The organism is Paenibacillus sp. JT22N12 (assembly GCF_056269365.1).
On the sequence record NZ_JBWDNU010000004.1, the window covers coordinates 807402 to 865072 of the forward strand.

Here is a 57671-nt window from a genome sequence, read left to right on the forward strand (position 1 = left end):
GAGCCGAGGCTGTCGATATATGGCTAATAGATGAATTTGCAGGCGGCGCCGGCGATTATGAATCAAGGAGCGTGACCCAAGATGATTCAGTTAAACGGAGTGGAACTGGCGTTCAGAACCTTCCCCAACGGTGAAACGCTGGTGGATGGCGAATCGATCAGCGCCAATATTCAGGATCTTAACGCCATATCGTTCAAATACGAGAATGACAGCGATCTGATCAAGCTGATGTTTGTAAAGAGTGTGCTGGATGAACGGGATAAGCCGGCTTCCCTGCTGATTTATTACATGCCCTACAGCCGTATGGACCGTGTGGAGGGCGCATCGGTTTTTACGTTGAAATATGCAGCCAATCTGATCAACTCGCTTCAATTTAAGGACGTTACCGTAATCGAGCCCCATTCGGATGTGACGCTGGCCCTGTTGAACCGGAGCAAGGCGAAGTATCCGACGGTCGAGCTGCTGGAACAGGTGGCGGCTGAGGTGGGCTTCGACCGGGATACGGATTATCTGTTCTTCCCCGATGCAGGCGCGCAGAAGCGCTACAGCAAGGTGAAGGGCTACAAGCAGCTGGTCGGCTTCAAGTCGCGCGATTTCCTGACGGGGGAAATTCAGAGCCTGGATATCGTCGGGACAGTCCCGGCGGAGCCGTTCAAGGTTATTATCGTGGACGATCTCTGCTCCTACGGCGGGACATTCATCAGAAGCGCGGAGAAGCTGAGGGAGATCGGCGCATCCCCTGTCTATCTGCTGGTCGGCCACTGCGAGAAGTCGATCCACCAGGGTACAATCCTGACAACCGATCTGATAGATAAAGTATTCACCACCAACACGATACTCGATCAAGCCGGTCATGACAAAATTCAGCTATTTGAAATCGGAGGCTTCTAACATGACACAGCCATTCGTCTATCCAGCTACCCTGCTTTGCGATTTCTATAAGGTCAGTCACAAGAATCAATATCCCAAAGGAACGGAGCTGGTCTACTCTACCTGGACCGCTCGCACCAGCCGCCTGGAGACGATCGACCGGGTTGTGGCCTTCGGTTTCCAGGCCTTCATCAAGGAATATCTGATTCACTATTTCAATGAGCATTTCTTCGCCCGTACCAAAGAGGAAGTGACGAATGAATATAAAAGAGTCATTCAATATGCACTGGGCACAGTGGAGCCCGATGCGTCGCATATTGAAGAGCTGCACGATCTGGGCTATTTGCCGATCAGGATCAAAGCGGTCAAGGAAGGGACGCTTGTGCCGGTCAAGGTGCCGATGCTGACGATCGAGAACACGAAACCGGCATTTTTCTGGCTGACGAATTATTTGGAAACCCTGATGTCCTGCCAGCTGTGGATGCCGACGACAAGCGCGACGCTTGCCTTCGAGTACCGCAAAATTCTGGAGCAGTTCGCTAAGGAAACGAATGGCGACACGTCGGGTGTTCCCTTCCAGGGCCATGACTTCTCGATGCGGGGCATGGGCTCGCTGGAGGCGGCCAAGGGCAGCGGCGCAGGCCATCTGATTTCCTTCACGGGGACCGATACGATTCCGTCGATCCTGTTCCTGGAGGATTACTATAATGCCAATATTGAGAAAGAACTGGTCGGCACCTCGATTCCGGCGACCGAGCACAGCGTAATGTGCGCACATGGCACGGACGAAATGGCTTCCTACCGCTACCTGATCAAAGAAGTATATCCGAGCGGGTTTGTTTCCATCGTATCGGATACCTGGGATTTGTGGAGCGTGCTGGATGTGGTCATTCGCGGCTTGAAGGAGGATATTCTGAGCCGGGACGGCCGTGTGGTCATCCGCCCGGACAGCGGGGATCCTGTTAAAATCATCTGCGGCGATCACGATTCCACGCATGAGTTCGAGCGCAAGGGTGTGATCGAGATACTCTGGGATATTTTCGGCGGTACGGTGACGGAGAAAGGCTACAAGCAGCTCGACAGCCACATCGGCGCCATCTATGGCGATGCCATCACGATCGCGCGCTGCCGAGAGATATGCGGGAAGCTTGCGGCCAAAGGCTTCGCTTCAACCAACATGGTATTCGGAATCGGATCATACACGTATCAGTACAATACGCGGGATACGTTCGGGTTCGCGCTGAAATCCACCTTCACCATTGTGAATGGCGAAGAACGGAAGATTTACAAGGATCCGAAGACCGACAGCGGAGTCAAGAAATCGCAAACGGGTCTGGTGCTTGTGGAAGAGAAGGACGGCAATCTGACGTTCACCGACAATCTGAGCGTGGCGGAATATGCGGCGAAGCAGGCGGATGATATTCTTGAAGTCGTCTTCGAGGACGGGAAGCTGCTTGTTGATCACACCATTGCCGATATCCGGGCGAACCTGCTGGCTCATTTGTAAGAGCGGACGGTGCATAATCGTAAAAAACCATCGCCAAGGATTGGCGATGGTTTTTTAGGTATTTTAACTCTTATTGATTTATACTGTTCAGTCTGACACATATCGATCAACATAGGCACGTAATTGTTTGTTTTCGACTAACTCGAAACTTCTGCTCAGCGTCCTCCACGTTCCTGCTCCTCCAAATACTTGCGGAGGCGGATGAGATAATCCGGTGCATCCAGTTGGTCAGTGGTAATCAGCTCAATGATGCACAGTTGATTTATTTGCGCTTGCTCTGCCGCAGCAATCACCTCGTCCAGTTCACGGTTGGTGCGCACTTGAGCAGTGAACGCCTTTCCGCCAAAGGCTTCTGCCAGCTGCGTATAATGCCAGGCGGGAATTTGATTGTATCTCTGATTGGAAGTCTTAACGTTCAAATATTTTTCGATCGTGTAGCCGCTGTTGTTGAGGATAAATAGAATCGGCCGGCAGCCGTTGCTCAGCATCGTGCTGATTTCTTGAACCGTCAGCTGCAGAGAGCCGTCTCCCGTAAACAGCAGTACACGCCTGTCCGGTGCCGCGATACATGCTCCTAACGCGGCAGGGGTTGCATAGCCGATGCTTTGCCAGCCCTGTTGGCAAATATAATCGGCTCCCGCCGGAAGCCGCACCTGTGACATTCCATACGCAAAGGTTCCAGTCTCAACCACGACAATATCTTTGTCCTTCATCATACTCTGTAAGCGGGGATAATACGTTGCCGCCCGGATTAATTGATCAGGCTCGCCAATTATTTCATCATACGGGAAGGAGATCTGAGGCAAAGGTCCGCTTCGGGTCCAGCCGCATGCATTCAAGGCAGCGATGAGATCCGCCGCCATAACCGGCTCGTACATTGATTCTCCGACCCGTACAAACTCCGGCTGGATGTCGACGAGGCGAAGGCGATCGAGCTTCGCCGTATTATTCGCCGAATTGATGTCGGTCCAGATCATTCCGACCGCAATCATGCAGTCTGCGCTTTCAACGATATTCCTTACCTGTTCGCTGCCGAAAGCTCCGCCGTATACCCCGATATAATTGGGATGCCGTTCGTCAAAGCTGCTCTTGCCAAGCAGGAGAGATGCGGCTGGCAAGTTTAAGCGCAGCGCCAACTGCTGAACGGCATCTCTGAATCCGTAGCGGAGCGTCAGCATGTCCGAAAGCAGCACCACGTTGTTTGTTCCGTTCAACAGCCCGCGAATATGCTGAATCGCTGCTTCAAGAGCAGGCTTGCTTGTCGCGCTTTGCATCTCCTCCGGAATAGTTCGACGGACGATGGGCTTTGTAACCAAATCGATCGCAACCATGAGATAGACCGGCTTGCGGGTTCGCTTGGCTATGCGTATGGCCGCCGGGATCTCCTGCTCGGCGTTCTCCGGTGTCAAAATCGCCGTATAGGCGCATAGGTGCGTGTATATTTGCCGGAATACGTCGAAATCGCCGTTCAGCAGCGTATGGTGCATCAGCTTATGCGCCTCTTGATCCATTGATTTCGGAGCTCCGACGATATGCACTAACGGCACGTATTCGCTGTTCGCTCCCGCTACCGTATTGCAGGCACTCATCTCCCCAACGCCGAAGGTTGTAATTAGCGCCGACAAGCCTCGGAGCCGTCCGTAGCCGTCAGACGCATATCCAGCCCCCAGCTCGTTGCGTCCATTGATGAATCGGATTCCTTCATAGCCCTCCAATGTATCCAGAAGGCTGAAATTATAATCGCCAGGAATGCCGAAAATTTCAGTAATGCCTTCCGCTTTCAGACAATCGAAAAGATACTGGCCCAGTGTGGGCGAAGAAGTCGGCATGGGCGTCTGCATTTTATCCGGTTTGTTTTTAAGCATTGTCAAGTTAGACGTTCCTCCTCAGAGATCTCCGATGGAAAGCTTGTTTCATATGCACGGAGAGACACAGTGCTACCGCTCTAAATTCCCCCAATTACCGCCTTATCATTCCTGGCTCTTCTGCGGGCATCGCGAATTCCACACGTTGCTTGGTGTAGAATTTGTTATCAACTGTTATTTTTTATGAAAAGGTAGGAGCAGGCAATTCATCAATCTTCATACGGAGTAAACTATAAGGTTTTGTCGCAGGTCTTTTCCATAATGATAGCTTGCCTGCCGATGTAATTGGTTCACAATAACATATAAGTATTGATCCGGACCAATCGAAAAAGTATCCGGCCATAAAATTCCCGGTTCATGTGCGATAGTCTCCATTGAGCCATTCGGGAATATCTTTCGAATGCTGTTGTTTTCATAGTCTCCGGCATAAACGATTCCCCTTGCATCGGTGACCATTCCGTCTGACGCACCTTTTTCTCCCCAGTATTTCACATGATAACGTAAATCCATATCCGATATCGTTCTGTCTCTTATACGTTCTGTCGAGATCGAGTACAGATGACGACTGGACAGTGGACAAAAAAATAATAGCTTACCGTCAGGGGAAATCGCTATACCATCAGAGGCTACTCTAAAGGGAGAAGTCGAGCCGTCCTTGTTTCGGTTCATCAAAATTTTACCTTCTACTTTCGGTATAAAATGGGGATCGGGTGAAGTTGAATTTGCTCCATTCAACCGTCTAAACGCATTTCCGTTTGCTAAATCTACGACAATAATCGCTCCAGGTCCTTTGGAGGATGAATCCGTTATATAGGCAAAACCTGCTTGACCAACACGAAAATCAAATCGGACATCATTCAGATAAGTTGTTGGCAGGACAACATCTTCTGTAAATGTATATACTTTGCTTATTGTGTTTGTTTTTAAATCTACAGCGACTAATTTTGCCCCGCCTTTAATAGGTTCAGTAGAATTTGGTGCTGCTGTATCTAATACCCAAAGTGTACCCCTACCATCAGCAAGCACACTTTGGACACTGATGAAAGACATTTTGATATTCCATTGGTTTGCCAAATTGGTTTCTATACTGGGATAAGGCTGCAATCTATCCTCAACAATTTCCGCCACCGTAAAGGTAACGTCGTCTCCCCATCTCGGAAAGCAAATGAAAATACGCCCGGTTTCTGAAACACTAACACCTGTCGGCATAGCCCCATAAAATGAATAAACAAGTTCTAATTTACCGAAATAATGTTCAACAGGTAACATCGGTTTCATGATATCCTCCCCCACCAGATTCGCGCAGATAACACCTATATATGCGGGTTGGGGCTTTTTTATGGATGGAATCGCAGTCTTATCAAGGGAGTTTGGCAGCCTATTTGGCGAACGCCATGGGGGAGGAGAATTTTGCCGCCATACGTAAAAGTCAGCAGTCCAGCTCCGGAAGCGGAGCCAATTCCACACAAGGAGAGGTTTAGGATACAAAGTCTTTTTGGTTTTTTCCCAACTCGGGTTATAATGGCAAAAGATGGACCAGCCCGGATCACCGCCGTATCCTGCAAGGATACTCAAGCGGGGGAGAACGGATTTGGTTATATAAGGAGGCCTACCCATGGATTATAAAGCTTATTTCGAGCAGCGGAGAGAACAGCATCTGAACGAGCTCAAGGAATGGATCTCCATTCCCAGTATTTCGGCGCTGTCCGAGCATAAGGAAGATGTGAACAGGGCGGCCAGCTGGCTGTCGGACACCCTGAAGAGGGCAGGTCTGGACAATGTCGAGATTCATCAAACAAAAGGGCATCCGATCCTTTATGCGGATCATCTGCATGCTCCCGGAAGGCCTACGGTTCTCGTCTATGGACACTATGATGTGCAGCCGGTTGACCCTCTGCATTTATGGGAGACGCCTCCCTTCGAGCCCGACATCCGGGACAACAAGCTGTATGCCAGAGGAGCGACGGACGACAAAGGCCAGCTGTTCCTGCATATTAAGGCCATCGAAGCCCTTATCCAGTCGGAAGAGCCGCTCCCGGTTAATATCAAGCTGGTTATTGAAGGCGAAGAGGAAGTAACGAGCACCAATCTCCATCCTTTCATCCATACATACAAGGACAAGCTTGCGGCGGATGTGGTGCTCATCTCCGATACCGAGCTGCTTGCTCCGGGCAAGCCGGCGATCAGCACGGGCCTTCGCGGTCTCTGCTCGCTTGATGTGTCCGTACGAACAGCCAAGACCGACCTGCACTCCGGAACCTTCGGAGGGGGCGTTCCCAATGCGCTCCATGCCCTGGTTTCCTTGCTCGCTTCGCTTCATGACGATAAGGGACGCATTGCAGTCGATGGATTTTATGACGATGTGCCTGACCTTACGCCGGAAATGAGAGCCGAGCTTGCCAGGAAAGAGTTCGACGATGAGCAGCAAAAGATCACCCTCGATCTTGATGCGCTATACGGCGAGGAAGGCTACTCCTACGTTGAGAGGACCGGAGCGCGGCCCACGCTGGAGATCAACGGCATGTACGGCGGCTTCCAGGGTGAAGGCACGAAGACGGTCATTCCTTGCGAGGCTCACGCGAAAATCACCTGCCGCCTGGTAGGCAAGCAGGATCCCCAGGATATTCTGGACAAAATCGAACGCCACATCCGCAGCCATACGCCTGCAGGAGCGAGAGTAACTGTCGTGCAGCGGGAGAAAGGCAATCCGTTTACCATCGATCCGTCCGTTCCCGTGCTGCAAAAGGCGGCCGACGCCTACGAGCGCGTGTACGGCGTACGTCCCGTATTCACCAAAGACGGCGGCTCCATTCCAATTGTCGAAGCGCTGGCCCGGGAGTTGTCCGTGCCGGTCGTGCTCATGGGCTTCGGACTTCCCGACGAGAATCTCCATGCGCCCAACGAGCATTTCCATCTGGAGAATTTCGATAAAGGATTGCTGACCATCGTAGAGTTTCTGAAAATGATCTGATTCTCTGATTGCTGGAGCCAACAGCAGTCCCCTGTTCAAACCTTATATTCATTCGAGAATGGAAGCCGCTGTCCAAGAGGCTTCCATTTTCTTATCGTCATCTATTCATTTATTTCTGGAATGTTGTAAATAATGCTCCCTGTCTGACAATTTCCTCGATCGAATAAACATCCAGAGTACTTTGAAACTGCTGCTCTGCTTTATCAATCAGCAAAGAAATAAACTGTTCAGTGCCTGTGCTTGGCACAGACCAATAAGGCGTGCTTTGCGATTTCCCAAGCACCCGGTAGACTTCGCCAACTGTAATTTCCCGCGGTGATTTCGCCAATGCATAACCGCCTTCGCGACCTCCATGGGCGGATACAATTTCAGCTTTCGATAGTGCCGCCAGGATCTTTCGCACATAGCTTGGCTCCGCACCTAATTCGTTGGCTATATTTTGACTCTTCAACAATTTATCCGTTCTAGAAAGAAGAACAAGGGCGCGCAGAGCGACATGAAACCATGTCGGGCCCAGTTCCCCGGATTGAATTAGTAATTGCATGTTCTCCTCCAGTATCGCGGTATTATATCTTACTATATCATTTTCTCTGAGTTGACATCTATTATCGGTTCATGATAATTTTTAATTGTGATTAATAATTCACAATTAAATTGCAGGCCAATTGAATGATCTTGAGGAGGTTTAAGTTGTATGGATTTCATTAGCAGAGTCGTACCGGAGTTAAGACCGATTTTATCGTTATTGCCGCCTATACATCTGCCTGGGGATTTAGCCATGATAAGACAAGCCCCTATACCTCCCGCCCAGGAATCCGAAGATGTTATTACGATTTCCCGCCATATTTCCGGAGCAGCCGGCCAGGAAATGCTGGTAAAGATTTATGAGCCGAGGAATCGAAATCAAGCTGCGCTTCCTGTTTTGTTATGGATCCATGGAGGGGGTTATGTTATTGGACACCCTAACATGGATGACGGTTTATGCCAAACCTTCGCTATAACGGCTAATTGTATCGTCGTGTCGGTCGATTACCGGTTGGCACCGGAGCATCCATATCCGGCGGCGATTGAGGATTGTTACGAGGCATTAAAGTGGATGTCTGACAATTCTGACGAGCTGAATATCGATGTGACCCGTATAGCGATTGCCGGTGCGAGCGCTGGCGGAGGCTTGACGGCTGCTTTGGCTTTAATGGCTCGCGATAAAGGCGGACCGTCGATCGTTTTTCAAATGCCGCTATATCCAATGATCGATGATCGTAATACGACTCCATCAAGCTACGAAATAACGGAAGAAAGAGCAACCTGGAATCGATCTAAAAATACAGCTGCGTGGAGCATGTATTTAGGAGAACATGCAAACGGGGAGATATCCCAATATGCAGCTCCTGCCCGCGCGCATAATTTGGCTGGCTTGCCCCCCACATACACTTGTGTGGGTCAATTAGATCCGTTTCGTGATGAAACCATTGAATATGTTGCGCGGCTTGCCCAATCGGGAGTTGACGTGGAGTTCCAGTTGTACCCGGGATGTTTCCATGGCTTTGAGAGTGTCGTTCCTAATGCGAAAGTAAGCCAACATGCCAGAAACGAGTATGTTAACGCATTAGCCGCAGCATTAAAGTGAAGAGTCCTGCTTTAACCAGGAGCACCTCTTGGAAGTTGAATGGGAGCTATTTGTATGATTCCGATTCAATTCTGAAGGTGTTTTTGTTTTTCTTTATAAGTTGCGGTAGCCGCGTAAATCGCGGCTATTTTTGTTTATGGGAACAAATTCTTGTTTGTCCCCATCTTCTTCAGAAAATATTCAGAATTTCCCCCACTTTATCCGCAGAATTTTTGGTTAGGATAATAACTGTTGGATAAAGGAGGGCGATAACATGCAGGTTAATATAAGAACACGTATTCAGGATAACTTTCTGTTTCTGTCGAGGTTTCTAAGCTCGCCCGGAATCATCGGGAGCGTGACCCCAAGCTCGAAATTTCTGGCCAAACAAATGATAAATGCTGTCCCATGGAATCAGGTATACCATGTCGCGGAGCTTGGAGCCGGGACCGGCGCGATCACCAAATACATTCAGGAGGCCCGGCGGAAGGATACGAAAGTGATGCTGTTCGAGCAGGACACGCGTCTGCGCCATAAGCTGCAAACCCAATACGCAGGCTGCTCCTGCTATGAAGACTGCCGCGAGCTCGAAGCTGCTTTGCGCAGTGAAAACATCAAGCAGCTCGACTGTATCCTCAGCGGCCTGCCCTTCTTCAACTTCCCCCAGGAGGTGCGGGACAGGCTGGTCGGTCAAATCGTGGCCTCCTTGAGGCCCGGCGGCTTGTTTATTGCTTTTCAATATTCACAGCAGATGAAAAAGCAGCTGAGCGAGCATTTTGAGATTGAGCAAATCAAATTCGTTCCGCTTAATATTCCTCCGGCATTCGTCTATATATGCCGCAAAAAAGGGTGAGACTGCCATGATGATCGCGGGAGCAAAACGGTATCTGCCGCTGCTGTGGATGCTGGCCATACCAGTGTTGAATGTATTTTATGAGATATTGAACCGCGCAGGGGCCCATGTCAGCAGTTTGGCGACGGGACTGGATGAACGGACTCCTTTTCTGCCAGCCTTTATTATCCCGTATCTGATCTGGTATCCCTTCATTATGATCATGCTGATCGTATTGTTCATGAAGAGCAGAACGGTCTATTACCGGACGCTGCTGGCCTTGAGCCTCGGCTTGATTGGATGCTATCTGACGTATTATTTTTATCAAACGACAATATCCCGTCCGACGATTACGGAGCATGGGCTTTTCTATTCGCTCGTAAATATGATTTATCATTCGGATGGTCCGTATAACTGCTTTCCGAGCATTCATGTTCTGACCAGCTACCTGATGCTCAAAGGCGTATCGAGCTGCACGAATCTTTCCAGAGCGACACGATGGTTTGTTGTTGTCATGGGCTGGTCAATCATCGTTTCGACCGTATTTGTGAAGCAGCATGTGTGGCTGGATATGGCCGGTGCCATTTTGCTGGCGGAGATGATGTATTATGCGGCAGGGACATGGCTTCTTCCGCGGACTGCGGTTCAGAGGAGGCAGGTTGAATGAACGCGGATACGATGCTGGGGCTGATTCAGCATTTTGGCTATGCTGCGATGTTTTTCGTCTTATGTCTGGGCCTTATCAGCATTCCGGTTCCCAATGAGGTCATTGTTATGACAGCAGGAGCGGTGACGGTGAGCGGGAGCCTGCTTCCTTTGCCGGCGTTTCTGTGTACGTATCTGGGCGTCCTGTCGGGGCTAACGTTCGGGTATACGATGGGACGCAGGTACGGCAGACCGATTCTGAACAGATGGGAGCGGAAGGCACGGATCGGGAAAGCTATGAAATTTGCGGAGAAGCTCATATCCAAATACGGAAAATCAGCCTTGTGTGTGAGCTATTTCTTTCCCCTTGTTCGCCATATTATGCCCTATCTTGCAGGGCTAAATCGGATGAGCTTCAAGCTGTTTGCATTTTTTTCCTATGCGGCAGGCTTAGTGTGGACGCTGATTTATTTTTTCCTCGGCCGTCTTGTCGGGAACCACGTGCAGGAGGTGGGTTATGTGATTTATAATTATGGCATGAAACTGCTGTGGCTGCCGATCGTACTGCTCGTTGTTCTGGGCATTATCAAATGGTCTGCCCGCCTGCGCAATGAGAGGAAGGGAACGCTGGGCCGATGAGTACGATTCTTGTCGTTGACGATGATCCGGAAATCCGCGATGTTCTTCATATCTACCTGCGCAATGAAGGCTATCATGTGCTGGAAGCGGAAGACGGGGTGCAGGCTCTGGATACTCTGAAGAGCGGTCAGATCCATCTGATCATACTGGATATTATGATGCCTAATCTGGACGGGATCAAAGCCTGTCTCCAAATCCGCGAGGAATCGCAAATCCCCATCATTATGCTGTCGGCCAAAGAGGAATATCTCGATAAAATCATGGGCTTGTCGACCGGAGCGGATGATTATGTGACCAAGCCCTTCAATCCGCTGGAGCTTATGGCCCGCGTGAAAGCGCAGCTTAGAAGACAGGGCTACTCCTCCTCCGCAAACCAGGACGCCGATGAGGGGGAGATCCGCATCGATGAGCTTGTCATCAATAAGGATGAACACACCGTCACGGTTCGCGGCGCACCGGTATCTCTTACTCCCATCGAATTCTCCATTCTGGAATTATTGGCGGGGAGCCGCGGGCATGTGTTTAATGTCGATCATATCTATCAGCGGGTCTGGAAGGATCAGACCGGATTCTTCTCGGAAAACACGGTGATGGTCCACATCCGGAATCTCCGGGAGAAAATCGAGCTGAAGCCGCGGGAGCCGCAGTATATCAAGACCGTCTGGGGAGTGGGATATAAGATTGATAAATAAAATCTGGGCCATACTGGGAGGCCGCAACAGTATCCGCGGCCAAATGCTCTGGACGTTTGTCTTAAGCCTGCTGCTTGCTGTGCTCGGTAATTTGCTGGCCAATTTTTTTACGCCGGAATCTGCTGGCACTCTTACCCTTTTTCTGAATCCCCTCTCTTTTTTTCTCTGCTTTTTTATCTTCTTTTTTCTGTTTACCCGCCGAATTGTGCGGACCTTCAGGGCCATTACGGATGGTCTGAAGCTGATCGCAAGCGGGAATTTGAGCTGCAGGGTGCCTGCGACCCGGAAGGATGAGCTGGGGATTGTGGGCCGGAACATCAATCAGATGGCTGAGCAGCTTCAGCAGCAGATGGAACGGGAACGGCAGCTCGAGAAATCCAAGATGGAGCTGATTACGTACGTATCCCATGATTTGAGAACGCCGCTCACCAGCATCATAGGCTATCTGGATCTGCTCAAGACGCGGAAGTATCAGAATGAGCAGGAGCAGGAACGTTTTATTGATAATGCCTATAACAAGACGCAGCAGCTCAAGAAGCTGATTGACGATTTGTTCGAATATACCCGGCTGACCGGCGGCGACGTCCGGTTATCCATGCAGGAGGTGGATCTGAACAGCCTGCTGGAACAAATCATCACCGAGTTCGAACCGGTTGCCAGGGAGCAGGGAATTATGGTGGTCAAAGAACAAAATCCGGGACCTGTCCGGGTGCGGATGGATGTGGAGAAAATCGTGCGGGCCATCGATAACCTGCTGACGAACGCGCTGAAATTCTCTGAGAGGCCGGGAGAGATCCGGATCGAATTGCTGCAGCGGGAAGACCATGCGGTCTTGTCTATCGCCAACCGCGGCAAACCGGTTACGCCGGAGCAGGAGGAGCGGTTGTTCGAACGGTTCTACAAGATGGAGCCTTCCCGCAGTGACGAGAACATGCCGGCAGGCTCCGGACTGGGACTGTCGATCGCCCGTAATATCGTGGAGCTGCATGGCGGACGGATATGGCTGGAGCACCACGAAGGCCATTATAAGTTCTGGATGGAGTTTATGGTATAGAAGGGCCATCATCTGACGCTAAACGAGCATCATTTTCACTCATCGCCCCATAGCGTTCAAGCGCTTTTCGGGATGTTTCCAGCATTCGCCGCTTCATATGCTCCCCCTCAACGATCCGCACTCGCTTGCCGAGAAAACGCAGCTTTGAAAGCATGTATTCGCGCTCGTCCTGGGCAAAGCTCAAGCAGATCCGATAAAGCTGATTGTCTGCGTCATAGGTCACGTCTTTCTCGAAGCAGGAGAAGGCATACAGAATACGGGAGAGCTCCCGGTTATACGTCGGCACAACCTCCACGACGGCTGTTTCTTTGGGTAATGCGAGCATGCGCTCCACCTGCTTAAGGGCATGCTCCTTGTGTCCGGGCATTAGTTCATAGCCGGTTACGGCAGTGATTTTTTCCAGCCTGGTGCTCATGAAGGTACGGTGCCGAAAATGGTACCAGAGCAAATACCACTCCCGCTTCACCATGGAATATTCCAATTTGTACGGAAACCCCGTTTGCTCCGGACATACGCGCCCGTCTTTGAGGCTGTAAACGATGCGAATCCCCTTTTTCTGCAAAATATAACGGCGCAGCGGGCGCAGCAGAGGATGAATGACCTGCCGCTGCAGGCTTTGGGCCTTCTCCAGAAAATGCTCCTGCAGATCCATCGCTTCATCCGGCTCCAGAATCGCTTGCAGCTTCGCGAATGTCTCCTCCCGGAAGGCATCCCTGGCTGAAGGATGCTGGAGCATGCTCTTCAGCCAAGAGCGCTCATGCGAAGTGGCCATGAAGGTGCCCGAGTCATCCAGCCGGGAGATAATCTGATAATTAAAGATCTTCTCGAACAGGTTCATAATAGGCCGCTATCTCCTTCCATTCCGCAATCATTTCACGCCGCAGCCGGTTCGGCGCAAGCACCTCGCAGCTGGAGCCGAAGCTGCGCAGCCATGGCTTGATCTCCGTTATGCCGTTCACGAGGATCTCATAGATAAAGGACTGCTCGTCCTCATCCGTGATGCTGCCCCATTGCCCCTGGAGCCGTACGCGTTCCTTGATGAAATTCGGCTGCGATGCTTCGGGATTATAAAACCGTACCCGGACGGCTGCGGGGGCTCCCGTATCGATGAGCCAGCTGTGCGCCGTTTTATGCTCCAGCTCCTCTCTTTTCCCCTGGAAGAAGTCTTCGGTGACCTGCTCATCCTCTTCGAATTGGGTGATGCCCTCCAGACGGTATTTGCGAATGCCTTCCCTGCGGTTATGGGCGAGAAGGTACCACCTCCCATATTGGTGATCGTAGACCACCTTAAGCGGGAGCGTGCGCTCCTGTCTTCCCTCCGTATCCCGCTCGAACAGCGGATTCGTATTGCGGGAGGCATAGCTTTTGTCCGATTTCGGGGAGAAATAGAGAAAACGCACCCTGCGCCGGTTCCCGATCGCGTGGAGCAGCGTGAACAGATGCGCCTCGTCAAGAATACGCGAGTAATAATGATATTTATATAAGAAAGGCTCGACGGCATCTCTGCCGTCATGGCTGCGGGCAAGGATTTTCTTCAGACCGTCGCGGAGAAGATAGCCCTGCACCGAAGGAACCCGGGTATTGGCCATCACATCGACAAAGTCGAACAGATCCATCAGCTCGTCGTCCGACAGCTGCTGCACCAGATCGTTTTGCATCCGGTAGCGGAAAGGGCGCGCTCCGGGCTCGCGGCGGATGACGCCAACCTCCTCCAGATATTTGAGGTCCGAGCGGATGGTCTTCTCGTCCGGGAAGGGCAGGTCGTCCGCGAGGCCGCCGCCGCACACTTCCAGCAGCTCCATGGCCGTCAGCGGCTGCCCGTGAAGAGCGGCCAGCAGCAGGGAGATCCGCTGGCTCTCGGACTCCTTGAGAGACTTGGCGCGGAACAGAAACAGCAGCATGGGATCTGCGGAATCATAGTATTGGAAGCGGATGGTCTCCGCCAGCTCCCGGCCTTGTTCCTCGGGCAGCTGCTGCTGCACGGCGCCGACGATTTCCTTTAATTTGCGGATGGTTTTGTCAAACGTATGTACAGAGATCCCGAGCCGGTCGGCGAACTGCTGGCGGCTGTATGCCCCGCTCGTCAGGACGAGCATCCGCAGAAACTGGATTTCCTTATCAAAGCTTTCCTTCGCCAATGCGCTCTCCCCGCTTACATTCAAGTCATATTCTTTATTGTAACAGGGGAGTGCAGGGTGGGATATGGAAAAATTCCAAGGACGCTCGCTATACTTTCGCCATGTTCACTGGCCGGGAAATAAGAGAAGATGTTCCAAGGAAGAAGGAGGAATGCGGCATGACCGGATACCAGGTACAAATTATGGATCAGCTGAGGCTGATCGAGCAGGAAGAAGACGTGAGAATCCTCTATGCATGCGAATCAGGCAGCCGGGCATGGGGATTTGCATCCAAAGACAGCGATTATGATGTTAGGTTCATCTATGTTCGTCCTATAGATGATTATTTGTCCATATTCGACAGAAGAGATGTGATTGAGCGTCCGATCAGCGGGATGCTGGATATTAACGGTTGGGATATGAAGAAAGCACTGAATCTTTTCCGCAAATCCAACCCGCCGCTGCTGGAATGGCTGCAATCGCCAATCACTTATATGGAGAACGGAGCGGCTGCGGAGCAGATCCGCCGCTTGTCTCCGCTGACCTTCTCGCCGCGATCCTGCATGCACCATTATCTTCATATGGCCAAAGGCAACTACAGGGATTATCTGCAGGGCGAACAGGTGAAGATCAAAAAATACTTCTATGTGCTTCGCCCGATTCTGGCCTGCGAGTGGATTGAGCGGAGAAATACGATGCCCCCTATTCAATTCGAAGCGCTGGTGGAAACGCTTGTGCCGGGAGGCAGCGGGCTGAAGATGGCCATTGACCGGCTGCTTGTCCGGAAGAAAGCAGGCGACGAGCTGGATATTGAGGCCCGGATTGATCCTCTCAATGCGTATCTGGAAGAGCGTATCGCTTATTATGAGGGATTGGCGTCAAGTACGCCTGTCTCGGAGGGAGCGACGAACGGTCAGCTGGATGAGTTGTTTCGAGCCGCACTGAGGCAAGCTTGGGAGTAACCTTAGGGGAAGAAGCATGCGCGAATCGCGGCATGCTTCTTTTGTCTACTCTTACGGCTATGTATACTGCGCATCCCGATTCCGAACCGTATAAGATGGGTTATTCAAAGGCTTTCATTTGAGATCCGGATATGAAATTTAAAATTTTGTCGGCTAAGCGAATGTTTTCGACAGGCTTTATTCATTATAATGTACATAATACTCATCCGATAACTATGAATTAAAAATGGATATAGCATATAAATGAGGTGAATACGGTTGGAAGACTTTCAATCCGCCGAGGCCCAGCGGGAAAGTGCGCTGCTGGCGCAGCTGTTTGAGGAGCATGGGCAGCTCCGGAGCTGCAAGAAGAACGAGTATATTTTCCGGGAAGAGGACAACAGCGATGAAATTTATTATGTCCGCAGCGGGCTTGTGAAGATTTCCCAATCGGCGCAGGAAGGGCAAAGCATCACTTTGTTTCTGCGCCATATCGGAGAGGTTTTTGGAGCTGCGGAGGTATTGATCGGGGAGAAACGGCAGCGGGATGCCAGATGCATCGTAAGCAGCGAGGTGCTGACGATTGCGGCGCCGGTATTCAAAAATCTGCTGCAAAGCCGCACCGATGTCCTGTACGCGCTGACCTTGTCGAACGCGAGGCGGCTGCTGCAAACGCAGCGGTACGTCGAGATGCTGATTTCGCGTCCTGCCGCCTGGAGACTGGCGCATTTTCTGCTGCAGCTGGGCAGACGCAAAGGCAGCACGCTTCAGATCGCGCTGCAGCTGAGCCATGAGGAAATATCCTTTATAGTCGGGTGCAGCCGGCAGACCGTTACGGAAACACTCAACAAATGGCGGGAGCAGGGACTGATAAGCTACGAGAAGAAGAGCGTGTTCATCCATGATTCCGCACAGTTTCTGTCCGGTGTCTAGTGGAGACTTGGAGGTAAGCCATGATCAAGGTTGAAGGTGTAGGCAAGACATTCAAGCAGAGGGACGCCGCTATTTTTACCGCGATTGAGAACGTATCGTTCACGGTGGAGAAAGGCGAATTCGTATCGATCGTCGGCCCGTCGGGCTGCGGCAAAACGACGCTGCTTAATCTGGTGGCGGGGCTGGAAAAAGCGGAGACCGGCTCGATCGAGGCGATTGGCCGCAAGGTAACCGCTCCGGGTCCCGACCGGATCGTCGTATTTCAGGAGCATGCCTTGTTTCCATGGCTGACGGTGCTGGACAATGTAGCCTTCGGGCTGAAGCAGCGGGGACTTTCGAAGCAAGAGCGGTACGATCTGGCCATGGAGCAGATCCGCATGGTGCATCTCGGCAAATTTGCCGACCGTTACCCGCATGAGCTGTCGGGAGGCATGAAGCAGCGGGTAGCCATTGCCCGGGCACTCGTCATGGACCCGGAAATCCTGCTGATGGACGAACCATTCGCCGCATTGGACGAACAGACGAGGCTGCTGCTCCATCAGGAGCTGGAATCAATCTGGATGAAGACGCGCAAGACGGTTCTGTTCATTACCCATAATATCCGCGAAGCGGTGCTGTTATCCGATCGGGTGCTGGTCATGTCCACCAGGCCGGGCAAGATCAAGAAAGAATTTGCCGTACAGGCGGCAAGACCGCGAAATTCGGGAGATTCCGTGATCCATCATATTGAAAGCCGTATTCTGGACGCGCTGGCAGATGAACTGGAGAAGGTGGTGAAGGAGGAATACGGCGATGATTACGATTTTCAAAAAGGCAGGTTTTCTAATTCTTCTGATTCTTATCTGGGAGGCAGCCTATAGAATATTTGGCTGGGGCTGGCGGTTTCCTTCCGCGTTGCAAACCTTTCATACCTTTTGCGACGGACTGGTCAACGGCCAGCTGCTCGAAGCGGTATACAGCAGTCTGCGCCGGATTATTATAGCTTTCGCATTATCCTGCGTGATCGGAGTGTCCCTCGGCGTGCTGTTTGCCCGCAACCGGTTCGTGGACGAGACGTTCGGCTTTCTGGTCGTCGCGCTGCAGACGGTTCCAAGTATCGCTTGGCTTCCTTTTGCCATCATCTGGTTTGGATTAAATGATTTCTCGGTTGTATTCATCACGACCATCGGCGCGACCTGGACGATGGCGATTTCCAGCCGCAGCGGCTTCCGGAACATTCCCTCCCTGTATCTGAAGGCGGCGGAGATGTTCGGAACCGGAAGGGGCGTCAAGCTGTTTTTTCAAATCATGGTGCCGGCCGCTGTTCCCCATCTCATCACCGGCATGCGGATGGCCTGGGCGTTCGCCTGGCGCGCGCTTGTCTCCGGCGAGCTGATCGCCCGAGGTGTCGGGCTTGGGCAGATGCTGGAGGAAGGTCGAAACATCGGCGATACGTCCATTATGCTGTGCGTCGTTCTGCTCATTGCAGTAATCGGAACGATCTCCGATCATCTCGTGTTCAAACGGATTGAGGACCGGATCATGGTGCGCTACGGCCTCCATTCGGCCAAATCCTAGTCCGCAGCAAGGATTGGGCTGCTGCCATGAGTAAAACGTCCTTTCGAACCTTGTAAGTGTTACCAGCAAGTTAAGCGCTCATCACTTGTTTTTTATAATAGAGAGGGGAAAGTTTGAATGAAAAAACAATGGTTGCTGTCCATGGTGCTTATCCTGGTGCTCGCGGGGCTGCTGAGCGCCTGCGGCTCCAATAATGAAGGCAGCGCCGGCTCGGACGGCGAGGCGGCCAAGCCGGCCACCGTCAAGATCGGGCTGCTGAAGAATGTCACCCACGCGCCGGCGTTTATCGCCCTCAAGAACGGCTATTTTCAAAAGGCATTCGGCGACGATGTGAAAATCGAGGTGCAGGCTTTCGATAACGGCTCCGATTTCTCGACGGCGATGGCGACCGGGCAGATCGATATCGGCTATGTCGGACCGGGCCCGGTTACGAATCAATATGTGCGCAGCAAAAATATTACGATCGTCTCCGGCGCCAATAACGGCGGTGGTGTGCTGGTAACGCGGAAAGGCGCGAATATTGCCGGCGTGAAGGGCCTTGCAGGCAAGACCGCTGCTATTCCGACCACAGGCAGCACGAATGAAATTTCCTTGCGTCTGCTGCTGCAGCAGAACGGACTCAGTGTAACCAAGGACGCCTCCGGCGTGCAGCTGATCACGATGGCGCCGGCCGATACGCTTGTGGCCATGAAGCAGAATCAGGTCGATGCCGCGCTGCTGCCGGAGCCGTGGGGCACGCAAATCGTCGAGCAGGGAATCGGAGATATTTTGGTCGATTGGGACAAAATTCCGCCAAATGACGGGAATTATCCGCTTACGATCCTGGTCGCTAACAATGATTTTCTGAAAAAATACCGCGGTACGGTGAAAGAGGCCATCCAGGCCAATATAGAGGCGATCGACTATATCAAATCGAACCCTGATGACGCCTACTCGCTTGTCAGCGACGAATTAAAAGAGCTGTCGGGCAAAGGACTTGAGCTTAACCTGATCAAGGCGGCGCTGCAGCATTTGACCTTGACGACGGACATCGATCTGGATGTGCTGGAGCAGATGGCCCAGGTTGCCGTCGACGCGGGTTATATCAAGGATGTGGAAGGCAAGCCGGACTTGAGCGGCCTGCTGGATCTGTCGATATTGGAGGAAGTGAAATCATGACCTTTATTCAACCTCAGCTGAATGTGCTTCCCGATTATCACGAGCATCTGAAGGTGGTTCTGCTCGGGACAGGATCGCCCCGGGCCTTCTATGGCAGGGCCAAGGCCGGCGTAGTTGTGCTGGCGGGGGATAAGACATTCCTGGTCGACTGCGGCGGTGCGGCGGTCGATCAGATGATCAAGGCGGGCGTAATGCCGCAGCGGGTGTCGGATGTGCTTTTCACCCATCATCACTACGATCATAATGGCGGATTCTTCGATGTATTCATTACCAGCTGGAGAACGCATGTGACTCCGGAGCGGGTATTCGAGGGGCGCTCGACGCCGATGCAGGTGTATGGTCCGGACACGACCCGGGAAATTATCGGCAAAATGCGCGAGTCCTTCGAATTCGACGTCAAGCTGCGTGTCAGCTACAATCTGTCGGACGAAGCCGGCTCGCAAATTCAGTATATTGAACGCAATGAGGGCATTATCTATGACAGGGATGGCATCCGCATTACCGCTTTTGAAGTGGACCATCGACCCGTCTATCCTGCCGTAGCCTACAAATTCGAGTACAACGGGAAGTCGGTTGTCATCTCCGGAGATACGATTCCGGTGCCCAATATGGTCAAATACAGCGATGGCGTTGACCTGCTCGTCCATGAAGCCTACAACAAGGAATGGCTTGATTCGCTGATCGTGACCTATCCGGAGCAGGCCCGGGCGCTGTCCAATCCGGCCAAGTATCATACGACAACGCTGGAAGCGGCGGAAATCGCCCGTCAAGCGGGAGCCAGGCATCTCGTGCTGACGCATCATATCCCGGCTCCAACGCCCGACGCGGCTGCGGAAGAAGCTTATATGGCGGGAATGAAAGAGATCTACAGCGGCCCGATTACCATGGGCAGGGATTTGATGGTGTTTGACTTGGCGGAAGCATGGCAGGCAGGCCGGTAAGAATTTGAACGAATGAGGAAGAATGCAACCTGGGCGTTACCGGGGGCATTCTTCTTTTTTCTTACGCAAGGATGGCAAGGATTTTACAAGAATTTTAGCTTGATATACTGTTAATGGGATTGAACTCATCTATAATAATAACAGCAGCAGATGTTCAGTTACTGACAACCGGGCTGCGGTAAGCCTGCATCCAGCGGTTGCAGTAATATCCCGCGAGGTCACGGGCAGCCAAGAATCATTTGACATAAGAATCGCTGACTTTTGAACGGGCAATACTGGCAGCATGGTGGTTGTATCCAGACTTGGAGGTAGAGATCATGAAGCATAGAGTTTTATATGAAGGCGCATTCGCGCTTCTTCAGGTGGAGATGGAGCAGGGAGAAAGTGTGAAGGCGGAGATGGGCGCAATGGTTTCCATGTCGCCAACGATTGACTTGAAGGGAACCGTCGACGGTGGAATTATGAGGGGACTCGGGCGGATGCTCAGCGGGGAGAAATTCTTCTTCCAGGAACTCGTCGCAGCACGCGGGCGGGCAGAGGCGCTGCTGGCTCCTTCCTCCATGGGGGATATTCAATCGATCGAGCTGGACGGTACATATAAGCTGTTGGTCCAAAAGGACGGCTTTCTCGCCGGTACATCCGGCATTGAAGTCAACACCAAAATGCAAAATCTGGCGCGCGGCTTCCTGTCCGGCGAAGGCTTCTTCATCATTGAGATCAGCGGAAGAGGTACGGTTTTCCTGTCCTCCTTCGGGGCCATTCATGCCATTAACCTCGCTCCCGGCGAGGAAATGATCATCGATAACGGACATCTGGTCGCTTGGCCGGATTATATGGAGTACAAGATCGAGAAGGCCTCCAAGGGCTGGTTCTCCAGCTTTACGAGCGGGGAAGCCATTGTCTGCCGTTTTCGGGGCGAGGGCGTTGTACTCATCCAAAGCCGCAATGCGGCCGGCTTCGGCAGCTGGATCAAACGGTTTATTCCGACAAGCGGCTAGCGCTTGGTTTTTTTTGTGATGCTTCTCCTTGGGAAAAGGCTGCCGGTGCAGCCTTTTTTCTATGAAAAGACAATTTAAAAGCAATACCTTGCAGACCCCTGAGGCGATCAGAGGTCTTTTTTGTTTGTTCCCATCGAAAATCAGCTGCGGACTGTGACAACTGCCGTGTTATTGTCCCGTCAGGACGTTAGCCGTTACGGTTCATAGATAAATCCATATATTGTTTATGCAACTAACGCTAACTTAAGGAGAGGATAAAAAATGGCAAGACACAAGAAATCAAAACATTGTTGTTACGATCCCAAACCCTTTTGTAAAACGCAAAAAGTAATTTGGGTATACAAGGTGCGCTATGACCCTAAAATCATTAAAAAATACTGCAAGCCCGTTAAAAAGCATAAAAAATGGTAATAAAATGTAACTAGTTGGTTTTCAAAATCCATATAAACCATGGATGGCATGAAGTAGATCTCTGAATCTTTCAGAGATCTATTTGTGCTGCCGCAGCATTTTTGATCCGGGTATGTCACTGGATGATTGCCATACGTTACAGCAGACTTATTTACCCATGGAATCGCTTACCTCTGAGGTACACTTGTAAGGGATTGCCCGGAATTGCACATAAGTGGAGAACATCTTTGCATATTGAACAGTAGAAGGGTGAGATGAAGCAGATGAAGATTACAGAGGTAACAAGCTATCTGTCCAGCGACGGCGTATTTGTCAAGGTGGAGACGGACGAAGGCATTACCGGTTATGGAGAAGGCACGAACTTCACGCCGAGGGCGGTTATCGGCATGATTGAAGAATTGAAGCCCTATCTCATCGGAGAGGATCCGCAGCGGATCGAGCATTTGTGGCAGTCATGCTTTCGCCGCCTGTTTGCCCGTGGCGGGCCTGTAACGGGTTCTGCGATTGCTGCCATTGATATTGCCCTGTGGGATATTAAAGGAAAAGCGCTTGGCGTTCCCATATATCAGCTGCTGGGCGGGTTGGCCCGCGACAAGGTGAGGGTATACGGACCGGTTGCCGGCAAATCGGCTGAAGAAATTGCCCGCAAGGCCAAGCTGCTGGCAGACCGGGGCGTTACGGCGATCCGTTACCGCGCCTTCCACGATTGGGACGATCTCAATTTGCATGATCATAAACGCGCCGTCATGCAGCAGATTGAGTACACAGAGGCTATCCGTGCGGCAGTGGGCGACGAGGTGGATCTGATTATCGAATGCCATGGCCGTTATGATCCCGATTATGCAGTGATGCTGGCGAAGAATGTGGAGAAATTCCGCCCGCTGTACATTGAGGATCCCATCCGCCACGAGAATCCGCAGGCTTACCGCCGGCTCAGACCGTATACCAGCATCCCGCTGGCTACCGGGGAACGGGGACACAATAAATGGGATTACCGCGAATTGATCGAAGGCGGTCTTGTCGATTATTTGCGTCCGGATATTTGCTGGTGCGGAGGCATTACCGAAATGCGCAAAATCGCAGCGATTGCCGAGATGTATTATGTTAACCTGGTGCCGCATAACAACTGGGGACCGATTGGAACGGCGGCCAGCATGCATGTGTCGCTGGCGTTCTCCAATGTGGCGCTGCTGGAGCTTCCCGCATCGGCCAGCAACGCCGGGGATTTGGATACGACTGTAGCCTCGCCCTATCCGGTCGTGGAGAACGGGTATGCTTTTCCGCTGAATGGTCCGGGACTTGGCGTGACCTTCTCGGAGGAAGCGGCGGAGGCCCGTCCTGCGAAGCGGCTCGGCATTGTTCCCAAGCTGAATGCGCTTGACGGTTCTGTCCGGGACTGGTAGACCGCAAGCGGCAGAACTCAGGGCAAGCAGAAGCGAGCGGACGGACCGGCCAGCCCAAGGCCAGCTTGCTCAACAGATTGGATAAGGAGGCTGCGGAACATGGAAGCAGATCAGAGAACGGCTGATCTTAAGAAGGTGGTCCTTATGAGGGATCATATGGAACAGGAGGGCAGCGGGACGCCAATCGGGTGGGCAGTCGAACAGCTGTCTGCAGCCTTGAAGGGACGTTCCATAACGCTCATTCCGCAAAGCGACGCGAATTCATCCGGTGCGGAAGCAGCTATCAGACTTGTTAAAGCCAGTGATGCCGGAGGAGAAGCCGGAAATGTTCCCGCTGCTGCGGAAGCGTTCATCATCGATCGGCGGACGGGACCGGCCCGCACAACAATTGTGATCTGCTCATCCGGTGACAGAGGCTTCATCTATGCGCTGCTGGAGCTTGCGGACCGGATTCAATATGCCTCCGATCCTATGGCGGAGCTGCATGATTGGAAGCGAACGGAAGAGAAGCCGGCGAACAAAGTCAGGAGCCTCAGCAGGATGTTTGTCAGCGAGGCGGAGGACAAGCCCTGGTATTACGATAAGGCTTTCTGGAATGAATATTTGAACGAAATCGCCCGGCATCGCTTCAACCGCTTCAATCTTGCCCTCGGGATGGGCTATGATTACGGTCATGATCCGGATATCCGGGACAATTATATGTATTTTGCTTATCCCTTTCTGCTGGATGTCCCCGGATATGACGTAAGGGTTGAGGGATTGCCCGGGGGAGAAGCGGCCCGCAACCTGGACATGCTCCGCTATATCGGGGAGCAGGTAAGCCGCCGCGGTCTCGATTTTCATGTCGGCATCTGGACCAATGCCTACGATTTGCCGGACAGTCCCCATCCCCATTACCGGATCACGGGATTGACGAAGGACAATCACGCCGCTTACTGCCGTGATGCGCTCACCCTGCTGCTGCAGTCCTGCACCTCTATTGCCGGCCTGACCCTGCGGGTTCATTACGAAAGCGGCATTCCGGAGCCGGCTCAGGAATTCTGGAGAGCGGCGTTGTCCGGGATTGCTGCCATCGACCGGCCTGTCAGCGTCGATATCCATTCCAAAGGGGTGGAGGCGTCCATGATAGAAATGGTGCGGGAGAGTACAGGCAGGCAGGTAACGGTCTCGCCCAAGTTCTGGGCAGAGCATATGGGACTTCCCTATCATCCCGCTCATAACCGGGAGAGGGAAATGCCGGAGGCTGATTTCAAGGGCTCCAAATATGCAGCTGTGACTGCGGGCTCCCGCAAGGTGACCCGCTATGGATATGCGGATTTTCTGACGCGCAGCCGCGATTACGATATCCTGTACCGGGTATGGCCGGGGACGCAGCGCGTTCTTCTGTGGGGCGATCCCGTCATGGCGGCGGGAAGCAGCCGGGCGGCGTCGTTCGGCGGGGCTGCCGGCCTGGAGCTGTTCGAGCCGCTGTCCTTCAAGGGCCGCAAGACATCGGGCATCGCAGGCGGCAGGGAGCTGTATGCCGATGAGCCGCTTCGTCTGGAAGGCAAAGACTGGATCAAATACGGTTACACCTACCGGCTGTGGGGAAGGTTGATGTATAATCCGGATACGGATCCTGACGTATGGAGAAGATATTTGCGCCATGAATACGGGGCATCCGCAGGGGCTGCCGAGAAGGCGCTGGCCTTTGCCAGCCGGATTCTTCCTCTGATTACTGTCGCGCATCATCCATCCTCCGCGAATGTGGATTATTGGCCGGAGATGTATACGAATCTTGCGATCATCAAGACCAAGCCATCCCAATACGACTACGACCTGCCGGAGCCGAAGACGTTCGGAGCAGCAAGTCCCCTTGATCCCGAAATGTTTTATTCCATCAATGCCTTCGCGGACGCTGTAATAAGCGGAACCCGCAGCGGCAAGGCAACTCCCCAGGAGGTAAGCTTCCGCCTTGACGAATGGGCGGGAGGAGCCATGAGCAGCTTGATGGAAGCCGAAGCCTTGGCGGACAAGCCTCAGAATGCAGCCTTCCGACGGTTGGCGGCGGATGTGCGGATTCTGGCGGGCCTGGGCCGGTTCTTCGCACGGAAATTCCAGGCGGGAACCGCTTATGCCTTGTTCGAGCGCTCCAACGATGTGCGGTTTTTGTATTACGCCTTGAAGGAGTACCATCTGGCGAAGGAAGCCTGGGAGCAGATTATAGCGGCAGCTGATGGCGTTTACCGCAGCGATATCGCATTTGGCCATAAGCCTTATATGCGTGGGCATTGGGCTGACCGCCTCCCGGCGATAACGGAGGATCTGGAAGAGATGCACCGGATATACAGGCAGTGGCCGGCCGGTGCCGGAGCTGAGGGACCGAATGAGATGGAAATCGGGGAATATGTCAGACCGCTGCGGGGGCCGTCTCCGGCCTATGAGCATATTCAGCCTGAGTCCTACAGTCCGGGAATGCCAGTCCAAATTGCCGCAACTGCTCCATCGGCCCCGCCGGAGCTGCGGATTTACCTGCATTACCGCCATGTCAATCAGGCCGAACGGTTCGCGGTAGCGGAGATGGAGAGGGACGGCGACCTGTATCGCGCCGTGATACCATCGTCCTATACGGATTCGGCTTATTCCCTGATGTATTATCTGGAACTGGATAACGGGACCGATGCCTGGATCGCTCCGGGCTTTGACACGGAGATGGCGGGTCCTCCTTATTATGTCCTGCATTCCACATTTGTCCTCCAGGGTGGAATAACGTCTTCTAAGTTAGGGGATATTCGTCCGATATGGGAATATTTGCTATGATAAAAAAGCGGTTTCAAGAGCAAACAGAAGACAAAAGTGTATCACGCGGGATAGTCAAAGGGGTTATAATAAAAACAATTCGGTTTAACTTGGAGGTATCCTATGAACGTTTTTCCATTGCAGCAGCGGAATATCACCAGCAGCAGAATCGTTTACGGCACGACTGGTCTTGGGGGAAGCAACAACCATGATCCCCTTACCGATGCGGACCTGTTGAAGGCGGAGCGTGCGGTCGATGCTGCGCTTGAGGCCGGCATTACGATGTTTGACCACGCCGATATCTATTCGGGAGGCAAGGCCGAGGCTGTTTTTGGAAGCGTTCTCGGGAAGAGGCCGGGCTTGCGCGAATCCATTGTGATTCAGTCCAAATGCGGCACCCGGTTCGCGGACGAGCATTCACCGCAGCGGTATGATTTTTCCCGGGAGCATATATTACGCGCCGTTGACGGCAGCTTGAAGCGGCTGGGTACAGATTATCTGGATATTCTCCTCCTGCACCGTCCTGATCCGCTGGTCCAGGCTCAGGAAGTCGCCGAAGCGTTTCAGACGCTCAAGCAGGCAGGAAAAGTCAGACACTTTGGCGTTTCCAATATGAATGCGGGACAGATCAAGCTTCTGCAGGCCCAGCTGCCCGATCCACTGGTGGCCAACCAGCTGGAGATGAGCCTGCTGGATTCAAGCTGGGTCGACCGGGGCGTACTGGTCAATCAGCGCGAGTCCGTCCATGTTGTTTTTCCGGAAGGGCTCCTGGAGCACTGCATGCTGGAGAACATCCAAATTCAGGCATGGTCTTCGCTTGCGAAAGGCATCTATACCGGACGCAGCATGGATAATGCTCCGGAAGAGGTTGTCCGTACCCGCGAGCTGGTTGCCGAGATGGCCCGGCGCAAAGAAACGACAGGCGAGTCGATTGTTCTGGGCTGGCTGATGCGTCATCCGGCGCTGATCCAGCCTGTGATCGGGTCAGCCAATCCGGAGCGCATTCTGAACTGCCGTGATGCCGTGAAGCAGGCCGGGCTCATGACGCGTGAGGAATGGTATGCGCTCTATACATCGTCCAGAGGCAAATCCGTCACCTGACACAGCTGCCAGCGGGAGGCTTGACCTAAGCGCATCTGCGCTTTTAGGGTCAGCCTCCTTTCGTGCTTTATGATTTCCCGCTGAGGCTCGAACGGAAAATGTCTCTACTACCCGGCAGGAAGGGGACACACATGTGAAATCGCTTCTACAGATGCTGAAAGGTCCTCGTTCACTCAAAAGAAAGCTGATTGCCGTGCTGCTGTCCAGCACGCTGATTCCGCTTGCCCTTATCGGCGCGATTTCCTACTACACGATCTATTCCATACTGGACCATAAAATTGAAGACGGGGTCCGGAGCACTTTAAGCCAAAAGAAGCAATCGCTCGAAACCTCGCTTCATCATCTCCAATATGTGTCCCAGCAGCTCTCGCTCGATGGCAGCGTCGGCCAGAATTTGTCGGTTTACCTGACGACCTCCGACCTGTATGAAAAAAAACTGATGCGGGACGAAGTCATTAATGAAATCAATCTGATCAGCTTTTCCAACCCGAATCTCAGCATGGTCTGTTATTATATGCCCGGCCCCAAAAAAATCCTGTTCTCCAATTATTGCCCGGCATCCAATCTGGATATCCATAGTCTTCCCATGTTTGAGGATTACAGTGCGGACAGGGGCTTCACCTATTACGGGCCTTATGATTCACAGAACTATCAGAACAGAAGAATGGTCGTTTCAGTCGCCCGCAGTGTTCTGATGGAGGGCGAACCGATTTACATTTATATCGAGACCGAAGTGGAGGATATTTTCGACGGGGGCGATCCCAAGAACGGGGCGAGTTTGCTGATTGTGGATCACAGCGGCCGCATAGCCTACAGCAGCTCCGCGTCGTTCCAGGCCGGCACCAGCTACGCCGCAAACAGCGGGCAGCAGGACGCCTACCTGTTCCAGGCCGCAAGCCAGCAGGGCTGGATGATTGTAAGCGTTATCCCGAAGAAGGAGTACGACCGGGAGATTAACGGGTGGCTGCTGCGGTTCTTCGTGCTTGGCGTTTCATCGATCGGGCTCAGCCTGCTGTTTGCCTGGGCTGTCTGGCGGACGGTCTATCGTCCGCTGCGAAGTCTCAACCGGGAAATTATGCTGATATCCAAGAGCAATTTCAAGTCCGCCGTTACATTCACGGATGTGAAGGAGTTCGATTTTCTGCTCCTGCGCTTTCAGGATATGCGTATCCGGATAAGGGAGCTGCTGCATGAGGTGAAGGAGAAGGAGGAGCGCAAAGCGGCGCTGGAGGTGGAGAAGCTGATGCATCAGATCAATCCGCATTTTACCCATAATACGCTGGATACGATCCGCTGGCTGGCCCGGCTGCAGGGTCATGACGAGATCGACCGTCTTGTGTCGACGCTGAACAAGCTGCTTTACTACAATCTCGGAAAAGGCAAGACGGCTACGATTGCCGACGAAATCGGCGCGCTCCGGCATTATGTGGCCCTGCAGCAGATCCGTTATAATTTTCAGTTCGACGTGCGGATCGATACCGATCCGGCGATCGAGGATACGCTGATTCCGCGCTTTATTCTTCAGCCTCTAGTTGAAAATGCGCTGTACCACGGCGGGATGGCGGATGACGGGATTATCCGCGTGATCATTGCCGAGGAGGAAGACGAGAGGATCGGCATCCGGGTTATTGATAACGGCATCGGCATGGATGAGGAAGCAGTCAGCCGGCTGCTGGAGCAGGATCATGCCCCGGATTCGGCGAAGGGCTCTAACCACAAGACAGGAATGGGCATCGGCGTCAATTATGTGCGGCGGATGATTGAATTTCAATTCGGCGAGAGGGCCGAATTCGGAATCCAGAGCGCAGCAGAGCAGGGAACGACAATCCTTATTCGGATTCCCATGAATGCAAAGGAGCGGGATGACAATGAACGTGCTGATCGTGGATGACGACCATCTGGTGCGCAAGGGAATTGTTTCCCTCATGCCCTGGAGCGAATTCGGGCTTCAGGTTGTAGGCGAAGCGGAGAACGGAAAGAAAGCGCTTCAATTTCTGGAAAGCCATCCCGTTGATCTGATGATCACAGACATCGCCATGCCGTCCATGTCGGGGCTTGACCTGCTGCGGGAGGTCCGGCAGCATTATCCCGGCATCTGGATCGTGATGCTGACCTTTTATCAGGAGTTCGAGCATGTTCAGGAGGCTCTCCGGCTCGGAGCCATCGATTATATCGCCAAGGTGGAGCTGGAGAAGGACAATATGCGCGACATTCTCACCCGGATTCTCCGGCGGACCCGTGAGCAGAAACTGCCTGAAGCTCCGTCTGTCGTCGTCCGCACAGTCGGCGGCACAGTCGGCGAAAGCGCGGAGAGGGTGCTGCTGCTCGCCGCACTCTCGTCGGAAAGGCCGGATTTTCTCGATGAGCTGCTGCCGACGGAGCAGCATGGTGTAAGCGAGATCAACCGGGATGTGTGGCTGCTGCCGGAGCTCTCTCCGGCGCGCGAGGATGAGATCGTCGGGAGAATCAGGGAGTGTGAGGAACTTTCGGGCAAGTGGGCGGTGATTCGCACGGTCGGGATCCGGGACCATAACCGGAAGCAGATCTGCAAGCTTCTGGTCGATTATGCTTCGCATGACTTTTTCTATGAATATGAGCCTGGCCGCAGCGTTTATGATGTGGATCTGGACTCTTTTGAAAGAGAGGACCGGCAGATTTCCGAGAAGGTGCTGTACCAGCTGCGCGAGGAATGGTCGTCGCTTGAACTGGTGTACGACGAGGAGCGCTATCTCGCGCTTGTATCGGAGCTGGAGAAGATCCGTCCCTCGGCCGACAAGCTGGAGAGCATGTTCTATTGGATATTGGTGCAGTGGGAGAGATACGTGCCCCTCGATCTGACATCTGTATTTGACAGGGCGGAGCTGCGATGCTGGGCGGATTGGCTGCTGTGGCTGGAGAAGATGCGCAAGGATATCCGCAGCTCCTTCGTGGAAACCCACTATTCCGATGACATGATGGCTAGTGTGATCAAGGCTGTCGATTATATCAACCGCAATATCAGCCTGGATCTGAAGCTGACGGAGGTAGCGGAGGAGGTCCACATCAGCCGCAGCTATTTCAGCGAATGCTTCAAGAACATAACGGGGAAAACCTTCAACGAGTATATAAGGGATGCGCGAGTCGACTATGCCAAGTCGCTGCTCAGCCAGACGAACGAGCCGATTTACCGGATTTCCGAGAAATGCGGGTATCCCGACGAGAAATATTTCAGCAAGGTGTTCCGCAAGAAGGTCGGCGCTCTGCCAAGCGAATTCCGCAAGCGCGGGCAAGGAGCCAGCGTGCAGGAAAGACCATAAAACAAGAAAATATGGAGGGGTATGAAGTGAAAATGAAAATTGGATTTGTCGGACTGGGAACAATGGGCTTGCCAATGGCAGTCAACCTGCTGAAGGCAGGCTTTGAGGTTTACGGGAAGAACAGAAGCTCCGGCCGGGAGCAGCAGTTTGCCTCGCAGGGGGGCAGTACGGGATTGGCTCTTGCCGAGCTGGCTGCTCAGATGGATGTCATTATCACCTGCCTTCCGCTGCCGGCGGATGTTGAAGAGGTATATTCGGGTGATAGCGGTCTGATTCAGCATGCCCGGGAAGGACTCGTTCTGATTGATTGCAGTACAGTATCGCCGGAACTGAACCGCAAGCTCTATGCCCAGTCCGAAGCAGCCGGCGTGGAATTCCTTGACGCTCCCGTAAGCGGCGGCGAGACCGGAGCCATCGCCGGAACGCTGAGCGTGATGGTCGGAGGACAAGAAGAGACTTATAACCGTGTGCACAGCCTGTTCGAAGCGGTCGGCAGCCGAATCAGCTATGTTGGCGCATCGGGAAGCGGCTCAACGGTGAAGCTGATCAATCAGCTGATGGTGGGTATTCACTCGCAGGCGGTCAGCGAAGCCTACGCGCTGGGCTGCAAAGCCGGTCTCGATCCGGATCTGCTGTTTGATATTCTGAATCACAGCTTCGCCCAAAGCAGGATCATGGAGCGCCACTATACCCAATTTATTGCCAAGTCTTCATTCCAGCCGGGCTTTGCGCTGAAGCTGCTGGCCAAGGATATGAATCTGGCGGCTGATATGGGCGAGCAGTCCGGTGTTCAGCTGAATGCCGGCAAGCGGGTTCAGGCCATTATCAATCAGGCGGTTGGAGATGGCTTCGGGAGTCTTGATATGGCGGCGCTGTATTCCTACCAGATGGCTGGCGACGACAAGCAGCGGGAAGCCGGGAGCAGGAAGTATTTTGCCGTATTTCTGCCTATGCTGGATGCGGATAAAAGCGTACAGTACCGCCCGGATCATCTGCAATTTCTGGATGATTGCCGGGCAGCCGGGAAACTGCATGCCAACGGGCGGTTTGTCGATGGGGCAGGGGGACTTGTCATCTACCGCGCAGGGAATTTTGAAGAAGTGGAGCAGTGGGTGAAGCAGGATCCGTACATCGTGAACGGGGCGCGCAGCTATGAGATTCATGAATGGGATATCGTCCTGGCTCCATAAACCAGGAGAGATGAGGACAGGGAGTAATCCGGCACGGAAAAAGGGGGAACTTCCCCCTTCCTTCCCCCGGGAAGGCGGTCAAGCGGAAGATGTTTATCTCCCAAACGGACGATGGATGGTACTACTTGGGCTGCCGATTTCCACCGTATAATGTTCCTATCTTCACCAAATCATGAATCGATAACAGGGAGGTTTACCATGAGAAAGAAGTGGTTTGTCGGAACGGCTTTATTCTTTCTTCTTTTTGCAACCGCTTGCAGCAGCAATACAGGCGGCAATGATGCGAATTCGCCATCAAATGCGCCCGCAAACACAGGGAACGCTGTGAACGAGGGAGAAGGCGCAACCCCCGCAGCGGGAGAGGCTGCAGATCCGTACGGGCCGGAGAAAGAGCTTGTCACGCTTAATATCGCACAGGTGCTGCCTCCGGGCGACGCAGGTCTGCCTGCAGGGCAAACCGTCGATAACAATGTGCTGACGAAGTTTTATGAAGACACGCTCAACATGAAGATCCATCGCGAGTGGAGCGCCGTTGATGGCGATCCGTATGATCAAAAGGTTATGCTGGCCATTGCCAGCCGAGAAATTCCCGATGCGATGCAGGTCAATGAAGAGCAGCTCCGCATGATGGTGAAAGCCGGACTGCTTGAGGACTTGACGAACGTCTTCGATCAATATGCTTCACCGAAGGTCAAGGAGCTGCAGGTCGATCTTGCCAAGGGCCAGGCGCTGGAATCCGCGACTTTCGACGGCAAGCTGTATGCCATTCCCAGCATTCAGATCAAGGGTGACGCTTACACGGTGCTGTGGGTGCGCAAGGACTGGCTGGATAAGCTGAAGCTGCCGGAGCCCAAGACGATCGCCGATATTGAAGCAACAGCCAAAGCGTTTATAGACAACAAGATGGGCGGCGACAAGACGGTCGGCCTCACAGGGCCCAACAAATCCGAGCTTTCCAGCGACAAGGGGAACCGGGCGCATGGCTTTGACGCCATCTTCAGCTCCTTCCACTCCTTCCCGCGCAACTGGATCAAGGATAAGGACGGCAATGTAACCTATGGCTCCATTACACCGGAGACGAAAGAAGCGCTGGGCCAGCTCCGCGACTGGTATGCCAAGGGTCTGATCGATAAGGAGTTCTTCCTGCGTGAAAATCCCAATGAGCTGTTCCTGAGCGGACAAAACGGGTTGTTCTTCGGTCCGTGGTGGATGGGCTGGGGCGATCTGACCCAATCCTTCGAGAAAAATCCGGATGCCCAGTGGAAAGCTTATGCGGCGCCGACCGATAAAGACGGCAAGCTGCTGACGCATTTGCAGCCGGTTTCACTCGATTATCTCGTTGTCCGCAAAGGCTATGAGCACCCTGAGCTGGTGATGAAGGGCGTCAACATGAGGATCGGCATGAACCGTCAGGCGGCTGATGTTCCAAAAGATCTCTTCGACCGCTGGACGAAGGAAGTCGCCACGACCGAAATCAGCGATACGCTGGATGTGTTCCGCGTCAACGCGGATGATATCGGAGCTGTCTCGAACCGCAGACATGCGATCCTTGATGCGGTGGACGGCAAGATCGATCCATCCACGCTGGAGCCTGAAGTCAAGGATGCTTATGAGCTGGCCAAGAAATACATGGATGATCCGACCGTAGTGAAGAATTATCCGCAGGCGGTCAAGGATGGGCTGACGCTGACCCAAACGGGTAGCTTCCAGGCTTATGTGGTGGGCGGCGCCCCGCTTGACAGCGATTATGAGGAAGTAAGCAGCCTGCTTTATTCGCCAACGGAAACCATGAAGACGCGATGGGCCAATCTCACGAAGCTGGAGGACGAAACCTTCCTGAAGATCATCATTGGCGGAGCTCCGCTGGATTCCTTCGATACCTTCGTGAAGCAGTGGAAAAGCCAGGGCGGCGACAAGATCATCAAGGAAGTAGAAGAAGCAATCAAAGAATAGCGGAATTGGCGAAGGCGGCGCCGGAGGCGGGTACAGCCTCCGGCACCAGGGGCCGATTTTACAGGATTGGAGTTGATCGATTATGCGCGCTCTGAAGCCGCAAACGCATTATCTGCTCATGCTGCTCCCCGGCATTGCGCTGCTGCTGATTTTCGAGACAACGCCGCTTCTGGGATCTGTTGTGGCGTTTATGAACTATTTTCCCGGCGTGCCCTTCAAGGATCAGGAATGGGTCGGACTGGAAAATTTCCGCTATATGTTTCAAATGAACGACAGTCTCATCATTTTCCGCAACACCATTATTCTGGCCAGTTTGAAAATCATCTTCAATCTTGTTGTGCCTCTTGTGTTTGCACTTTTGCTCAATGAAGTGAAAAATATTCTGTTCAAGCGTTGGGTGCAGACGATCGTCTATATGCCCCATTTCCTGTCCTGGGTTATCCTGGCAGGCATTCTGAGTGAAATTTTATCCTTGAACGGCAGCATTAACGTCGTTCTTCAGTGGTTTGGCATCGATCCGGTCCTGTTTCTGGGCAGCAATACCTGGTTTCCGGTCATTGTAGTCGGCAGCGACGTCTGGAAGGAGCTCGGCTTCAATCTGGTCATCTATCTGGCTGCGCTGACGGGCATTAATCCGGCGCTTTACGAAGCGGCCGAGGTGGACGGGGCAACCCGGATGCAGAAGATCTGGAATATTACAGTGCCGGGCGTTTCAACTACGGTCATTCTGCTGGCGACTCTGGGCATCGGCAATGTGCTGAATGCCGGATTCGACCAAGTATTCAATTTGTATAATCCGGCCGTCTATCAGACGGGCGATATCATCGATACCTATGTGTACAGGGCAGGACTTCTTGAGATGCAGTATTCGTTGGCAACGGCGATCGGTCTGCTCAAATCGGCGCTCAGCTTCATCCTGATCGTCATCGCGTACACATTGGCCAACAAATTCAGCGATTACCGGATTTTCTGACGGAGCGGAGGTGTAGATGTGTCAAATGAAAAAGCTTTGAGTTCCGCTCTGGTCCGTGAGGGAATGGTACGCGACCGGTCCTTCAGCGGACGGCTGGGCGACGGTATCATCATTGCGGTGCTGGCCGTTGTCTCCCTGCTGAGTATTGCGCCAATCTGGCATGCGCTTGCCCTGTCGTTCAGCAGCAGCGCCGCATCGAACGCCGGCCTGGTCGGATTATGGCCGGTTGATTTCAATCTGAGCTCCTATTCGACGGTTGTCGATGACAAAGCCTTTTTTCTCGCCTTCTGGGTATCCCTGAAGCGGGTGTTTCTCGGCGGAGCCGTAAATTTCATCATGACGATCCTGATCGCCTATCCCTTGTCTCGTCCAAAAGCGGAATTCAAGCTCCGCAATGTGTTCATGTGGTTTCTGGTCTTTACGATGCTGTTCAAGAGCGGTCTGATTCCCATTTATCTGACGGTGCAGAGTCTGGGCCTTGTCAACTCCATCTGGTCGCTGGTGCTTCCGGTTGCCGTTCCTGTGTTCAACGTTATTCTGCTCATGAATTTCTTCCGGAGCATACCGAGGGAGCTGGATCAGGCGGCGAAGATGGATGGGGCGGGTCCCTGGTATACGTTGTACAGCATTTATATCCCGCTGTCGGTGCCGGCGCTGGCCACGATCACGCTGTTTAGTCTCGTGATGCATTGGAACAGCTTCCTGGACGGTCTGATCTTCATGAGCAAGACGGAGAATTACCCGCTCCAGACTTATATTCAGCAGCTCGTCGTGCAGGTGAATCTGGAGAACATGTCCGCCGAGGAAGCCGTCCGTATTGCGACTGTTTCCGACAAGACGCTGAATGCGGCGAAAATCATTATCTCCATGCTGCCGATTATTGCGGTTTATCCGTTCATCCAGCGTTATTTCATCCATGGCATCATGATCGGTTCCGTTAAGGAATAACCGGAACAATGTGGAAAATCATCCGTCATGCAGGATGCAGACCAGAGGCATGGCAGGATGATTGTCGCCTTCTATTGCGACAGAATTGCTCTTAACTATCTCTACTTACGCTATACAATATAGCTGTAAGCAAGCTGTAATCGAAATCCTTCCAGTCGAAAGGGGAAATTCGAATGACCATCCGGCTATCGGACGAAGAAAGACAAGCACAATCCATCGGCGAAGACAAGCTCGAGCTTGCCGCCGCTCTTCTCCACATCCGGGGCTATGTCGTGTTGGACAATATGTTTCAACCCGACCGCCTTCAGACGCTGCAGGAAGCTGTCGGGCAGGCAAGGAAACAAACCGGCGGCAATAATGACGGCAATCCGCTTTCTCTGCCGGCGGCGGCACCGTTCATTGATCCGGATATTGCGGAGAATCCATTGATGCTTGGTGTAATTGACCAGATAATCGGCGCAGACTGCGTGCTGCGCGTTATCGGAGCGGATATCCGCAAGCCCGGGGCGGCTGTATCTTCCGAGCTTGCTATCGAGTCAAAACCGCTGTTTCCCGAGACGGAGCATGTCCGCCTGCCGGCACATAAGCTCCATGTCACGATTCCGCTCACGGATCTAAACGAAGGCAGCGGCGCTCCTGAGCTTTGGCCGGGAAGTCATGCGCAGCCGGAGCATATTGCGAAGCATTACTCGGAGGCTGTTATCCGGAAGCTGGCGGAGGGATCCCCGTCCGTGAAGGTCAATGTGCCTGCGGGTGCGGTACTGATCTGCGACAGCAAGCTGTGGCACAGGGAGTGCGCGAACGAAAGTGCGGAAGAACAGGTCAGCCTGACTTTGACTTATCAGCGGTGGTGGGATATTACCAGTCCGCGGCTTGTAATATCCGAAGCCCTCTACAGCGGGGCATCGGCAAGATTGAAACGCTTGTTCCGCTTTGAAGCGCTGCCAGTCCGCAAGAAAGCCGAAATGGGCTCCTAAGGGCAGCCCCATCCCGCAACCGGAAGGAGATTCAAGATGAAAATCCAATTGTCAGAAGAAGAACGCAAGAATGGTCGGTTTGATCCCGACAAGCTGGAATTCGCGACAGCGCTGCTGCGGGCGAATGGCGCCATCATTGTCGAGAATGTGCTGGGACCCGAACGGACGGATGTGATCAACGAGAAATTCAGCCAGATTCTGGCCGAATTCGAGAAGAATTACAGCTACGGCGACGGCGAGTTCAACGCGCAGGGACAAACGAAAAACATGCGCATGGACCTGCCGTTTATGGCTCCTTTTATTGAGGAGGACGTGGTTGCCAATCCCTTCTTCCTGGACATTGCCGAGCAGATTCTGGGCGAGGATCTGACGCTTCGCTATCTGGCGTCGAACAATTCGATGCCTGGCGGCACGAAGAAGCAGCCGGTGCATTCCGATACGGGGCCGCTTTTCCCGGAGACGTATAATTTCACTACGCCGACGCACAGTCTGGTGCTTCACATTCCGATGTGCAATTTCACGGAGCTGAACGGAGCAACGGAATTTTATCCGGGAGGCACTCATCTGAATCCCGATCATATATTCAAGAATCCGAAGCTCATCCAGAAGCTCGGCGAAGTGATGCATTTCGAGCAGGCGATCATGCCCAAGGGCTCCTTCCTGATCCGGGACAAAAAAGTATGGCATCGCGGCTGCCCGAACCGGTCGGATCAACCGCGGGGCCTGTTCACCTTCATCTATCAGCGCGCCTGGGATTCCACCAGCGGAAGAATGCCGATTCCTAAGGATGTCTATGATTCCATGACTCCCCGCGTTCAGCAGCTGTTCCGCATGGAAGACATTGCGGAAGAATACACGCCGATGGACAATGTATACGGCTTGTACCACATCAAGGGGTAATAGCTGCCGATACCAGGGAGAACGATGCGAGGAGAGCGACGTACCATGAGCGATATCGTTCTCGGCCAGCCCGAAGAGTTCGCGGCGCTGCCGGCTAATATCGAGGTTGAGGGTTATCCTTACTACCTGATCTGGGAACGGAGCCGTTACCGGCTTCTGCCCCGCACTTGTCCAAGGGCGCTGCTTGCGCGGCGGAGCGGTGCTGGAACGTCTTTTCAATGGCTTCATCCGGAGGCGGAACCTTTCGCCGTCCTTGTAGCAGACGGTATGCTGAAGGCGCGCCGGATGGGATAATAAATCAAGAAAGCAGGCGGCCGGTTCGGATGGGCCGTCTGCTTTTTGACTTTAAGCATCTATAGGCTTCACTCTATGCAAACCGGTTTATTGTATGCGGGATTTCAGGAATAGAAAGGACTTGCGCCGTGATGGATACCGACAGAAACAGACCAACCCCGCCAACCGGCAAACTATCCGCAGACGCACGGCTGACGCTGCTGCTGCAGGGCTTGTTCACCTTTGCCTATGTCATGTCAGGAACGTTCCTGAATCTATACCTGTGGCGGCTGACGGAAGACCTTTGGGTGAACGGCTTTTATAATTTTATCGTCTTCATCTCGACGGCGATCAGCTTCCTGATCAGCGGCGGCTTCGCCAAGCGGTTCGGGAAAATGCCCGTGTTCCGAATCGGAATCGGTCTTTATACCGTATTCTACCTGTTCGTTGTTGCTGCCGGCACCCAGGTTGTCACCTATTACGAGCTGTTTGCGGTTTTTTTCGGAATCGCCAGCGGCTTGTACTGGATCGGCTTCTGGACGCTGACGTATGAAGTGTCGAACGACGGGAACAGGCTGCGGTTCATCGGCCTTAATTCCGTTGTTTCCACTGCCGCCAATCTGACAGCACCGCTTGTCTCTGCCGGAATCTTCCTTGTCATGCCCGGCTTGCATGGTTATCTGGTCATTTTTGCGCTTGCCTTTCTGTTCTATCTGGCTACGGCATTAATCAGCCACCGGATCCGCCATAAGGTGCCCAGCACGAGGGAGAAACGGTATTACATCCGTCATATGACCATCGTATTCCGACGGAATAAAGCATGGCGCAAGGCCGTATTCGGCAATCTGCTGTTTGGCGCCCGCCAGGGCGTGCAGCTGCTGCTGCCTGTTCTGCTGCTTTATCAGACGTTCGGGGAGGAGGATCGGATCGGCCTGCTGAACGCGGTGCTCTCCTTCTTCTCGATTCTCGCAAGCTATCTGTTCTCCCGGTTTGCCAAAGAAGCCCATATCCGCACCTGTCTGGCAGGCGGGGCTGTACTGACGACGGCGGGGGCCTGCCTGCTGATGACTGGCTTGTCTCCTGTTACGGTGGTCGGTTTTATGCTGGCGGGCGCAATCGGCAATCCGGTCATCCAGTCTTCTCTGGACGGCTATAACTACAAGCTGATCGGGGGGCTTCCCCTGCGGGGAGAGATGCGGATCGAAGCGCTGGTGCTGCGCGAGGTATGCTGGAATATCGGGCGTGCCTGCGCCGTGATGCTGATGGTGCTGATCGCTGACGATCTGAGCGGCTTCCGTTTGTCGGCCGTCGTCGTGTTCATTATGGCGGCACAGCTGCTGCTTGCTGTTTTTGTGGAGAAGCCTGCGCGCAGCACGAAGGAGCCAGCGGCATCGGCAGCGGGCTAGCCGGATCGGAACTGGAGCAACGATTTTCCGGCTTAGAAGGCCGAAACGGAGGCTGAATGAGGTGTAAGCCGGTTTTTCCTTGCAGGGGCAGCAGATAGAGTGTGAGGGCAGCCGGATCGACGCTGAAGTAAGGATTTTCCGGCTTAGAAGACCGAAACGGAGGCTGAATGGGGTGTAAGCCGGTTTTTCCTTGCAGGAGTCCCGGGGCAGCCGTTAGAGCATGGCGGAATCGGATCGGTGCAGCAGGAGCAGGGATTTTCGTTCAAAAACCCTCCATTTCTTTATTTTGTCTCAACGGAATCCGAATGCCCAGCTTATCGTCTATCCGGATTCCGGGCATGGATTTCTTTTTCAATATGCAGATTTGTTTAACAAGCATGTCTCCTTATCTCTCAAATAAAAGGACATTCCTTAATTGGATGACGAGGCTCTTGAGCTCGTATTCCTTCTCCAGATAAGCCAGCAGCGCTTGAATGAGCGGAGCGTTGGGACTATGCTTCTCCATCTCCGCTCTGAACAAGCCCAGAATCTCCTGAAGCTCCTGCCGATATGCGTTTCCGGATGGCAGCTCATTGATCAGCAGGCTGATATTTTCACAAATTTTTGCAATCATCTGCTCTTTATCCTCGATCTGGCCATCCATCCCGCGGTTCATATATTTCACAATCATCGTTTCTTTTAGCACCGGCTTTGGCTGGGCAAGCACGATATGTTCGACCAAAGCATCCAATCGATCGATGATCAGTGAGGCTGTTTCCTCGACGGAAATCGGTATCCCGCTCTGAATAATCCAGTTCAAATATTCCTTCAGAATGGCCTTGTACAAGGTGACCAGATCCCAAATATGAGGTTCAATAAACTGTCCGTACGTATTCAACATGCGTTCTTTATGCCAATTCAGCAATCTCACTCGTACACGAAGACGCAGCGGGACGAATTTGGCGTTTTGCTGGATGGGCAGCTCTTTAAAATCAACGAGCACAAACTTGTGCTTCATAAAATATTGGAGTTGAAAAATGGTCTGGCGCAGCATCAGTTCTTTCGGAGAATGTCCGTAAACAAGCTTGAGCTCCTCTACCTGTTCAAAAAAGACCTGCTGGCATTGATCGAATACATCATTAAATAGATCCTCCTTGGAAGGGAAATACTTATAGACGGAGCCTTTGGCAATTTGGCAATCATCCGCAATGTCCTGAATGGAGGTCGAAGGAAACCCGCGCTCCGAGAAAAGCCTTGAAGCCGAGCTGATAATTTCATGCTTGGTTACAATCATAATTACCATGTCCCCTCACTTGACAACTGTATGACCAATAGTACAAAATAATGAACATCGAGTCAACACGGTCTATGAATCATAATTATTATCGTAAGGAGTGAGCGGGAATGGAACCATTATTCAATTGGGAATCAACCGCGCTGATCGTTATCGATCTGCAGAAGGGTGTTGTAAGCGGCAATTATGCCCCCTACTCCGGGGAGCAGGTAACTGAAAAGGCCAAAGCGCTGGTCGACGTTTTTCGGGAAAAAGGATCGTTCGTCGGTCTGGTGCGGGTATCCAGCCAGGATGGGAAAGACATGCTGAGCCCGAAGGTGGATGCGGCACCGCCTCAAAGAGTCCGTGCGGAGGATTGGGATGAAATCATCCCCGAGATTGGTGTAACCGATACTGACCATGTGATTTCGAAGAAACAGTGGGGCGCATTTTATGGCACGGATCTTGATTTGCAGCTGCGCCGCCGCAGGCTGGATACAATCGTATTATGCGGCATTGCCTCCGGCATCGGGGTGGATACGACTGCCCGGGAAGCATTTCAGCATGGCTACCAGCTTATTTTTGCCAGCGATGCGATATCCGGTCTTACCCAGAACGAGCATGATTATGTCATGAGTGCGATCTTTCCGCGCATCGGACGGATTCGGACAACGGAAGAAATTTTGCAATCCGCCAATAGATGAAAACACGAATGCCCCGAAGGCGCCTGAACCTTCCGGGCTTTTTTGAAATATAAGCAAGTATAAAACACCTCCATACTTTGCTTATATTTCTGTGGGAAGAAACTTGGCTGCGCAGCCAAAGGGACGGCGACAGCCGTTTCTTCCTGGCCTTTTTACGAAGGAGACAATGGTTTATGAAAATATTTGAGAGCTTTCGCTCCGATGACTATTATCCCTGGCTGGTATTGACGGTAACCAGTCTTGGCGTATTTCTTGTCATTATCAACATCGGCACGCTTAACGTCGCGTTACCGGAAGTAAGCAGGCATTTTCATGCGGACGCCTTCACCTCCAGTTGGATTCTGCTGTCCTATATGCTGGTCAATACGATTTTGATCTTGATCTTCGGGCAAATATCGGATATTTTCGGGCGAACGAAGCTGTATCTGACCGGTATGACCATATTTACCATATCCAGCTTTGCGATAGGGTTCTCTCCCAACGCAGGCATATTAATTATGTTCAGAGTGATTCAAGCTGTAGGCGGAGCCATCGTGATTACCAACACGACAGCGCTGATTACGGATGTATTTCCCAAAGCCAAGCTTGGAACGGGTCTCAGTATCAATATATTGATAGCCTCTTCGGCGCAGTTGTTAGGACCGGTGCTGGGCGGAGTGGTTGCCGCAACGTGGGGGTGGCAGTGGGTATTCTGGTTCAATGTGCCGATCGGGCTGGTGGCGCTGGTTTGGGGGGCTTTTGTTTTACGCCGCACCCCGGTGGAGCGGTCGCAGGAAAAGATTGATTTGTGGGGCGGAGCCCTGGTTTTTGTGGCGCTGGGCGGTTTGGTCATCGCTTTGTCGGAAAGCTCCGAATTAGGCTGGGGAAGCGGAATCGTGCTCGGAGGCATCATTCTGTTTGTTATATTTACCCCCTTATTCGTCTGGCATGAGAGGCGTACTGCCTGGCCCGTCCTAGATCTGGGATTGTTTAAAAACCGCGGTTTCGCAATGGCGAATGTGGCGACATTCCTCAATTCCTTTTCCCGTTCGGCTGTTGTTCTGTTATTTGCGCTGTTCTTTCAATTCGCCTATAGGTTTAACGCTTTCGAAGCGGGCTTGAGAGTGCTGCCGGTAACGGTGGGGATGTTCCTCATTTCCCCGGTTGCCGGAATGCTGACCCGCAGAGTCAGCGTCCGTGTGCTGGCTTCGTCGGGCATCATTTTATCGCTGATCGGGCTGATGCTGCTGTTTGGGGTTCTGGAGGCTGAGCAGTCTTACCCGGTGCTGGCATGCGGCATGCTGCTTATTGGAATGGGGACCGGTTTGTTCATGACGCCCAATACGACGGTGATTATGTCCTCTGTTCCCGACAACAGGCGGGGCGTCGCCAACGGGCTCCGCTCGATGCTCAATAATATGGGACAGGTGCTGAGCACTGCCGTATCCTTGATGATTGTTGGTCTGGCATTGCCGCCAAGACTGAAGGATGTGCTGTATGCCGGCTCCGATGCCGTTCTGAACCGGACGGATCTGCAGCTCATTATCCGCGGCTATCAATGGGCGCTCATAGCTTTGGCGGTCGCTACAATACTTGCGCTGGCCGCTTCGCTGTTAAGGGAAGGCAGAGCGCAGCAGATTAAAGCGAATTGAAGAAAAATAGACTTCCGTCGTGTCCAGACAGCAATGCGGGAAAGTTTTCCTAAAAGGGGGCCGTCTTAGTAAACAATTTTTGATTTTTCAGTCCTCCCTTGAGCTGCACATATTTGCAAAAAGAACCTCCGCCCCCACTAAGCAGTGGATTCGGAGGTTCTTTTTTGTGAAATTATTGGGACAGCCCTTTTAAATATTTCATCCTCATCATTATATATGCATGCGATGGGCGGCAATACGCCGCTTTGTTGTCAGTCCCGTCGGCTCATGGCTTGAAACGGATGGCGGGTGACGCATTGCTCCAGCCACTTCGCATCCAGGCCGTTTGCTGCCGCAAAGGGGATAAATTCCGTGAACAAGCGGTGATAAGAATTTAACGTCCCGCCGCCCTCCTCTCCCACCGTGTACCAGCCCGTATCCTGAGACAACAAAATACGATCTCCGGCGCCATGTTCGATCAACTGCCGCAGAAGCACGGCATGCTTCTCATACGTGCCCGGCAGGATCGAGTCGATGGAGATCCACATGCCTGCTTCCGCAAGCTTCCGATGGATGGTCAAATCGGTGCAGGTTTGGGCATGCACCCAGATGAACCGTTCCCGCTCAAAATCGGCCTGCTTCATGATTTCGTCCGCATGGAGGGCGGTGTCTCCGCCAATGGTATGGCATTGAATGGGCAGGCCGGTCTCCTGCGAAGCGCGAATGGCTGCGCGCAGGATCTTCTCCTGCGTGTCATTTATGGCTGTTCCGTCATTGAGCGCAATCTTGATAAAGCCGGGATAAACGCCGCTGTCTCCGATGCCGTCCTTGGCCTCCCGTATCCAGAGAGCGGCCAATTCCCCTTCGTCCGCTTCATAAGCGTAAGCCGGCAAATAGGGGCTTTTGTATAAACCGGTATTCGTTATGATGTGCAGTCCCGATTGTTCCGCGAGTGCCTTCAGTATGTAAGGATCCCGCCCCAGATATTGAGGCGCGCAGTCCACAAAAGTGGAGCAGCCGCTTTCTTTGAGCTTCACGAGGAGGGGGAGGATGCTTGCAATGACCTCCTCATTATCATAATCGGACGGCTTGAGCTTCCCGTCCCCGACAAATCCGACCATCACATGCTCATGCACGAGAATGCGACCTGCAGCTTGTTCATCGATGGAACCGGTTACCGTTTGAAGCATCGACAACACTCCTCCGCATCATTTGATACCTATGATTATACCCGATTATATTAACCGGAATATAGTATAATTGTAGCATGCTTGATAACGATTTGAGCAGAAGTTATACGAAGGAGGATTAGGAATTGAACAGATTTCCTGGGAAAAGAATGCGGATGACAGGGATCATGATCATATGTCTCATGATGCTGCTGTTATCCGCATGCGCGGTTAATACGGCCGGGACCGGGCAGCAGGCGGCGAAGCCGGATCCCGGGATGCAGATAGAGCAGAAGGCGGAAGTACCGCCGCCCGATCAGAAGAATCCTGCAAAATCTGCCCTTCCGGTTCACGAGGCAGAACCGGAGAAGAGTCCCGCAAGCGAAGCAGCCATCCAACCTGTTGCCCAAGAGACGCAAGCGGCGGACAAAAAGGATGCGGACATGCAGCAGCCACTGGCGATTGCGAAGAAACGGAATTTGCCCAAAGGTTTTGTCTATCTGGATGAGGCGATCCCCTCCGCACAATTCGATATCCGCTATTATGGAGATTATAATTTTATCGGGAAACGAATTGACGGCTATAATGCACCGTTTGCGATCATGTCGGCCGAGGCGGCCAATGCGCTGAAGGCGGTCGGCAAGGATTTGGCTGCCCAGGGCTATTTGCTCAAAATCTTCGATGCCTACCGGCCGCAGAAGGCCGTGAATTATTTTGCGAGCTGGTCCAAAGACACCAAGGACGTCAAGATGAAGAAGATTTTCTACCCGGATGTGTAGAAAAAGGATCTGTTCAATGGCTATCTGGCAAAAAAATCGGGCCATTCCCGGGGCAGCACCGTTGATTTGACGGTCGTCAACGCGAAGACGGGAAAGGAAATCGACATGGGAAGCGGGTTTGATTTCCTGGGACCTGTCTCCACGCATGGGACGAAGAAGATCACGGCTGCGCAGACCCACAACCGCAATGTGCTGAAGAATGCGATGATCAAGGGGGGCTTCGAGCCCTACAGTAAGGAGTGGTGGCATTACACGCTGAAGAAAGAGCCTTATCCGAAGAAGTATTTTGATTTTGATGTGGAATAATGCCATCATACCTTACCCGAAAGAAGGGAATGCCAATGCAATTGAAGTGGCTGGAATGGGCCAAGCAGATCCAGGCGATAAGCCAGGCTGGACTTGCTTATTCCAAGGATATTTATGATCTGGACCGGTTTGAGCAGTTGCGGACATTAAGCATCGAAATTCTCAATTCGTATACCGGCGTGGAGACAGGGAAGATAAGAGAGCTGTTCGCAAGCGAGACGGGATACGCCACTCCGAAGGTTGATATACGCGGCGTGATTTTTCAGGATGACAAGCTGCTATTCGTAAAAGAGCGCATAGACGGGGCATGGGCATTGCCGGGCGGATGGGCGGATATCGGCTTGTCGCCGAAGGAGGTGGCTGTCAAAGAAGCGAAGGAAGAATCCGGCTATGACGTGCTGCCCGTGCGGCTGCTGGGAATCGTGGACAAGAAATTTCACGATCATCCGCCGTCACCTTCGCATGTATATAAGATTTTTATACAGTGCGAGATTATTGGCGGCGAAGCGCAGGCAAGCATGGAGACTCTGGATGTTGGATTCTTTGGGGAGCATGAGCTGCCGGAGTTATCCACGGACCGCAATACGGAGAAGCAAATCCGCAGGCTGTTCGAATTGTGCCGTACGGACAGCGGGGAAATCATGTTCGATTAGGGAACCTGTTCCAGTTAATAAAGCTTTAAGGAAAGCCTGTCTGCCCTGGCAGGTTTTTTTGCGTCAGCTCAGATGGTCATTTGCGTCATATTCATGTGATATATATGAAAGCGTTGTACCTCAATTAACCAATGAGATTTTTGATTTAAGTATGAGTTGAATAATCTGCTCTCCCACCAAAACAGGGATAAACTCAAACAATTTTATGTCATCTATGTTGACATCATTAAGATATTCTTTTATATTATTAATATCACTGGAGAATATAAAAGATTGATAGAGCCAATTTTCTTGATTACATCATAAAATTTTCTTGTTATACCCAAATTACAGTAATTTTCTTTCTATTTAATCCAATGGAGAAAATAAAGAGGGGATCCAGCCTTGAAGAAACATGATCAGGACTTCATGAAGCGGCAGAATCGGCTGACGGTTTTTGAAATTATCAAAAACCAGGCTCCCATCTCACGGGCTGCCATTGCCAAACAAACCGGAATGAGCGCAACAACGGTAAGCCGCATTGTCGGAGAACTGGCTGATCAGGGCTATATACTGGAATCCGATCAGGTATCGGTTGGCCTGGGCCGCAAATCAACGCTTCTCGGCATCGCAGACACCTCGGTCCTGTCGGTCGGCGTTGAGCTGGACAGCCATCAGATGAATATCGGCATTGTCGATATTCAAGGGAATATCGTATGCAGCAGCAAATACGCCCGCACTAGCGACGAGAAGCCGGATGTTACGCTCATGCGGATCAGTGAGGCCATCCATGATCTTATGGAACAACACGGGATTGATAAAACCCGCGCAGTCGGAGTCGGGATGGGACTTCCCGGCATTGTCAACAACCAGACAGGCATCGTTGTTTTCTCGGTTCAGCTCGGCTGGAAGAACGTGCAGCTGGCAGAGCGCTTGAAGGAGCTCACCGGCTACGAAGTTGCGGTGGATAACGAACTGAAGGTCAAGGCGCTGGCCGAGCATCTGAAAGGAGCCGCCATCGGCTCCAGGCGCACGGCGCTGCTTGGTTTTGGCAATGGCGTTGGCTCTGCGCTTATTCTTGAGGGCGAGATATACCGCGGGGAAACAAACAGCGCGGGTGAAATCGGCCATACGACCATTGACCCGAGCGGCATGATGTGCGAGTGCGGCAAAGCGGGCTGCCTGCAAACCTACATTAATATCAGCTCGCTTCTATCCGAGGCCAACAAAATCAGACCGATTGCGACGATTGAGGAGCTGTTCGCAGCAAGGCAGGCGGGCGAGGGATGGGCGAAATATTTGATTGAGCGTGCTTTGCAGTACATCGCCATTACAGTTAACAACGTCGTCTGCATGTATAACCCGGATAGCGTCATCCTGAGCGGCGAGCTGGTGGACAAGTTTCCCGCCATTTACGAAGAGGTGGAGGAGCTGTGCACGAAGGAGATCATATGGGAACCGCTTCGTGGATCATTTCGCATCTTCCGCTCCGAGCTGAATGAACGGGGTGTCATGATTGGCTCCGGATTGCTCTCGCAGATGAGGTTCTTCAAGCTTGATTAGCAGAAACACGTCATTTTGCCTGCTTCAATTAAGAATATTCTTCAGACCTGCAGTTCCCTTGGCGATGCAAGGTGTGAAGCGATTCTATAGATCAAATATTTCTTTGGGGAGTTGGATAAACATGAGGTTTAAAGGTAAAAGTTGGTCTTTGATCATGCTGCTTATGATCGTCGCAGTTGTCGTGTCGGCTTGTGGAGGCAATAACAGCAATAACGGCGGTACAGAGAATACAGGGAATGCCGCGAATACGGGAAACACGGCTACGGATACAGCAGAACAGCCGGCAGCCACGAAAGACGGCAATGATATTGTCATAGCGGTTAACGCCAACTTTATTACACTCGATCCCCATAATACGAGCGATACGCTGTCTATCAGCGGCTCGAGATCGATTTATGAAGGCTTGATGGGCTTTGACGAGAATATGGCCCTGGTCCCGGCCTTGGCTGACAGCTACAAAATAAGCGATGACGGTCTTACTTACACCTTCACGCTGCATGAGAATGTGAAGTTCCAGGATGGAACGGACTTCAACGCGGATGCGGTCAAGATTAATATTGAACGCATTCTGGATGAGAAGAACAACCTGAGAATGCGCAAAAGCTTCACGAAGGTTGCCAAAGTTGAAACGCCTGATGCAAAAACAGTGGTCATTACACTGAGCGAGCCGTACAATGCCTTCTTGAATAAAATGGCGATGGCGCTGATGATCAGCCCTGCCGCGCTGGAGAAGTTCGGCGATAAAATCGGCCAAAATCCGGTTGGCACAGGTCCATTCAAAATGAAAGAATGGGTGCAGGGCGACCGCCTGGTCGTAGAAAAGAATGCCGACTACTGGCAGGAAGGACTTCCTAAGGTAGACAGCATTACCTTCAAGCCCGTACCGGAGAACGGTTCGCGTATCGCGATGCTCAAAACGGGTGAGGCCGATTTCATCTACCCGATGCCGACGGAGCAGGTCGCCGAGGTTGAAGGCAAAGATGGCATCGTAGTGGATAAAGCCGATTCCACGATTGTCCGCTATATTACATTAAACACGTTGAAAGCTCCCTATGATGACGTGAAGATACGTCAAGCCATTAACTATGCGATCGATAAGGATGCTTATATTAAAGTCGTCAAATCGGGTCTTGCCACAAAGCTGGATTCCACCATGTCATCCAAAACGCAATATTATGCACAGCAAATGGGCTATGACTACGATATCGAAAAAGCGAAGTCGCTGCTTGCGGATGCGGGTTATCCGGACGGCTTCGAAGCGGAAATCTGGGGCGAGAATGATTCCGAATCCGTAAAAGGCATGCAGTTCATTCAACAGCAGCTGGCGCTGGTAGGAATCAAGCTGGAAGTGAAGTCGATGGAAGGCGCGACACTGTCCGACCAAATCAACTCGGCTGCAACACCTGAGGACGCCAAAATTCAAATGTGGTACGTAAGCTGGTCGCCATCCTCCGGCGATGCGGATGGCGCGACAAGAGGTTTGTTCAGCAGTGATATGTTCCCTCCTGCAGGCTCGAACACGGCTTACTACAAAAACGACAACGTAGATAAATGGATTGAGGAAGCCAATAAGGCGACAGATCCGGAGAAGGCGAAAGCCATCTACGGCGACATCCAAAAAACGATCTGGGAAGATGCGCCTTGGGCGTTCCTGGGCGTCGATCAAACGATTACCGGCAAGAAATCCTATGTGGACGGCGTTAAGGTATATCCGGACGGCTCCATTAACGTGAAAAATGCCGAAATCAAAAAGTAATCTAATATGTCTTTAAATGATCGAAGAATGGCTTGGGGCTGCTTCTGAATCCATATTCAGATAGCGCCCCTTCCTATTTTGAAGGAGGCTCGCGATTTGGGAAGATATACATTGCAGAGAATTATCGGAGTCATTCCGCTGCTGTTTGTCGTATCCGTGCTGGTGTTTATGTTTATTCATCTCATCCCCGGCGACCCGGCACGGCTCGTGGCGGGAAAAGACGCTACGCTTGAAGAGATCAACGCCATCCGTGCCACGCTTGGTCTGGATCTTCCCTTATGGCAGCAGTATATCCACTATATGGGCGATTTATTGCAAGGGAATCTCGGAACCTCGCTCAAGACAGGTCTGCCGGTGACGGAAACGCTGCAAAGCCGCTTCATGCCGACGATTTGGCTGACGCTTGTCAGTATGGGCTGGGCACTGGTCGCCGGCGTGCTGATCGGAATTGTTTCTGCCATTAACCGCAACAAATGGCCGGATTACAGCGGGATGCTGGCAGCGATCTCCGGTATCTCGGTTCCGGGCTTCTGGCTCGGTCTCGTTCTGATTCAATTATTTTCGGTTGAGCTGGGCTGGTTCCCTACAGGCGGTATTGATTCCTGGAAAAGCTATGTGCTGCCATCCATTACACTCGGAGCGGGCATTATGTCCATGCTCGCGCGTTTTTCCCGTTCTTCCATGCTGGAGACGATGCGGGAGGATTATATCCGGACAGGCCGGGCTAAAGGCTTGCACGAATTCATTGTCGTCGGGCGGCATGCGCTGCGCAACTCGCTGATTCAGGTCGTTACCGTTGCGGGACTCCAGTTCGGCTTCCTGCTCGGCGGATCGGTTATGGTGGAGACGGTATTCAGCATTCCCGGCCTTGGGAGGCTGCTCGTCGACTCCATTTCATTCCGCGATTATACGGTTATTCAGGCGGAGCTGCTGCTGTTCGCCACCGAATTTATTCTGATCAATCTGATTGTTGATTTGCTGTACGGCGTATTGAATCCGAAAATCCGTTATTCGTCGAACTAAGCTGCGCATGCGGAAACGTCTTCCGATCGCTGTTGTACCCCTGAATTTTTTTATTTTGGATACCTTTATCTGTTAAATTCGGAGTACAAAGGCGAACGCTTACGCTTCTCCAGACTATTTCCGCCTGCTCCGCCGGTTAATCTCCGGATTAATACTAAGTAAAACTAAGAAGTTATTTGTTTTGAAGTGATTCGTTGAAGCAAATGCTCGACAAAACTAAGCTTGTAGGTTTTGTTTTGAAGTGACTCAGGGCAGCATCGCTAAAACAAAACTTTTAGGAGGTACAATTATGAACCATACTCCGACGGTTAATGGAGCCGGGTCTTCCGCGCCGGTACAAGTGCTTGCGCCGGAACCCTCCGCAAGCCGCATCGCGGAGTTTTTCCGCAAATTCAGCAAACAGCGTTTGTCGCTGGCGGCCGGGATTTTTATTATCCTGCTTGTGATGGTTGGCATCTTTGGCCCTTATTTGACGCCTTATAATCCCGATCTGCCGAACTACGATGAACTGCTGTCGGGGCCTTCAGCGAAGCATTGGGCAGGGACGGATGAATATGGCCGGGATATTATGAGCCGCCTTATCGATGGAACAAGACTGTCGCTCGCGGTCAGCCTCAGCGCGGTGCTGATTGCGGCTGTTGCCGGGACGTTCCTCGGTCTGCTTAGCGGTTATTACGGCGGGTGGACGGATAAGCTCATCATGCGCGGCAGCGACGTTATGTTCTCATTCCCTGATTTATTGCTCGCCATCGGGATCGTTGCAATCCTCGGTCCGGGCTTGTCCAATGTCGTGATTGCGGTAGCCGTATTCGGTATTCCATCCTTTGCCCGTATTATCCGCAGCGTTACGCTGTCGGCCAAGGAAACGCTGTTTGTGGAAGCGGCCCGCTCGATGGGGGCGAAGAACGGCCGTATCATTTGGCGGCATATTTTTCCCGAGACGCTGCCAAGCGTTATTGTGAATTTGACCATGAAGATCGGAACGGCCATTCTTGCGGCGTCTTCCCTGAGCTTTCTCGGTATGGGAGCGAAGGCGACCGAGCCGGATTGGGGCGCCATGCTCAGCATGGGGCGCGATTATTTGAGCATTGCTCCGCATGTCGTTTATTTTCCCGGCATTGCGATCTTTTTGACTGTGCTGGCTTTTAACCTGGTAGGGGACGGCCTGCGCGACGCTCTTGATCCCAAGACGAAAAACTAAGGGGGGATAAGCTGTGACGCAAAAATTGCTGGAAGTGCAAGGCTTGAAAACGGAATTTAAACGCGGCAGCGGAAGTGTAATGGCGGTGGCCGGCGTTGATTTTCATATCAATAAAGGGGAAGTGCTCGGGCTCGTAGGCGAATCCGGCTGCGGCAAGAGCGTGACCTCGCTGTCGATCATGAGACTGCTCAAGGATACGTCCGGACGTATCGCCGGCGGGTCTGTCCGTTTCGAGGGGAATGACCTGACCCAAATCAAGGAGGCGGAGATGCGCCGCATTCGCGGTCAGGATCTGGCTATGATTTTTCAGGAGCCGATGACGTCATTGAATCCGGTCCTCAAAATCGGGAAGCAGCTGATGGAGCCGATTATGCTGCATATGGGCTATGGCCGGAAACAGGCCCGCGAGCATGCGGTTCATACTCTGAAGCTTGTAGGCATTCCCCGTGCGGAGGAAGTGATGAACGATTATCAGCATCAGCTCTCCGGCGGGATGCGGCAGCGGGTCATGATTGCGATGGCGATGTCCTGCAATCCGAAGCTGCTTATTGCAGACGAACCGACGACTGCGCTGGATGTGACCATTCAGGCGCAAATTCTTGATCTGATGAAGCGGCTGAAGGAAGAACAAAACATGGGCATGCTGCTCATCACGCATGATCTTGGCGTTGTTGCCGAGATGTGCGACAGGGTTGTAGTTATGTATGCCGGGCGTGTAGTTGAAGAGGCATCTGTGAAAGATTTGTTCGATAATCCGCAGCATCCCTATACGAAGGGGCTTATTCATTCGGTGCCGAAGCTTCGCCAGAAGGTGCGACGGCTCGATTCGATCCCGGGCAATGTTCCGGATCTGTCGCATATGCCGGCAGGCTGCAAATTTGCGCCGCGCTGCCCGTATGTGATGGAGCGCTGCCTGACGCAGGAGCCGGACCTGCTGCCGGTCGAGGGACTCCAAGGTCGTAAAAGCCGCTGCTGGCTGTCGCAGCAGACGGATCAGGAAGGAGGCGAGAGCGCATGAAGGAGACTCCGCTTATTGAAGTCAAAGGACTCCGGAAGTCGTTTGCGGTCCAGAAGGGGTGGCTGGGCGCCAAAAAATATTTGAATGCGGTCGACGGCATTTCCTTTGCGATCCGCAAAGGAGAGACGTTCAGCCTTGTCGGGGAGAGCGGCTGCGGCAAGTCGACGACAGGCCGGCTCGTGACGCGGCTGCTTAAGCCGGGAGGCGGCGAAGTATACTTCAACGGCCAGGATATTACGGATTTGAACGATAATCAGATGCGGCCGATCCGCAAGGAAATGCAGATGGTGTTCCAGGATCCGTATGCCTCGCTCAACCCGCGGATGAAAGTGAAGGATATTGTAGCCGAGCCGCTGCTCATTCATACGAAGCTCAGCCCGAAGGAGCGGGACAAGCTGGCTCGCGAGCTGCTGGAAACGGTGGGTCTGAGCGGCCTGCATGCCGAGCGCTTCGCCCATGAATTCAGCGGCGGTCAGCGGCAGCGGATCGGAATTGCGCGCGCGCTGTCCGTCCGTCCAAGCCTGATTGTGGCGGATGAGCCGGTCTCCGCGCTGGATGTGTCGATCCAATCCCAGGTGCTTAATCTGCTGCAGGACCTCCAGGAGCAGTATGGGCTCACGTATTTATTTATTTCCCATGACCTGAGCGTAGTGGAGCATATCAGCGACCGAATCGGGGTCATGTATCTGGGTTCTCTGGTAGAAACGGCGGGTAAGGACAGTCTGTATGATCGTCCTCTGCACCCGTATACGCAGGCGCTCCTGTCATCTGTGCCTGTTCCCGATCCAAGCGCGAAGAGGGAGAGGATCATTCTGAAGGGAGATATCCCCAGCCCCGTAGATCCTCCGTCAGGCTGCCGTTTCCACACACGCTGTCCTGCCTGTATGGAGGTATGCAAGCAGATAGCGCCTGTTTTCCAGGAAATCGAGCCGGGACATCAGGTAGCCTGCCATTTGTATGACGAAGAAGTAATGAAGTCGGCGCATTGAGCAGGGCGGCAATAGCTATTATGGACGGTTTTTGACTATTATAGTAGATAAGAGACCCCGAATATGAATGGAATAGAGGGAGCAGCCATGAAATTGACGATCGAACCCGCCCTGACGGCGGATGTCCGCATTCAGCCGGCATATGTGGAGGAGCCTTATCCCCTCAAGCTGCGCGAAGACCGCAAGCAGGCGGGGGTTGTAACCTGGCTGTACGGCAGGTCCGAAGACGAAACAGATATGCTCTCCATAGGCATGGGTGCACGCAAGAAGGTAACGCTGGAGCATATACGCCGCGCCGGTGGAACCAGCGCCCGCGCTGTGCTGCGCGAGGGCCGCGCTTCGGCGGCGCTTGTCCGGGGCCTTGCGGCTGCGGTCAGCAGCGAAGCTGGCCCGGCAGCAGACGAATGGCTGCAGGCCTGGCTGGAAGGCTGGCTGCTGGGCTTGTACCGGTTCGATAAATATCGGGGCTCGACCCGTAAAGAAGGGACGGCTGCTTTAAACATAGACCCGAGCGAGTGGACGGAGCTGTCGCCATCCGATCTGGATGCGGTAGTGGCGAAGGCGCGCATCCGGGCAGAAGGTGCGATGGCGGCGCGGGATCTTGTCAATGAAACGCCGGAAACGTTGAACCCGGGCGGTTTTGTTGAAGCGGTACTGGCGCGTTTTGCCGGTACGCCTGTTCACATTCATGTTTATCGCGGGCAGGAGCTCATTGACCGTCAAATGAACGGGCTGCTTGCGGTTGGAGCAGGCAGCAAGCATCCTCCCGCTTTGATTGAGCTGAAATACGAAGGCAATGCCGGGCTTCCTATGCTTGCGCTGATCGGCAAAGGCATAACGTTTGATATGGGCGGCATGAACGTGAAGACGGGCCGCGATATCAGCGACGCCCGGATGGATATGGGCGGAGCTGCCGCCGTCATCGGAGCCTTGGATATACTGGTCCGGCAGCAAGCGGATGTCAATGTCACCGCCCTTATTGCGGTGGCGGACAACCTGCCGGACGCGAGGGCTATGCTGCCTTCGTCTGTCATCCGTTATCCGAACGGGCTGACCGTTCAGGTTGCCAATACGGACGGGGAAGGCCGGCTTGTGCTGGCGGATGCGCTGCTGCACGCGGCGAAGCTTGGCGCCGCGGAAGCGATCGACATTGCGACGCTGACAGGCAATGTAGGGGCTGCTCTTGGTCTTGAACTCGCAGGCATATGGGGCGACTCCGAAATGACCAGCCGCCTTGTCGGGATCGGTGAGCGCAATGGGGAGCGGCTGTGGCCGATGCCCTTGGTGGATGAGTATGAGGCCGAGCTTCGCAGCGATTACGCGGACTTGCGCAATGTCGGTACTTCAACGCTCGCCGGGGCCATTACGGCGGCGCTGTTCATTAGGCGTTTTGTTGACGAGGCTATGAGCTGGGTGCATATCGATATGGCTGGTACGGTTCAATACAAGCAGGATGCCGGCTATTCCGAAGCGGGGGCGACCGGTTACGGCGCCAGGCTGCTCGCGGATTATGCCGTGATGCGTTCAAGTGAAAGAGAATAGAGAAAACAAGGAGGCATTGTTATGATTCTGGAGGTTATCGCTACATGTGTGCAGGACGCCATATTGGCCAAGCAAAGCGGGGCGGACCGGATTGAATTGATTACAGCCATTACCGAGGGCGGCTTAACGCCGGGGATCGGCATGATTGAGCAGGTGGCGGATACTGTGAGCATTCCGGTCAATGTCATGGTCCGGCCGCACAGCCGCTCCTTCAACTACGATACTTACGACATGGATGCCATCGTCGCAGAGATTAAAGCCATTGCCTCGACACGCGCTGCAGGCATTGTATTCGGAAGCCTTACCGGGGAAGGAAAGATTGACGAGCACGGACTGGAACGCGTTCTGGCAGCGGCAGGCAGACTGGACGTGACGTATCACCGCGCCTTCGACGAGCTGTCTGATCAATCAGCCGGATTGCGGACGTTGATGCGTTATCCGCAAATCTCGCGGGTATTAACTTCCGGCGGTTTTCCCACCGGAATGGACGCGGCGCACGTCATCCGCAGGCTGGTTGAGGAAGCAAGCGGCAGCAGACTGCGGATTCTTGCCGGCGGCGGAATGGCGGCGGAAGGAATTGCGGATTTTGTCCGCCAAACCGAAGTGACGGAGGTGCATTTTGGCACGGCAGTCCGTCTTGGGCGGTCAACTCTTGCGCCGATCGATCCTGCCGCGCTCCGGGCGCTGGCGGATACTCTGCATGAGGGAGCAGCCAACTGATTTACTACAAGAAGCTGAAAATAGGTGAATTTGATTTGCATAATATAGATAAATATGTAGTTGGAGTGGATCTGGGAGGGACGAAAATAGCAGCTGCGCTTTTCGACTCGAGCGGTAAAATGCTGAAGCGTGAACGTACGGAAACGGCGGGTGCAGCAACGGCGAGAGAGGTTGTCAAGCGCATTACCGGCATGGTTCAATCCGTCGCTGAAGGGCGCACGCTCACCGGTGTGGGGCTGGCATCGCCCGGTGCGGTCAACAGCCGGGACGGCATCGTGCTCCATGGCACGAATCTTCCGGAATGGACGAATATCCCCTTGAAGAAGTGGATGGAGGCGGAGCTTGGAGCCCCTGTGCAGGTCGTCAACGATGCGAACGCCGCCGCTTGGGGCGAATATGCAAGAGGAGCCGGCCGGGGTTCTGCAAATATGGTGTATGTGACCTTCAGCACCGGTATTGGAGCCGGCATCGTGCTGGACGGCGAACTGCTTCTGGGCACGAACTCCTTCGCCGGAGAACTGGGACATAACATTATCGATCCGGGGGGTCCTGTCTGCAGCTGCGGGCGCAATGGCTGCTGGGAGACATTCGCTTCGGGCACGGCCATCCGGAATGCGGCTCTGGTCCTGATGCAGGAAAGACCGTCGCTGATTGCGGAGCTTGCGGCTGCAAAGGGGGAAGAGGTTTCGTCCAGGACGGTATTCGAAGCCCGTGAGCAGGGGGATGCTGTCGCTCTTGAAGTAATCGAGCGGGCCATTCACTATATGGCGCTCGGTCTCGCCAATGCGGTTCATACTTTCAATCCGGACCGGATTGTTATTGGCGGAGGCGTGAGCAAGGCGGCCGGCCAGCTGTTCCCGCTGCTGCGCGAGGAGACGGAGAAGCTCGTAATGAAGCCTTACCAAGGTTCATACGAAATCGTTCCTGCCGGCCTGCACGACGATGTCGGACTTATCGGGGCTGCCGCTATGTTCCGGTTCCAGCCTGCTTCAACCGCTGCTAACTCCCATTGACCCGCTATGCCTCGGAGAATTATGATGAGGATAACAATTCGTTTTGAAGGAGATGGGTCCATGGCAGCTATCGCAAGACCTCCCTGCTAAGCCTTAAACACCAGTCCTCCACGTGCACCTCCTGATTCCGATTGAGCTTTTTAACAGCCCAATCCGATATCATGAAGGGAGCTCCTGATGGACTATACAACCAATCTGCGGATGCTGTACGCATTTCGCTTCTTTTCCAGCCTCATCCCGGCCTACGTCATCGAACGGCTGTACTGGGAGGAGCGGGGCATGACCATTCAGATGGTCGTGTATACGGAAATTATTTACGCCTTGACGATTGTTCTTCTGGAGATTCCTACAGGCGTGATGGCCGACAAATGGGGACGCAAAAGGATGCTGGTACTAAGTGCCGTGCTCGGCTGCAGCGAGTTTGTGATTCTGCTGCTTGCGGATGAATTCTGGCATTTTGCCCTGGTCGTCTTCCTGGCTGGCATCAGCCGTTCGGCCGGCAGCGGCACGGAGAATGCCCTGCTCTACGATTCGCTGGTGCTGCAGGGAAAGGCGGCTTCGTTCGAAAAACAACTGGGCTTCCTCAATGCCTGCGACTTCATTGGCGCCATCCTGGCCGCATTATGCGGAAGCTTTCTAGCCAGCCGGTTTGGCCTGGAGCTGAACTACTGGATTTCGCTCGGGAGCGCGCTGATTGCTCTGTTCATCTCGTTCCTCCTGGTGGAACCGGCAGCGGCAGCGGACGATGCTCCGGAAGAAGAAACGATACCTTTCAAACAGTATGTCGCAGTGTCTCTTCGCTTCTTCCGGTCAAACCCCGGGGTCAGCCTTGTCGTGGTTTCGGGAATGGTGACAGGAACAGCGGTAGGCTTCATCGATGAATTCTGGCAGCTGTATGCAGAACGACTGGAGATGCCGGTTGTCTATTTTGGCGTTCTATCTACCGCGCTCATGCTCCTGCGGCTTCCCGGCAACCTTCTGGCCCATCTGCTGATCGGGCGTTTCAGCTACAGGATTCTGCTTATAACCGTGACCGCTATATTCGCTGTCGGCTTTGCCTTTGCGGCTGCGAGCCGGGACTACGGCGGTCTTGCCGCTCTGCTGCTTGTCTGTCTGTTCTCCGGCGTGATGGAGCCTCTTGTCAGCGGCTGTCTGCATCATCGGATCGATTCCTCCACGAGGGCGACGATCGATTCATTCCAGTCACTGGGACTGAATCTGATTCACATCCTGGCAGGTCTTGGCTTCGGCTATTTCTCGTCCCGGTACGACGTATTCGGCGGTTATGGCTTCATCGGGCTACTATGCTTTGCTTTCCTCGTGTGGTTCATCACCGCTTCGCGATTGATCAAACATGAGGAGAAAAGCAGTGCCCGTGCGAAGGCTTAATCATCTCTGTGCCTCTGTGCTTGTAAAGCAGGCGGATAAAAAGGGACTGCCCGAGGGTTTTGAAAAACCT

50 protein-coding genes and 2 pseudogenes (1 of these 52 only partly in view) are annotated in these 57671 nt (G+C 53.0%); 45 read left to right on the top strand and 7 right to left on the bottom strand.

The annotated features are described in order from the left end of the window. The 3 genes in view from AC0YOA_RS19115 to AC0YOA_RS19125 are tightly spaced (at most 54 nt apart) and all read left to right on the top strand, a layout consistent with a single transcriptional unit that may run on beyond the window. Window positions 1-27, top strand: partial view of an NUDIX hydrolase gene (locus AC0YOA_RS19115; RefSeq protein ID WP_210046295.1) — the final stretch only. The gene continues 738 nt to the left of window position 1, outside the view; 27 of the gene's 765 nt are visible here — the last part of the coding sequence; its start codon lies off the left edge, out of view; its stop codon occupies window positions 25-27. A gap of 54 nt (window positions 28-81) precedes the next feature. Then, the gene (locus AC0YOA_RS19120; RefSeq protein ID WP_475787923.1) at window positions 82-891 is read left to right on the top strand and encodes a ribose-phosphate pyrophosphokinase; all 810 of its coding nucleotides are present in this window, start codon (window positions 82-84) and stop codon (window positions 889-891) included. Window position 892: 1 nt separating this feature from the next. Next, window positions 893-2377 carry a nicotinate phosphoribosyltransferase gene (locus AC0YOA_RS19125; RefSeq protein ID WP_475787924.1) on the top strand — a complete coding sequence of 495 codons (1485 nt, stop codon included), beginning with the start codon at window positions 893-895 and terminating at the stop codon, window positions 2375-2377. 155 nt (window positions 2378-2532) lie between these two features. Here AC0YOA_RS19125 and AC0YOA_RS19130 read toward each other — a convergent pair whose 3' ends face one another. Then, window positions 2533-4242 (bottom strand): alpha-keto acid decarboxylase family protein, encoded by a 1710-nt coding sequence (locus tag AC0YOA_RS19130; RefSeq protein ID WP_475787987.1) that lies wholly within the window; start codon window positions 4240-4242, stop codon window positions 2533-2535. A 181-nt stretch (window positions 4243-4423) separates the two neighbouring features. Then, window positions 4424-5520: pseudogene (locus tag AC0YOA_RS19135) on the bottom strand (L-dopachrome tautomerase-related protein). Window positions 5521-5585: 65 nt separating this feature from the next. Here AC0YOA_RS19135 and AC0YOA_RS19140 point away from each other — a divergent pair. Both AC0YOA_RS19140 and AC0YOA_RS19145 read left to right on the top strand, forming a co-directional pair. Continuing rightward, on the top strand, window positions 5586-5723 hold the full coding sequence (locus tag AC0YOA_RS19140) for a hypothetical protein (RefSeq protein WP_475787925.1): 138 nt from the start codon (window positions 5586-5588) through the stop codon (window positions 5721-5723). A gap of 134 nt (window positions 5724-5857) precedes the next feature. Beyond that, window positions 5858-7213 (top strand): dipeptidase, encoded by a 1356-nt coding sequence (locus AC0YOA_RS19145; protein WP_475787926.1) that lies wholly within the window; start codon window positions 5858-5860, stop codon window positions 7211-7213. Between the two features lie 109 nt (window positions 7214-7322). Here the strand turns inward: AC0YOA_RS19145 and AC0YOA_RS19150 are convergent, their stop codons facing one another. Beyond that, window positions 7323-7757, bottom strand: a complete 435-nt coding sequence (locus AC0YOA_RS19150) for an RrF2 family transcriptional regulator (RefSeq protein ID WP_475787927.1) — start codon at window positions 7755-7757, stop codon at window positions 7323-7325. Between the two features lie 150 nt (window positions 7758-7907). Between AC0YOA_RS19150 and AC0YOA_RS19155 the strand changes: the two genes are divergently transcribed. From AC0YOA_RS19155 to AC0YOA_RS19180, 6 genes are all read left to right on the top strand, one after another. Next, a complete protein-coding gene (locus tag AC0YOA_RS19155; protein WP_475787928.1) occupies window positions 7908-8840 on the top strand; it encodes an alpha/beta hydrolase in 933 nt (310 codons plus the stop codon). Between the two features lie 253 nt (window positions 8841-9093). Then, complete coding sequence (locus AC0YOA_RS19160; protein WP_475787929.1) at window positions 9094-9672, top strand: class I SAM-dependent methyltransferase; 579 nt, start codon at window positions 9094-9096, stop codon at window positions 9670-9672. A gap of 7 nt (window positions 9673-9679) precedes the next feature. Further along, window positions 9680-10318 carry a phosphatase PAP2 family protein gene (locus AC0YOA_RS19165; protein ID WP_475787930.1) on the top strand — a complete coding sequence of 213 codons (639 nt, stop codon included), beginning with the start codon at window positions 9680-9682 and terminating at the stop codon, window positions 10316-10318. Next, entirely contained in the window at window positions 10315-10935 is a 621-nt protein-coding gene (locus tag AC0YOA_RS19170; protein WP_475787931.1) for a DedA family protein, read from the top strand. Before AC0YOA_RS19165 ends, AC0YOA_RS19170 begins: the two co-directional genes overlap by 4 nt. Then, window positions 10932-11627: a response regulator transcription factor gene (locus AC0YOA_RS19175; RefSeq protein ID WP_210046285.1), complete on the top strand. Its 696-nt coding sequence runs from the start codon at window positions 10932-10934 to the stop codon at window positions 11625-11627. Before AC0YOA_RS19170 ends, AC0YOA_RS19175 begins: the two co-directional genes overlap by 4 nt. Further along, entirely contained in the window at window positions 11617-12681 is a 1065-nt protein-coding gene (locus AC0YOA_RS19180) for a HAMP domain-containing sensor histidine kinase (protein WP_475787932.1), read from the top strand. Before AC0YOA_RS19175 ends, AC0YOA_RS19180 begins: the two co-directional genes overlap by 11 nt. Here AC0YOA_RS19180 and AC0YOA_RS19185 read toward each other — a convergent pair. Further along, window positions 12671-13519, bottom strand: a complete 849-nt coding sequence (locus AC0YOA_RS19185; RefSeq protein WP_475787933.1) for a WYL domain-containing protein — start codon at window positions 13517-13519, stop codon at window positions 12671-12673. The genes AC0YOA_RS19180 and AC0YOA_RS19185 overlap by 11 nt on opposite strands. After that, on the bottom strand, window positions 13494-14819 hold the full coding sequence (locus AC0YOA_RS19190) for a helix-turn-helix transcriptional regulator (RefSeq protein ID WP_475787934.1): 1326 nt from the start codon (window positions 14817-14819) through the stop codon (window positions 13494-13496). Before AC0YOA_RS19190 ends, AC0YOA_RS19185 begins: the two co-directional genes overlap by 26 nt. 158 nt (window positions 14820-14977) lie before the next feature. On the opposite strand from AC0YOA_RS19190, the gene AC0YOA_RS19195 reads away from it, so the two are divergent. From AC0YOA_RS19195 to AC0YOA_RS19290, 20 genes are all read left to right on the top strand, one after another. Beyond that, window positions 14978-15760: a nucleotidyltransferase domain-containing protein gene (locus tag AC0YOA_RS19195; RefSeq protein ID WP_475787935.1), complete on the top strand. Its 783-nt coding sequence runs from the start codon at window positions 14978-14980 to the stop codon at window positions 15758-15760. 258 nt (window positions 15761-16018) lie between these two features. Then, window positions 16019-16672, top strand: a complete 654-nt coding sequence (locus AC0YOA_RS19200) for a Crp/Fnr family transcriptional regulator (protein WP_475787936.1) — start codon at window positions 16019-16021, stop codon at window positions 16670-16672. A 20-nt stretch (window positions 16673-16692) separates the two neighbouring features. After that, complete coding sequence (locus AC0YOA_RS19205; RefSeq protein WP_210046280.1) at window positions 16693-17532, top strand: ABC transporter ATP-binding protein; 840 nt, start codon at window positions 16693-16695, stop codon at window positions 17530-17532. Further along, window positions 17465-18229 (top strand): ABC transporter permease, encoded by a 765-nt coding sequence (locus AC0YOA_RS19210; RefSeq protein WP_475787937.1) that lies wholly within the window; start codon window positions 17465-17467, stop codon window positions 18227-18229. Before AC0YOA_RS19205 ends, AC0YOA_RS19210 begins: the two co-directional genes overlap by 68 nt. Before the next feature lie 117 nt (window positions 18230-18346). After that, the gene (locus tag AC0YOA_RS19215) at window positions 18347-19387 is read left to right on the top strand and encodes an ABC transporter substrate-binding protein (RefSeq protein WP_475787938.1); all 1041 of its coding nucleotides are present in this window, start codon (window positions 18347-18349) and stop codon (window positions 19385-19387) included. Beyond that, on the top strand, window positions 19384-20328 hold the full coding sequence (locus tag AC0YOA_RS19220; protein ID WP_475787939.1) for an MBL fold metallo-hydrolase: 945 nt from the start codon (window positions 19384-19386) through the stop codon (window positions 20326-20328). Before AC0YOA_RS19215 ends, AC0YOA_RS19220 begins: the two co-directional genes overlap by 4 nt. Window positions 20329-20645: 317 nt before the next feature. Continuing rightward, complete coding sequence (locus tag AC0YOA_RS19225; RefSeq protein ID WP_210046277.1) at window positions 20646-21326, top strand: TIGR00266 family protein; 681 nt, start codon at window positions 20646-20648, stop codon at window positions 21324-21326. Window positions 21327-21991: 665 nt separating this feature from the next. Then, complete coding sequence (dgoD, locus tag AC0YOA_RS19230; protein ID WP_475770925.1) at window positions 21992-23140, top strand: galactonate dehydratase; 1149 nt, start codon at window positions 21992-21994, stop codon at window positions 23138-23140. 99 nt (window positions 23141-23239) lie between these two features. Further along, window positions 23240-25939, top strand: a complete 2700-nt coding sequence (locus AC0YOA_RS19235; RefSeq protein WP_475787940.1) for a hypothetical protein — start codon at window positions 23240-23242, stop codon at window positions 25937-25939. A 102-nt stretch (window positions 25940-26041) separates the two neighbouring features. Beyond that, window positions 26042-27019 (top strand): aldo/keto reductase, encoded by a 978-nt coding sequence (locus AC0YOA_RS19240; protein WP_475787941.1) that lies wholly within the window; start codon window positions 26042-26044, stop codon window positions 27017-27019. A gap of 133 nt (window positions 27020-27152) precedes the next feature. Continuing rightward, window positions 27153-28910 carry a cache domain-containing sensor histidine kinase gene (locus tag AC0YOA_RS19245; RefSeq protein ID WP_475787942.1) on the top strand — a complete coding sequence of 586 codons (1758 nt, stop codon included), beginning with the start codon at window positions 27153-27155 and terminating at the stop codon, window positions 28908-28910. Further along, window positions 28888-30315 carry a response regulator gene (locus tag AC0YOA_RS19250; RefSeq protein ID WP_475787943.1) on the top strand — a complete coding sequence of 476 codons (1428 nt, stop codon included), beginning with the start codon at window positions 28888-28890 and terminating at the stop codon, window positions 30313-30315. The genes AC0YOA_RS19245 and AC0YOA_RS19250 overlap by 23 nt, the downstream gene beginning before the upstream one ends. Beyond that, a complete protein-coding gene (locus AC0YOA_RS19255) occupies window positions 30201-31505 on the top strand; it encodes an NAD(P)-binding domain-containing protein (protein WP_475787944.1) in 1305 nt (434 codons plus the stop codon). The genes AC0YOA_RS19250 and AC0YOA_RS19255 overlap by 115 nt, the downstream gene beginning before the upstream one ends. A 198-nt stretch (window positions 31506-31703) precedes the next feature. Next, window positions 31704-33458: a type 2 periplasmic-binding domain-containing protein gene (locus tag AC0YOA_RS19260; protein WP_475787945.1), complete on the top strand. Its 1755-nt coding sequence runs from the start codon at window positions 31704-31706 to the stop codon at window positions 33456-33458. 82 nt (window positions 33459-33540) lie between these two features. Next, window positions 33541-34431, top strand: a complete 891-nt coding sequence (locus AC0YOA_RS19265) for an ABC transporter permease (RefSeq protein ID WP_210045271.1) — start codon at window positions 33541-33543, stop codon at window positions 34429-34431. 63 nt (window positions 34432-34494) lie between these two features. Next, window positions 34495-35379: a carbohydrate ABC transporter permease gene (locus AC0YOA_RS19270; RefSeq protein ID WP_210045297.1), complete on the top strand. Its 885-nt coding sequence runs from the start codon at window positions 34495-34497 to the stop codon at window positions 35377-35379. Between the two features lie 173 nt (window positions 35380-35552). Beyond that, window positions 35553-36356 (top strand): phytanoyl-CoA dioxygenase family protein, encoded by an 804-nt coding sequence (locus tag AC0YOA_RS19275; RefSeq protein WP_475787946.1) that lies wholly within the window; start codon window positions 35553-35555, stop codon window positions 36354-36356. A 36-nt stretch (window positions 36357-36392) separates the two neighbouring features. Next, window positions 36393-37256, top strand: a complete 864-nt coding sequence (locus tag AC0YOA_RS19280) for a phytanoyl-CoA dioxygenase family protein (RefSeq protein WP_475787947.1) — start codon at window positions 36393-36395, stop codon at window positions 37254-37256. A gap of 45 nt (window positions 37257-37301) precedes the next feature. Next, window positions 37302-37550, top strand: a complete 249-nt coding sequence (locus tag AC0YOA_RS19285; protein WP_475787948.1) for a hypothetical protein — start codon at window positions 37302-37304, stop codon at window positions 37548-37550. 131 nt (window positions 37551-37681) lie between these two features. After that, window positions 37682-38935 (top strand): MFS transporter, encoded by a 1254-nt coding sequence (locus AC0YOA_RS19290; RefSeq protein WP_475787949.1) that lies wholly within the window; start codon window positions 37682-37684, stop codon window positions 38933-38935. 385 nt (window positions 38936-39320) lie between these two features. Here the strand turns inward: AC0YOA_RS19290 and AC0YOA_RS19295 are convergent, their stop codons facing one another. Next, window positions 39321-40208 carry a TetR/AcrR family transcriptional regulator gene (locus AC0YOA_RS19295; protein WP_475787950.1) on the bottom strand — a complete coding sequence of 296 codons (888 nt, stop codon included), beginning with the start codon at window positions 40206-40208 and terminating at the stop codon, window positions 39321-39323. A 110-nt stretch (window positions 40209-40318) separates the two neighbouring features. Between AC0YOA_RS19295 and AC0YOA_RS19300 the strand changes: the two genes are divergently transcribed. Both AC0YOA_RS19300 and AC0YOA_RS19305 read left to right on the top strand, forming a co-directional pair. Continuing rightward, the gene (locus tag AC0YOA_RS19300) at window positions 40319-40891 is read left to right on the top strand and encodes a hydrolase (RefSeq protein WP_475787951.1); all 573 of its coding nucleotides are present in this window, start codon (window positions 40319-40321) and stop codon (window positions 40889-40891) included. Between the two features lie 173 nt (window positions 40892-41064). Then, window positions 41065-42522 carry an MFS transporter gene (locus AC0YOA_RS19305; RefSeq protein ID WP_475787952.1) on the top strand — a complete coding sequence of 486 codons (1458 nt, stop codon included), beginning with the start codon at window positions 41065-41067 and terminating at the stop codon, window positions 42520-42522. Between the two features lie 251 nt (window positions 42523-42773). Here the strand turns inward: AC0YOA_RS19305 and AC0YOA_RS19310 are convergent, their stop codons facing one another. Further along, window positions 42774-43691: a phosphotriesterase family protein gene (locus AC0YOA_RS19310; protein ID WP_475787953.1), complete on the bottom strand. Its 918-nt coding sequence runs from the start codon at window positions 43689-43691 to the stop codon at window positions 42774-42776. Window positions 43692-44113: 422 nt separating this feature from the next. Here AC0YOA_RS19310 and AC0YOA_RS19315 point away from each other — a divergent pair. The 12 genes and pseudogenes from AC0YOA_RS19315 to AC0YOA_RS19370 all read left to right on the top strand — a co-directional run bounded on the left by AC0YOA_RS19315 (window position 44114) and on the right by AC0YOA_RS19370 (window position 57601). Beyond that, window positions 44114-44755: pseudogene (locus AC0YOA_RS19315) on the top strand (M15 family metallopeptidase). 35 nt (window positions 44756-44790) lie between these two features. Next, complete coding sequence (locus AC0YOA_RS19320) at window positions 44791-45408, top strand: NUDIX hydrolase (RefSeq protein ID WP_475787954.1); 618 nt, start codon at window positions 44791-44793, stop codon at window positions 45406-45408. A gap of 384 nt (window positions 45409-45792) precedes the next feature. After that, window positions 45793-46950 (top strand): ROK family transcriptional regulator, encoded by a 1158-nt coding sequence (locus tag AC0YOA_RS19325; protein ID WP_475787955.1) that lies wholly within the window; start codon window positions 45793-45795, stop codon window positions 46948-46950. Between the two features lie 121 nt (window positions 46951-47071). Beyond that, entirely contained in the window at window positions 47072-48706 is a 1635-nt protein-coding gene (locus AC0YOA_RS19330; protein WP_475787956.1) for a glutathione ABC transporter substrate-binding protein, read from the top strand. A gap of 96 nt (window positions 48707-48802) precedes the next feature. Further along, window positions 48803-49729, top strand: coding sequence for an ABC transporter permease subunit (locus AC0YOA_RS19335; RefSeq protein WP_475787957.1), 927 nt, complete (start codon window positions 48803-48805; stop codon window positions 49727-49729). A 289-nt stretch (window positions 49730-50018) separates the two neighbouring features. Continuing rightward, window positions 50019-50930, top strand: a complete 912-nt coding sequence (locus AC0YOA_RS19340) for an ABC transporter permease (RefSeq protein ID WP_210045257.1) — start codon at window positions 50019-50021, stop codon at window positions 50928-50930. Between the two features lie 13 nt (window positions 50931-50943). Next, complete coding sequence (locus tag AC0YOA_RS19345) at window positions 50944-51948, top strand: ABC transporter ATP-binding protein (RefSeq protein ID WP_475787958.1); 1005 nt, start codon at window positions 50944-50946, stop codon at window positions 51946-51948. After that, window positions 51945-52937: an ABC transporter ATP-binding protein gene (locus AC0YOA_RS19350; protein ID WP_475787959.1), complete on the top strand. Its 993-nt coding sequence runs from the start codon at window positions 51945-51947 to the stop codon at window positions 52935-52937. The genes AC0YOA_RS19345 and AC0YOA_RS19350 overlap by 4 nt, the downstream gene beginning before the upstream one ends. A gap of 87 nt (window positions 52938-53024) precedes the next feature. Next, a complete protein-coding gene (locus AC0YOA_RS19355; RefSeq protein WP_475787988.1) occupies window positions 53025-54479 on the top strand; it encodes a M17 family metallopeptidase in 1455 nt (484 codons plus the stop codon). 21 nt (window positions 54480-54500) lie between these two features. Then, on the top strand, window positions 54501-55199 hold the full coding sequence (locus AC0YOA_RS19360) for a copper homeostasis protein CutC (protein WP_475787960.1): 699 nt from the start codon (window positions 54501-54503) through the stop codon (window positions 55197-55199). A 35-nt stretch (window positions 55200-55234) separates the two neighbouring features. Continuing rightward, a complete protein-coding gene (locus AC0YOA_RS19365; protein WP_475787961.1) occupies window positions 55235-56212 on the top strand; it encodes an ROK family protein in 978 nt (325 codons plus the stop codon). Between the two features lie 177 nt (window positions 56213-56389). Then, entirely contained in the window at window positions 56390-57601 is a 1212-nt protein-coding gene (locus AC0YOA_RS19370; RefSeq protein ID WP_475787962.1) for an MFS transporter, read from the top strand. Window positions 57602-57671: the final 70 nt, after the last annotated feature.

Bases quoted from the DNA above. Each gene is read 5' to 3' on its own strand.
- AC0YOA_RS19260 (WP_475787945.1), top strand. From the start codon at position 31,704: ATGAGAAAGAAGTGGTTTGTCGGAACGGCTTTATTCTTTCTTCTTTTT.
- AC0YOA_RS19250 (WP_475787943.1), top strand. From the start codon at position 28,888: ATGAACGTGCTGATCGTGGATGACGACCATCTGGTGCGCAAGGGAATT.
- AC0YOA_RS19235 (WP_475787940.1), top strand. From the start codon at position 23,240: ATGGAAGCAGATCAGAGAACGGCTGATCTTAAGAAGGTGGTCCTTATG.
- AC0YOA_RS19310 (WP_475787953.1), bottom strand. From the start codon at position 43,691: ATGCTTCAAACGGTAACCGGTTCCATCGATGAACAAGCTGCAGGTCGC.
- AC0YOA_RS19340 (WP_210045257.1), top strand. From the start codon at position 50,019: ATGAACCATACTCCGACGGTTAATGGAGCCGGGTCTTCCGCGCCGGTA.
- AC0YOA_RS19285 (WP_475787948.1), top strand. From the start codon at position 37,302: ATGAGCGATATCGTTCTCGGCCAGCCCGAAGAGTTCGCGGCGCTGCCG.
- AC0YOA_RS19170 (WP_475787931.1), top strand. From the start codon at position 10,315: ATGAACGCGGATACGATGCTGGGGCTGATTCAGCATTTTGGCTATGCT.
- AC0YOA_RS19160 (WP_475787929.1), top strand. From the start codon at position 9,094: ATGCAGGTTAATATAAGAACACGTATTCAGGATAACTTTCTGTTTCTG.
- AC0YOA_RS19130 (WP_475787987.1), bottom strand. From the start codon at position 4,242: ATGCTTAAAAACAAACCGGATAAAATGCAGACGCCCATGCCGACTTCT.
- AC0YOA_RS19350 (WP_475787959.1), top strand. From the start codon at position 51,945: ATGAAGGAGACTCCGCTTATTGAAGTCAAAGGACTCCGGAAGTCGTTT.
- AC0YOA_RS19255 (WP_475787944.1), top strand. From the start codon at position 30,201: ATGCGGGTATCCCGACGAGAAATATTTCAGCAAGGTGTTCCGCAAGAA.
- AC0YOA_RS19280 (WP_475787947.1), top strand. From the start codon at position 36,393: ATGAAAATCCAATTGTCAGAAGAAGAACGCAAGAATGGTCGGTTTGAT.
- AC0YOA_RS19165 (WP_475787930.1), top strand. From the start codon at position 9,680: ATGATGATCGCGGGAGCAAAACGGTATCTGCCGCTGCTGTGGATGCTG.
- AC0YOA_RS19270 (WP_210045297.1), top strand. From the start codon at position 34,495: ATGGTACGCGACCGGTCCTTCAGCGGACGGCTGGGCGACGGTATCATC.
- AC0YOA_RS19265 (WP_210045271.1), top strand. From the start codon at position 33,541: ATGCGCGCTCTGAAGCCGCAAACGCATTATCTGCTCATGCTGCTCCCC.
- AC0YOA_RS19175 (WP_210046285.1), top strand. From the start codon at position 10,932: ATGAGTACGATTCTTGTCGTTGACGATGATCCGGAAATCCGCGATGTT.
- AC0YOA_RS19275 (WP_475787946.1), top strand. From the start codon at position 35,553: ATGACCATCCGGCTATCGGACGAAGAAAGACAAGCACAATCCATCGGC.
- AC0YOA_RS19295 (WP_475787950.1), bottom strand. From the start codon at position 40,208: ATGATTGTAACCAAGCATGAAATTATCAGCTCGGCTTCAAGGCTTTTC.
- AC0YOA_RS19225 (WP_210046277.1), top strand. From the start codon at position 20,646: ATGAAGCATAGAGTTTTATATGAAGGCGCATTCGCGCTTCTTCAGGTG.
- AC0YOA_RS19215 (WP_475787938.1), top strand. From the start codon at position 18,347: ATGAAAAAACAATGGTTGCTGTCCATGGTGCTTATCCTGGTGCTCGCG.
- AC0YOA_RS19205 (WP_210046280.1), top strand. From the start codon at position 16,693: ATGATCAAGGTTGAAGGTGTAGGCAAGACATTCAAGCAGAGGGACGCC.
- AC0YOA_RS19355 (WP_475787988.1), top strand. From the start codon at position 53,025: ATGAAATTGACGATCGAACCCGCCCTGACGGCGGATGTCCGCATTCAG.
- AC0YOA_RS19150 (WP_475787927.1), bottom strand. From the start codon at position 7,757: ATGCAATTACTAATTCAATCCGGGGAACTGGGCCCGACATGGTTTCAT.
- dgoD (WP_475770925.1), top strand. From the start codon at position 21,992: ATGAAGCAGATGAAGATTACAGAGGTAACAAGCTATCTGTCCAGCGAC.
- AC0YOA_RS19370 (WP_475787962.1), top strand. From the start codon at position 56,390: ATGGACTATACAACCAATCTGCGGATGCTGTACGCATTTCGCTTCTTT.
- AC0YOA_RS19145 (WP_475787926.1), top strand. From the start codon at position 5,858: ATGGATTATAAAGCTTATTTCGAGCAGCGGAGAGAACAGCATCTGAAC.
- AC0YOA_RS19155 (WP_475787928.1), top strand. From the start codon at position 7,908: ATGGATTTCATTAGCAGAGTCGTACCGGAGTTAAGACCGATTTTATCG.
- AC0YOA_RS19320 (WP_475787954.1), top strand. From the start codon at position 44,791: ATGCAATTGAAGTGGCTGGAATGGGCCAAGCAGATCCAGGCGATAAGC.
- AC0YOA_RS19125 (WP_475787924.1), top strand. From the start codon at position 893: ATGACACAGCCATTCGTCTATCCAGCTACCCTGCTTTGCGATTTCTAT.
- AC0YOA_RS19195 (WP_475787935.1), top strand. From the start codon at position 14,978: ATGACCGGATACCAGGTACAAATTATGGATCAGCTGAGGCTGATCGAG.
- AC0YOA_RS19300 (WP_475787951.1), top strand. From the start codon at position 40,319: ATGGAACCATTATTCAATTGGGAATCAACCGCGCTGATCGTTATCGAT.
- AC0YOA_RS19120 (WP_475787923.1), top strand. From the start codon at position 82: ATGATTCAGTTAAACGGAGTGGAACTGGCGTTCAGAACCTTCCCCAAC.
- AC0YOA_RS19185 (WP_475787933.1), bottom strand. From the start codon at position 13,519: ATGAACCTGTTCGAGAAGATCTTTAATTATCAGATTATCTCCCGGCTG.
- AC0YOA_RS19290 (WP_475787949.1), top strand. From the start codon at position 37,682: ATGGATACCGACAGAAACAGACCAACCCCGCCAACCGGCAAACTATCC.
- AC0YOA_RS19360 (WP_475787960.1), top strand. From the start codon at position 54,501: ATGATTCTGGAGGTTATCGCTACATGTGTGCAGGACGCCATATTGGCC.
- AC0YOA_RS19240 (WP_475787941.1), top strand. From the start codon at position 26,042: ATGAACGTTTTTCCATTGCAGCAGCGGAATATCACCAGCAGCAGAATC.
- AC0YOA_RS19140 (WP_475787925.1), top strand. From the start codon at position 5,586: ATGGAATCGCAGTCTTATCAAGGGAGTTTGGCAGCCTATTTGGCGAAC.
- AC0YOA_RS19305 (WP_475787952.1), top strand. From the start codon at position 41,065: ATGAAAATATTTGAGAGCTTTCGCTCCGATGACTATTATCCCTGGCTG.
- AC0YOA_RS19210 (WP_475787937.1), top strand. From the start codon at position 17,465: ATGATTACGATTTTCAAAAAGGCAGGTTTTCTAATTCTTCTGATTCTT.
- AC0YOA_RS19330 (WP_475787956.1), top strand. From the start codon at position 47,072: ATGAGGTTTAAAGGTAAAAGTTGGTCTTTGATCATGCTGCTTATGATC.
- AC0YOA_RS19220 (WP_475787939.1), top strand. From the start codon at position 19,384: ATGACCTTTATTCAACCTCAGCTGAATGTGCTTCCCGATTATCACGAG.